The following is a 57,671-nucleotide window of genomic DNA, read 5'->3' on the forward strand; positions in this document are numbered from 1 at the left end:
TCGAACTTTTCGATGTATGCGTTAAATACGACATGCACCGCCCACTTTGCATTTTTGTGTTTCTTCTTGATTTTGTCAAGAACTCCATTCACGAGTCCCGGATCTTGCAAGATCATCAAGTGGGTAGCAAAAATCAGGCTGTCCTTGACACCAGCTCTGGTTTCTGAAATTTCTTTAATCTGAGCAATTTCCTTGGAGGTCTTGCTAATGGCCTTCAAGAACATCTGTTCTTCTGCAGCAAGGCGGCTCTCGGGGAGCGTCTCATCGACCACAGAAAATTCGCGATTTGCAACAGGGAACACCGTCCCCATGGCAAAGCCCGGAGACGACGGCACGCCAACAAGTTCAGTTCTCGGAGACTTCCGGGAAGAACCTTCAGCGGGCTTCGCCACAAAATCAGCAGGGTTCTTCGTTGAAGTGGTCATCAAAAAGCTTTTCCAACTGCTGAACGACTAGCTCTTCGTCCTCGCCATCGATTTCGAACTTGACTTCGGAACCGGCAGGGATAGCAAGCATCATCACGTTAAGGATGCTCTTCGCGTTGGCCTTCGATCCATCAAATACAATGGACACATCACTTTTGGCCTGGCCCGTGATATCAACTATCATACCGGCCGGGCGAGCGTGAATACCCAATTTGTTGGAAACAGTAAATAACTTTGTAATCATCAATTCCTCAGAAGAAATCCACATTAATATCAAGGCCATCCTGCAGGATGATCTTGAACAGGCTGTCAGCGGAGTGTACCGTTTTGACAAGATCGTCATGAAGCTGTCTATCGTTCAGCAATATACCGACGGTATTGTCTTTTGAATCCATCTTGGCTTGCACCTTGGCAATCAGCCCATCCAAATGCTTTGTCACGCCTTCCAGTTCCGAAATCAACTGGTTCGCGTTACCCATAACCTTATCCGTTCCAGCAAAGAGACCGTTAATCGGTTCCTTGACGCCATCCACCAATTCATTCACCTTGACAGTCACCTTGTTGAGGTTTGCAAGGCTCTTCTTGAGCTGCGGATCGGTCGTCACAACAAGCGACATCAGGCGATCTTCAAGATTTTCTGCTTTCACAAGGAGTGTCTTGAAACGGTCCTGAAAATCCGGATTTGCAATTGTTCCATTCAAAGCAGTCTTCACCGCTTCCAGGAGCACCTTTGTAGAATCGCAAACTTCACCAGCAAGGCCAAGTGCTTCGGCAATACCCGCATCAAACTGTCCCGTAATGGTATCGCCCGGCACGTAGTATTCTTCGGAATCTCCGAGAATCATGCCAATCTGGCGTTCGCCCATAATTCCGATATTCTGCACTCGGATTTCGGAATCCTTCGGGATCTTCACATTAGACTTGAGCCTGACCGTCACAACAACGCGATGGCCAGAAAGTTCAATCGATTCCACTCGACCAAGCTTCACACCGTTAATCTTGACCGGGTCATCCAAAACTAGCGTACTCACCTGCGTAAAGCGCAAATGGTACACATCAAAAGTCTCACGCAGATCCTTCTCGTTCAAGAAAATCATGCCAAATATCAAAATGAAAATGGCTAAAAGAACGACAAGGCCAACAGAAAAATATAAAGCAGTATTCTTTTTCATTCTAAAAACAATCTAGCATATTTTACGATTGGCATTGGAGGCGTAATAAAAAATATGGGGATTATCCCTCCACCCTCACGATGGGGCTATTTGTTTCAATTCCGTTTACATGACGGTCAAGCCAGTCAAGCAAAAGAGCATCTCTTTCGGCCTGAGGGAGCGCAAATTTTTCGCGGCCTTCTTTCTGCATGAACACATCAAGATACGTCATCAAGACACCACCGGCAACAGACACGTTCATGGATTCTGTAATGCCATACTGCGGGAGCTTAAATTCGTAATCGGCATGGGCAAGTGTATCCGGGTGGTTTCCGTGAAATTCACTACCCAAGTAGAATGCCATCGGCTGGCTCAAATCGAGGTCGAGCACAGAGTTCGTCGTGTTCGTGCTGGCGACCGCAATCTTGTAACCTTTTGCGCGAAGTTTTTCCATGCAAAGCATACGCTTCTTGTACAAATAAAGGCTCATCCACTTATAAGAACCCTTGAGGATAGACTTGTTCACACTGTAGGCATTGTCTTCTTCGATGATGTGCACATCCTGAAGTCCAAAAACTTCTGCCGTACGGATAACAGCCGATATGTTGTGCGGATCGAACAGGTCTTCGAGCACCATGCAAAAATGACGAGTGCGACGATTAACAACGGATGTCAAGAGTTCACGGCGACGTTCCGTAACACGTGCAAGCAAAGTTTCCAAGTCCTTAGGTTCACTCATTTTTAATCCTTTTTTATAGAAATTTTTTCTGTGGGTTCCGTTGGTTCTGCAGGCTTAGCAGGCGTTGCCTTCGGCTTGCTAAGTTCCATCATAGAACGTTCAAGACGGAGAGCATCCCCGAGTTTCCAGGAGCCGCCAGAGACCACTTTATCAAATTCTGTTATATGGCGCTGATTTTCGGGCGTCCGCATTTTAGCATTTGTCGTAAGCGGGCGACGATTTCCGCCGTAATACATTGACGATGCTTTTTTGATATCGTTCACGACATCGTCAATCTTCGAATTCACGACACTTTTGAAAACGCGCAATTGCATAATCGAATTCAAGACGGAATTTGCAGGGAATACAAAAGCGGTAAGCTTGTACTTGAGTTTCCGAGGAGCGACCAAGTCCATATCCAAGAACGCCACTGCGGTTCCCTTGAGAGACCACTTTAGAATTTGTGCGTAACCATAGCCAAAGAACATGTTACGCAACATGGGTTTTGTACCTGCACTATCTTGCAAGGCCCAATAAAAATCACCCGAAAGTCCATGGCCATTACCGCCCGAGAAATAGCGACGGTCATGGCTATTGTATTCAAGAGTGTATTCCGATTCTAGATAAGCGTTAATCAAGTCCGCTGTAAACGGCATATTATCGAACAAGAACGTGATTTCGTTGACTTCGAGCGGGAGAGTTCCTTCGCTAGAATAAATAGCCCTGTACTGGCGGCCTAGACGTAAAAAAACATCAGCCACCATAGGCTTATAAATATCCACCGAGAAACCACGTTTTACAATTTCCTTATAGGGGCCGCAGAATTCCTCGTCATAATTAAGTTTAGGCCACGGCTTCATATCGTTCTCGGTACAAGCCTCGTACCTAATATCAAGGCACTTGAACATGCCCGCACAAAAAGAACGTACATCTTCGTCCTTGTTGTGTACTTTCTTCAAAATTGTTTTGCGTGAGACTTCCGATGCCGGGATAATCTTGGCGGCATAAGACAGAGAAGAGCCCAGCGCCAGTACAACACCAATGCATACGCTCAAAAACGAAAAATGCAAACTCTTACCCTGCATAGACACCTCGCTTTTAAAGATTAACGGAACTCAAGACTATCCAAAGGAATCACCGTAAATGGCTTCAGCGATTCGAACATGGAGACAGGACCGACAATCGAAATCGTCATCTTGTCCTTACCAAAATACTTAGCTATCATCGCCTTGACCTGTTCCGCAGTCACAGCCGTGATTTCCTTCACATAATCTAAATAATGATCATCCGATTTGCCAAGAAGTTCACCCTTTGCAAAAATGGATGCTGTCGAAGACGGTGTGTCAAAAAGGCTCGGCAAACTTTCGACCAAAGACTTCTTGGCCTGTTCCAGTTCTTCTGCCGTGGGGCCATCTTTCGCAAGCTTTTCAACCTCTTCGAAAATGAGCTTCAACGCAAAATCAATCGTTTCCACTTTCGTCTGAAGAGCAATAGTTGTCATCGCCGTGTCGCGGTAATCGTTACCGACCGTACTGTAGACGCTGTAAGCAAGTCCTTCATCGCTACGGACTCGATTCATGAGTCTAGAACTGAAGCTGCCACCGCCCAAAATAAAGCTAGCCACGGCAGTCGGATAGTAATCCGGATGCGGGCGCTGAACGAACGGCTGGTTCATGGTGATGTTAGCCTGCGTAATATCCTTGTCGACCACATACACACCGGGCTTGCGTGCAAAGGTAAGCGGTGTCGGCTTTGGCTTTTCGGTCTTCGCAGGTTCTACTTTCCAGTCCGCAAAGAACTTCTTGAGAGCCACAACAGCAGAATCCTTGTCCACGTCGCCAGCAAGAGCAAAGACGATGCGTTTAGAGGAGAACACTCCCTTAGCAAGGCGCTTTACATCGGCTGCAGTCACTGCCTTGTATTCGTTGGCGTTTGCATCCCAAAGGCGCGGATTCGGGGCGTAATTGACCTTGGACTTGAGTGCAGCAAGCACCTTCGCCGGAGTTTCGTAACGGCGTTCGTAAGACGTGACAAAGTTTGCCTTTACAATTTCTAGCTGAGTCTTGTCGAACGCAGGCGCCGTAAGCACTTTCTTCGAAAGTTCGAGCATCGACGGGAAATCTTTAGAAAGGCAGTTAATGTCAAAAGCAGAAAGGTAAGTCCCAACGCTTGTAGAAATCGAGGCACTCACAAATTCAAGAGAATCTTCAAGGGCATGCGGAGTAATTCCACCACCCGAACCACGACGGATCATGGAACCAACCATTTCAAAGGCGGCCTTGTCTTTGAGGACCTGCGGCAAATTATTTTCTTCAAAATAAACCGTAAAGTCTACGAGCGGAAGCGTCTTGTCGCTTACAATATAGCCCGTGATACCATCAGCAATTTCCACACGGAAATCCTTCGGATACGGAGCTACATATTTGTATTCAGGAAATTCAATCTTGCTATAATGTTCGGGCAAGCCTGCCCAAGAACTCGACACATTCGCAGAATCCTGAGCAGCCGCGGCATACACATCCACCGTATTACGGGAATTCGAGCCATTTTTCGGCATCAGGGAACATGCGGTCAAAACAGCCAAAGAGGCCAAAAACGCAGTAGAAACTAAATATTTCGTATTCATCAACTAGAAAATAGCAAACTAAAGCGGAACATTCCAAAATAGACCAATCATTTTTAGGATTATTGCTCCCCATTCCGCAAATAGACATATATTAATACTTGAGCCTTCCTAGTGGCCACAACACGCGTAGTAAGCCAACCTCCGGCTTCCGCACAGTTCTCCAGTCGAGACACAAGCCCCACCAGGAAGGCTTCTTCAATCCCTCCTATGAAAAAGACCCGACGCATGCGCGCCGGGCCTTTTTTCAAACCATGTCATTCCCGCCACCGAGCGGGAATCTCCTTCTTGTATTGTAATAAAAATGCCCGCATGAATGCGGGCAAGACATATCTAATAGCTAATGACCATTGACCAAAGACTAACTGAATCTTCCGTTCAGCTGCTTGCGGCGACGGCCACGTTCCGAAACAATAGCTTCAATCAAGAACAGCAAAGCGGCAAGTCCGAGGAATATCTGGTAGCGGTCCTGGTAATTTTCCATGCGGTCGCTGCTCTGATCCTTCTTTTCGAGCGTCGAGATTTCAGTCAAGACCTTTTGCAACTGGAACTCGCCCGGACTAGCATAGAAGTAAAGCGCTCCGGTCACATTTGCAATTTCTTGGAGAGTTCCTTCTTCAAGGCGGGTCGTCACGATATTACCCTGCATGTCCTTCTTGTAAACGCTTCCACCGTTTTTGTCCTTGAGCGGTATAGGAACACCTTCGCGAGAACCGATACCAATCGTATAAATCTTGATGCCCATTTCGGCAGCTTCCTTCGCGGCATTGACTGCGGCAGCCTCAAGTTCTTCGCCATCGCTCATGAGAATCATGATCGAATGTTGACTTGCCCCACCGGAGTTTTTGAACAAAGTCATACCCTTACGAATAGCCTTTTCCAAGTTCGTACCCGGCATGAGCCAGCCCGGATTGAGCTCGCGGAGCACCATCTGCACCGTACCGTAATCCAGTGTCAAAGGAACCATGACCTGAGCTTCACCACTGAACGCCACCAAGCCCACACGGTCACCCGAGAGCGATTCGAGGAAGGACGAAATTTCGTGACGGCTACGAACCAAGCGGTTCGGCTTTACGTCTTCGGCAAGCATCGAAAGCGAAACGTCCTGCACGAGCACAAGATCTTGCCCACGGCGTTCCACATGTTCCATCTTGCGCCCCCACTGCGGACGGGCGAGCGCCACAAACAAAAATGCAATAGCCAGGAGCAAAAGCAGCACTTTGGTCAGGCGGCGCCACGGAGAAACGCTCGTAGAAAGTTTCGAAAGCATCGAAAGCGATACAAAACGTGCTGCAAGTTTTTTACGACGATGATACGCATACACAAAGAGAAGCGCAAAGAGAGGCAGAGTAAAAAGGCCCCACAAAAAATTCGGTTCTGCAAATCTCATTATCTACTCCGATAAAATTGCATCATTTCAAATAGGCAAGAAGAATATACAAAATTCGAAGTTACTAGACACTAGTCAACAGTTACTAGTTCGTGTTTTAGAAAGTGGTTAGGAATGAAAAATTAAAAGTTAAAAACGAATAATGGGAAATTAATTTTTCATCCTTCATTTTTCATTCTTCATTTTATTATCCTGTTTACAAACCACTGCCTACTTCCTACTGTATGCATTTCTTTTCATACAAAAAGATTTCAATTATTTATATTTCCTCTAAGGTTAAGGTTGCGAGATGTCATACGTAGGACTGATAGAAATAAATATCATCTGTATAGCAGTACTAATTATTACGCTGCTACAGTTTAAAGACAGTATCCTTAGGCATCTAGAAGAGCGTATTCTCGGTTTTACCATCATCGATACTATCATCTACATCGTCTTGAGCACGGTGACCAAGATGCTTTATTCGGTCCATGCCCAAAGCGACCTTTACTTGAGCAACCAAAAGATTTGCGTCATTTATGCCATCATGTACGCTTTGAGCCTGAGTTCCTCGTTACTCCTCGCCCAGCTATGGTTCTCGTTCATCTTCCTCCGAATCCGCAAAAGCGTCTATTCTTACAAGCACCTGTTCCCGCTATTCTCGACCCCAAGCATCATCGGCATATTCATTTGCATCGGCATAAGCATTTACGGATTCACAAACGATTGCCACACGACATCACTCCAGTTCAGAAGGCTTTTGCCATTCCTTATCGGGCTGAATTTCCTCTACATTCTCGCGACCATGATTTTGGGCATCCAGCATGCCTTTTCGCAAAAGAATTCCACGAATAGAAAAGAAGCGTTCTATCTCTCGTTCATAGCCCTTGTTCCAAGTTGCTCCTGCATTATTCAATATTTCGTTCCAGACATTCCGTTCACCGACCCTATTTTTGCTTTAACCCTTTTGCATGTTTACGTCACGCTCCTCAAGTACAGAATTACTTCGGACCCGCTTACCAACGTAAACAACAAAATACGCTTGACCGAATACCTCCAGTTCATCACACAGCACCAGGATCCTAGCAAGCGACTGTTCTTGCTCGTCATGGAAGTGGACTACTTCAAGGATATCGTCCGCAATTTTGGTTATGAAATGTCCGACCGTGTGCTTGTAGATATTTCGTCGTTCTTTAAACGCCAATGTAGAGGGCAAAACGCATTCCTGGCAAGAACTGGCGAAAGCCAATTTGCAATTGTGATGGAACGCGACGAAGTCTCTGAAATCGAAGCGTTCTGTCAAAAGCTTATCCGCGAATGTGACCGCGACAGCATGCAAGCAGACATGACAACGTGGAAGATTTCATTCAGCCTGCATTTTGCCGAAATTTCGAACATTTCGACAAGCAATATTTCCAAGATTTTCGCCGAAGCAAAGAAAAACTGCTACAAGCCCGAAACTCCAGCACCGAAGGAATAGTAAAACTTAACTGGATGGGGCTAGTCCCATGACGAGTGAAGCGTTGGATGCCGAATCACGGGATTCTCACGAATCTTGTATTTGCGAGGATGAGTTCGAGCAAAATGAGGAGAGCGCCAACCAACAGCCATGGGTAGAACTTTTCTGCATAGCGGGCATAGGCGATCGTCTCGATTTCGGTCTTTTCAAGTTCATCAATTTCAGAATAAATCTTTTCAAGTTCGGCCTTGTTTTCGGCACGGTAGAATCGGCCACCGGTCTTTGAAGCAATCGACTTGAGCACGTCTTCGTCAATGCCTTCTTCGGGCGTGATATCGCGTTCACCCCAAGAAATATCGCCAGTCCACGGATTCCGCTGGAACGCAAGAATCTTGCCATTCTTTTTGCCGACGCCAACAGTGTAAACCTTCACGCCCAGGGACTTCGCCACTTCGGCGGCACGCACCGGCGGGACAACACTCGCATTGTCACGACCATCAGTCAAGAGAATCACGACGCGGGACTTGGCATCGGACATCTTGAGTCGAGCAAGAGCGTTCATCAAGCCATCGCCAATGGCGGTCCTGTTATTCACAAGCGTATCGCGGGCAAGATCATCGCTAGCCTTCAAGATTTCAAGCAGGGAACCGTAATCCATCGTAAGCGGGCACTGCGTAAACGAACGAGCACCAAATGCCGAAAGACCAATACGGTCGCTATGGCGTTTGCCAATGAATTCAGCAATCACATCCTGAGCATAGCCCAAACGACTGTACTTCCAAAAATCGCCGTTCTTCCAAAAACGTTCGGCATTCATCGTACCAAGCTTTGACTGTTCCGCATTCGTAAGCATGTCAAGCGTACTCATGGAACCGGAAACGTCGAGCGCAAGCATAATATCCACGCCATCGGTCGAAGTGTATTCGACTTCCATCGCGTTCTGCGGACGCGCAAGAGCCACCACAAAGCAAACAAGAGCCGCCAATCGGAGTGCCGGTACAATATGCCTAAACTTCACGCGACGGCTCGGCACCGCCTTCTTTGCAAGCGCAAGCGCCGGGAACTTGATTGTACTCTTGCGGCGCTGCTGGCGATAAACATAAAGCGCAATCAACAGCGGCACGAACAACAACAGCCAAAAGGCCTCGGGATTTTGAAAATGAAGGGCTCCAATATCCATTTCAGCTCCAAAATAACGAAAAACTATAAATTACACGCAAGAATATACAATTTAGTCGTCGCGGAGACAATTCCAAATTCAGAATTCTACAAGAGCATGAGTCCGTCAACACCGAGCACGGTAAGGCACGAGACCGCAGCAACGGTCACAAGGCCACCGCCAAGGAGCGAAGCAACCACCGCGGCAAGGAGGGCGCAGGCACCCGTCAAGCGGCTATCTGTCGCAAAGAAAATAGCAGGTACGGTCATTGCACTGAGCACCGTGTACGGCACGTAAGCGAGGAACGAGCTCCAGAAAACGCTCTTGAGCTTCTTGCGCAGCAAAATGAACGGCACAGCACGCAAGAACAGCGTCACGCCTGCCATGACCAGCAAATAAATCACGTAAGTCTGCATGTCGATATTCATTTGCCGGCTCCTTCATCTTCGTTATTGATGTTTTTCATGGGGAACAACGCCGCCGCCACGAGGGAAGCCACCAAGGCACAAATGATAATCGCAAAACCCACAGAAACGCAGCTGAGCGCAGGGACAAACTTGAAGGCACAGCTCAAAGCTACAGCAATTGCCACGGCAAAGATTGTCGGTTTATGCACCTTCATCTGCGGAACGACAATAGCCACAAACATTCCATAAAGCGCAACGCCAAGAGCGTTCGTCACAATCGCCGGGAGAATCTCGCCGCAAATAGCACCGACCGCCGTTCCCGAAGACCAGCCAATGTAAGGGAGCGTCATGAGTCCAAAGAAATAAATCGGAGTCACGCGTTGTTTTGACATAGCCACGGCAAAAATCTCATCGGTAATGCCCGTTGCCAAAAGCAAGCGCTTTCCCGTTCCGAAATCAGAAGAAACTTTCTGCGACAAAGAAATAGCCATCAGCGAATAGCGGAGGTTGATGAAGAACGTCGCAAGAGCCATTTCGATAAACGTACCGGCAGCATCCGTCATAATCTGGAGCCCTGCAAATTGCCCTGCCGATGTCAAATTCGTCATGGAAATAAGCGTTACGAGCGGCCACGACAAGAAATTCGAGCCTGCAATACCGAACGAGAACGAAACTGCAAAATAGCCAAGCCCTATCGGAAGCCCGTCTTTTACACCATCTGAAAATTTCATGGACGCAAAGATAGTATTTTTAGGCGATTTGCGGCAATGATTTATGCAGATATTTAAATATATGCAATTTTAGTAGGTTGAAGGATAAAAAAAGCCCGCAGCGCTTAGCCGCGGGTTAAACATTCGTGAATGAAGAGCAATTAGTTTTCGCCGTTGCTCATTTCGATCGTTTCACGGTCCATCGTGTGCTGCAAGTATTCCTTGAAGTCACGGTCGATGTTCACACCGTCAAAGTCAATGTCGTCGTTTTCCAACACGAACACGGCACTCGGGTTATCGAGCCAGCCCACAATGTCCACGTCTTCCAACTTCATGGACTTGTCGCCAGCCTTCTGGGCAACGTATTCAACCTTAGCCTTCGGAACCCAGCCCTGACCGCAGCTGCCCTTCACGAGGACTTCGGTATCGCCTTCTTTCAAGACGGTCATTTCGTCGTTAAAGCTAGCCGTGCAGACTACGGAGCCACCATCTTTTTCTTTGGTGAGTTCCACGTCGCCAATCTTAGACTTGACCTTCTTGGCTGCAAAGGAAGAGGCAACCAACAAAGCGAAGGCGACAAACATAATTTTTTTCATCATTTTCATAGCGAATCCTCAAAACAAGGGAAATATTCAACAATGCTATACGAATATACTTTTTATTTTGCCAATCCGTTGCATTTTCTTTTAAATTTTTACGCAATGAAGAAGATTTTTTCAATTACCGCCATTATCCTCGTTCTAATCGCTGTTTTTGCGTATTTCCACGTAAATCAACGGTTGAGCGCCGTTTCACTCAACGAAAATACCGTCATTTTGGAGATTCCAAAGGGCAGTTCCCCCACAAAAGTTTTACAAATTTTACAAGAAAAGAACGTCTGGGACGACGAACTTGCCTTCACTTTGTGGTGCAAAATGAACAAACCGTCCCTCAAAGCCGGCTGGTACGAAGTTCCCGCCCAACAGACACTCGATGAACTCGGCGCATTGTTCCAAAGTGGCAAAAGCGCTGTCCGCAAGGTGACCATCCCCGAAGGTCGAGCCTCGTGGGAAATCCCGGCCTACCTCCAAAAGAGTTTCCCGAGCCTAGACACGAACCGCTGGAACAACCTCGTCCAAGACCCGAAGTTTGCCCGCTCGCTCGGCATCGAAGGTAAATCGCTCGAAGGCTACCTGTTGCCGGACACCTACCCGTTCGCCATCAACTCCGACGAAGAGTCCATACTCAAGCAGATGGTCGCAGCGAACCTCAAGGTCCGCGATGAGATGAAGCAGCGTAAAGGTTCCATGTGGGAAACGCTTGGCAACTGGCACCGCGTGTTGACACTCGCAAGCGTGGTCGAAGAAGAAACGGGCATCCCGGAAGAACGCCCGCTCATTGCCGGAGTATTCCACAACCGTCTCCGCATCGGTATGCCGCTTGGGGCAGACCCGACAGTGAGGTTCATTTTCAAGAACTTGACAGGCCCGATCTACAAGAGTCAGCTGAATAGCGATAACCCGTACAACACCCGCAAGTTCCCGGGGCTCATGCCCGGCCCGATTTCAAATCCGGGTCGCAAGGCCATCGAAGCAACGCTGTTCCCCGCCAAGACCGAAGCACTATACTTTGTCGCAAAGGACGACGGTTCGCACACGCATTTCTTTAGCACGAACCTCGCCGACCACAACAAGTATAAAGATGTCGCCGCAAAGAATCGCGGCGAAAAGAAGTAGCTTAGCCTCAAGAATTGACTGGATGGGGCAAGCCCCAACTCCTTGGCTCGGTCATGCCCATGCAAGCATGGTCGCGACATTGACGCTTCGCGTCTTGCTAAACGGCTCAGCCATATTTGTGCAAGCACAACTGCGGCATAGATGCTTCGCATCATGCTATCGGCTCGGATATAAGATAGCAAGCTATCTTGCATCTCTCGCCTTAAGGCATTTTCGCCTTGGGGCATACTCGCCTTTTGAGTTGTCTTCGCTGCGCTCAGGATGACGCAGTACATTAAAACAGATTGTAATCGCCGATACGGATAAAGTATCGGTAATTTTTTATACGCTTGATATCGGCAAAAGTCTCTGTATCCACAACACGATTGAGCCCGGCATAAACCGTAAACGAACGGTATGCATAGCGAAGAGCGGGCTCTATTACAAATTTATTTGAATTGAGCATTGCCGTTGCCTTATCCTCAAAATCGTGGATATACGCAAACGAGAGCCAGGCGCCAAATCCTTGGCGGTGAACGCCTCCGTTCACGCGAAGCATCGCATACCCATGCGATGAGAGCTCTGGGTCGAGCCAGTCTCCTGACCATGGCGTTGCAGCAACATGCAGGCGATACCTATCTTCCATAGCAGTATTGTCAAAGTTCTTGGGGAACTTGAAATGTCCATCACGATAAGCATCAAAGCCCATCGCGGCACCAACCGTCACTGACGTGTATTTCGTCGGCGCATAAGAGAACCTTCCGTCAAAAGAATAAATCCCGTAAATCGGACTTCTCTGGTGGAATCCATACCCAATTAAATTCAAGCCAATAGACGCATTTGCAGCATATCCCTTAGATGCAAACCACGGGTCATCCTCACCGTTCAACAAGGAATAATGGACACTTTGTGTCACCGGACTTGTCTCGTAATTACTGCTTGTATTTACAATTTCATCATCAAAAAAGTCAATTTCTGGCACAGCCTTGGGAGATAATTCAAATTCACGGCTACCAAACAAGAACTTGACCTCGACAGATTGCATTTTGTCGATTGCATACTTTGCCGACAAATAAAGGTCATTCCTCGTTTCGTATTTAAAGCGGTTTACACCGGGGACATTATCGTTTTCGAACGCTTTTAAAAAGCGAAGCTTCATCAAGTCGTAGCCAAAAGTAAACTTCCAATGACGATTTATCAGATTGGAAATATCAAGATGCGGACGGAATCCATAGGAAGAGGTTCCGTAAAAACCGGCCAATGTCAAGGAAATTTCCATTTGGTTCACATAATTAAGCGTCAATTCGCCGTATGCATTTGCGCCAATCACATTCGAGCCAAAACCGCCTACAGCAACGTCTACCGTCGGATGCACGCCTACATCAATCAACAAACTGCCATCGGATTGCATATTGAACGAAATCGTATCGTACGGAGCCTTAGATGCAATCGAATAAGCAAAATTTGCAGGAGCTACAAACCCAGTATCTTTGAGATTCCAGTACGAAAGCACAGCCGAATGGTGTTCCGAAGAAAGACTGTCAAACACTGGATTGAATTCAAACCAAGCTTCGGATTTTTGCTTGTCGGAATATTCCCTACGACCATCAACAATCGGAATAATTTCGCGCAAGGCATGTTCCACTGCCGAAAAACCCGCTTGAATCATGGATTTGCGGGATGTATCGCGAATAGAATGAGCCCTTATAAAAACACCTTGCACATCGCCCAATTTCGTCAAAACATCTTTTTTGAGCGTACGCAATTCAGCATTTCCCTCGAGTTCGTAACGGATGGGGTCCGAGATAACGATTAACGAAGCCTCTTGGGGATTTTTTGCCAAAGGCACGGTCTGGTACGGACAAAGTTCTCCCGACTTTTCATTACCCGCTAGCGGAAGCGAATTCACAATATCGGCATATAAAGGATTCTCAATAACGCTATCGCAAGTCAAGAGCGTAAAGGGGATACGATAAGTTCCACGCTGGCGGAAAAGGATTTCTTCAAACCGGAGGCGCGAAAGAGAGCGTTCAATAGACGCCGTATCTGGAACAAGCGCATGCATGCTGCGGTAAACATTCCCCGCCGTATCTGCATAAAACGAAAAACGTTCACGAAGCGACGGAAGCCCATCCACAGAAATCGGGAGCTTAAAGGCGTCGTGTTCTGTCTTTGCATGTATTGAATTCACGCCCAATTGTTCGATGACATACGGATCCATCATCAAGCGCTGGATATCGTCAATCGACACACCAAGCGACCACAAAGCACCCATCCAGGCGCCCCACGAAGTTGCCACAATAGAATCAACAGGAATCTTGTATTCTTCCAATGCGTACAAAGCACCCAAATGGAACCAAGGAGAGCGTTCGCCACCACCAAGGTAAAGCACAGACTTTGTCTTCTTTGCCTGCAGCGAATCGGGTACTAATTGCATAGCGCTCAAGAGCGTTTCATCAGCGGAATGTGCCGCCTGTACCGGCGTCACATAAACGGAGGCAACAGTAGCCACCGACAAAAGAAGCGCTTTCTTAAGCCAACCTAGCGGGATTGGAAACATACCTACCTGCCTCTTCGGGAGTCACTAAGCCAGAGCGGACATATTCAGCAAGGCAATCATCCATCAACAGCATGCCTTCCGAAGCGGAAGCCTCCATGATGGAAGGCAACTTGAAATGGTCTCCACTGCGTATGAGGGATGATACATTTTGCGTATTAAAAAGAATTTCCCAAGCTGGCGGAACCACGGCACCTTCTTGTGCGGGAGGCAACAATCTCTGGACAACAACAGCCTTGAGTGCAGCGGCAAGCATCGTGCGGACCAGGTCACGATTTTCCGAAGGAACTGCCGAGAGCAACGTATCGACAACACCGACCGCATTACCTGCAGTTACATTCATAACAACCAAGGCTCCCGCCTCAGCAGCACGCAAAATGGAGATTAACGCAGAACTGTCGAAATCGCCAAGCCAGAAAAGGTCCGTTCCGCTACGAAGTCCCTGCTCCAACTTTTCAGAAGTAGAGCCTACCGTATTTACAAGTTTCAGGCTCTCGCCAATTTTCACCGAAAGTTCATGGCCTTCGTCCAAATCGCAAAAACGCAAAATACCGGACTCGCACATGGCAGAAACGTACGATGTCGCCGTAACCGTTTTTCCAGAGCAAGCTGGGCCAGCAAAAACAACCAAGCCGGAACTGAGTCCAAGCAAGCTATCGAGAGCAGCGGGCGCACCGAGGCTTGTAAATTCCGGACATTCCGCCATCAACGGGCGGAAAATCGCAGCGTTACCCAAAGCTTCGCGAAAATACTTTACACGCCATTTGGTATTCTGCCACGGACCGCCAACAAACGTACCCGATTCACCATCAAGCGCTCCTAAAAATTCAAGCAAAGAGCCAAACGGAAGCGCAGTAGATTCGGGAATAGCGCATACACGCCCCGCAAAGCGGATCGCCGAAGGAGCCCCTTCAGTTACAATCAAGTCACTCGCCCCGACATTCAGGGCATATTCCAAAAGAGATTCAATTTCTGACGCCATGACGAACCCCGCTATTAAACCTTACGATAAGACGCGAAACGACGGCTATCGTTTGCACGTTTCCACGCTTCAACGCCATCGATATAACCAGAATCCACGCACATCTGCAAGGATTCGTCCAACGTAATGCCCTGATCCTTTCGACCGCTAATTGCAGAAACAATTTGCGACACATCACCCTTGCGGATCATTCCCGCAATTGTCGATGTTACCTTCATTGCTTCGGATGCAAGTACAAGCCCCTGGTTATTCACCACAGGAATCAAATGCTGAACGACAACGCCCTTGAGCTGGTCGGCAAGCGTACATGCAAACGCATTGCGGTTTTCACTCGGCACGGACATGAGAAGTCTAGAAAGCAGCGCATGAATATTGTTACCGCTTGTCACAGCAAAGACAAGTGCGCCGGCGTTCGAAGCCTGCATGAGCAAAGAAAGTTCTTCCATCGTTTCGAGATGGTCAAAGAGAATCACGTCGGCACCGGTGCGGATGGCGAGTTCGATGCCAGCGGCACCGGAGCGCACATGCAAGCCCACCTCACGTTGAGCAATGGAGCCATTCGGATTCAAAAGCAAACGTTCTACCGGTTTTTCGACCGTTTGTATAAACACTTGCCTGTTTGCGGCAATGCATTCGGCAAACGCAGTCATCGTTGTGGAGCGGCCACTTGCAGACGGGCCCGCAATCAGCACAAGGCCGCTATTAAGCGTTGCAAACTGCATGCAGAATTCGGGCAGGTAAAGATTTTCAAGAGCTATCGATTCCATCGGAATTATGCGAATCGAAATACTCGGAGTCACATCGTTCCATGTGACAGAAATGCGAGCACGACCTACACCCGGGAGTGCAAAAGTCTTGCTGACATTGCGACCGACTACAATTTTATAGCCGTCCGAAAAGCCTTCCGCAGCTTCGGAAAGGCGGTCCATCAAATGCGATTTTTCAAGCACTTTTTCAGAGGCGATAAAAAGCAACCCTGATTGACGCATCGTGATTTGGCGGCCTGCGTACAAATAAACATCAGTCACATTGTACTTGCGGGCATAAGCAATCACTTTTGCAAGCGGTGTAATCGGGTGCAAGACATCTGGAGCCTCGACGGCGTTACCTTCGCCAGTTGCAACGGCGAACTGCGACGGGAGTTCTTCAGATGCGCTTTCCTCGGCCGGAGCTTCGCTTTCCACTGGGACTTGCACATTCGCCATGCTCGTCGATTCAAGCCCTTCGACTTTTTCAATGACGACTGTCGAAGAAGACGCTTCACCATAAAGGCTACTGTTGCCTTCAATTTTGATAGCGGGCTCTTCTGCAGGTTGAGGCGCAGGGACTGCTGATTTTACCGCCGGAGCAGGGGCTGCTTGCGGCGCGGGAGTTGCCGGAGCGCTAGCCGGTTTTGCAGCAGGAGCACTAACCGGAGCCGAAGCATGCGCCGGAGTTGCAGGCTTTGCATTTTTTGCCTCGAGGTTTTGCACAAAAGCAAGAACCTTCTCGTACATAGACTGTTTCAAGATTCCTGCACGAACAAGAACCTGACCAATATCCATCGAGTCGGTTATTTCACCCCAGTGGGCCTTGACTTGATCCTCGGACACAACCTTGTTGTGAACGAGAACTTTTGCCATATATTGATTTCTCATAAGAAATCCCTCCGGCTGAACCACCAGCTCGCAATCGAGAGGAACACGCCAATATAACCAAGTGCATAAACGGAATTCCAGAACAAATACATGTCCGGAAGCGCTACGCCATGTACAACATAGTTGGTTACGTTAAATCGATAAAGTCCAGGGAATACGGCATGGATTACAACCGCAGCCTTTTCAAGAATTGCCGAGGAGGTGCTTTGAAGTTCACCCATGCGGCTTGCAAAACGGACTTGTTCCAAAAGCTGATCGCTCAAGTGCCCTGCAAAGTAAACGCCCAACGTAAAGAGCGCCGAAAGCACCGTGCTGCTAAAGCTGCTGAACAAAAGCGCCACCGCAATCACAACCGCCATTTCGCAGAAAATCAAGTAAATAGCAGTCAAGAGGCTAATCGTCGGACTAGAACTCGTTACCCACAAGATGCAATAGTAAATACCTGTCAGCAAAAGCAGGTGGACGGCAACGACAGCCAAAAGCCCAAAATACTTGCCCACAATAAATGCGGCACGGCTGATAGGCTTTGAGAGGAGCGTAAGTACGGTCCGGCGCTGGATTTCCTTTTGCACAAGGCTTATGCCTACAAAGATGGAAATCAAAAGTCCCGAAAGGCTCATCACCGAAAGCGTCGTGGACTTAATGACATAAGCACGATCAAACACCGACCATTCACCAAGCACAATGCTAAAAAGCGTAAGCGCAATCGCCAAAAAGCCGATATTATAAAGAATCTTGTCGCGAATAGATTCGCGGAACGTATTGAGGGCAATAATGCCAATATGCTTAAGCGTCTGCACGGGCAATTTCCTCCGTCAAAATATCTTCAAGACTCGGACGCTTATGGTCCATTTTTTCTACGGCAATACCGTTCGAGAGGCAGAAGCCGAGCAAACGGTCACGCGCCACATCATCAGCGCAAATGTATTCCTGCGGATGGCCCGTTGCAGAGACTCCTCGTGGCAAATCAGCAGCAAGAATAGCCTCACGGACGCGCACATGGTATTCTACACCGCAAGATTCCGTAATCTCGTCAACAGTACCTTCGCGGACAATGTGTCCATCGACAATCATCGCCACACGGTGGCTAATCGATTCCACATCGCTAAGCAGATGGCTCGAGTAAAAAATCGTAACACCATCACGATTGAGTTGCTGGATAGCCTCGCGCACATCGCGGCGTCCCATCGGGTCTAGGCCACTCATCGGTTCATCGAGAATGAGCAATCGGGGCTTGCCAAGAATAGCCTGAGCAATGCCCACACGCTGCATCATGCCCTTGGAATACGAACGCAATCTGCGATCGATCCAATCCTTGTTCGCATGCAAAAGTTCAAGAGCCCAGCCAATGCGGGATTCGAGTTCCGCCCCCTTAAGCCCCACAAGTTTGCCGTAAAAGCGCAAAAGTTCGCGACCTGTAAGGTAATCGTAAAAGTAAGGTTGCTCCGGAGAATAACCGATATACTGACGGCTCTTGGTGTCACGCGGAGAGATACCGTTTACAAGCACCTTGCCCGAATCAAAATTCAAAAGTCCCGTCAAAACCTTAATCGTCGTGGACTTGCCAGCACCGTTAGGCCCAATAAATCCATACACCTTGCCTGTTTCAACATTGAAGCTCACATCCTTAAGCGCAAGCTTCGGCTTCATAGTAAAGCCACTGCGATACGTCTTGTGCAGGTGCTCAATTTCAATCATTAAATCACTCATACACGCAATCACTTTTCGTTAGAATTATCGTCGCTATCATTATCGCGAGTTTCATCGTCGGATTCATCGTCAGAACCGCTGAGGCCTGCAGCCTTGTAGGATTCCTCGATTTCACGGCGACGGCGATCGGCCTTTTCTTTTTTATTGATGAAGAAGTATATGACAGCTCCAATCAAGTACACTACGATGCCCGAATAGAAAATCGGATTAATGGACATACCCTCGAGACCGGGGAATAGATTCAAAATGATTTCATGGCCAAAAAGCGAAAGCAGGACCAAAATAAAGCCAAGTCCCCTGAGTACATAAGTAACAATCACAAGTTTTTGCATCGTAAACCTCGAAACGATGCCGCGCAACACGCACGGCACTCACATTTTGAATATATCTATTTATAAATAAAAAAGACGAGCCCAAGCTCGAATATCACGCGATTTTCGCGAAAAAAGGGAAATTTTGGCAGTTTTCTGCCATTCCTTCAAAAAAAGAAGTCACCCTGAACGGCGTGATAGGGGCAGAGCCGCTCAGGGTGACAGGTGTGTGTAGTTTTATTTAATCTTGACGCAGCGGACAGAGGCGGCAATACTCTTGTTGTAATGTTCGTACGTTACTTTATCCTGTACACGTACCATCACAGCGCGGGAATCGTCGAATGCATCGGCAGTCCAGAAACTAGCGCTCACATTTTCGTCAGCAAATTTTCCGTCGTAATAGCGGAAGCCATCCTTACCGATGTTGAGCACCTTCAGGTCAGCACTTTCAAAGTCAGCCTGTTTCGGGAGTTCCCAACCTGTGGGGCAAGCATCGTTTGCAGATTTCCAATCGTAAAGGCGTCCATACTTTTTGCAATTGTCGAGGTTATTGCCATAGCAATAGCTAGAATCGAAATTCACGAGATTTGCATTTTCGGCCATCCAAACACGTCCACCTGTTTCGACAGTTGCGTATGTTTGACCTTGGCACTTGAGCGTCTTGGCAGCTTCATCATAGTGGCAGTTTTCCACTTTTTCGCAAGCGACAAACAATACTGCCGTAGCGATAATGAGGGCCGCCATTTCAATGAACTTGAACTTCATATATTCAATCTCCTTAAGATTGTTTTTAAGATGAATTTTTCAAGAGCTCTTTTTTTCGGGCACAAATGTAGATGGAATTAGCCGTTTTGACTAATACTTTCTTTCAATTGGATTCATAATTTAAAATTATAAATTAGGGATATTCTATAAAAAAGCAACGCACTTACAGACCGTTCGGCGCAATTAAAATTTCGCCTCACTCTCGCAACCATGCCTCGTTAATACGAGGCACTCATTGCTCACAAGCGACGCTTTTTAGCCTTTCACGTGGATTGCGGCAGCGAATTCCTTAAGCAAGGCAGGATCATTGACCTTTTCCCAAAGGGTTCCGGTCACGATAATCTGCGCGCCGGCAGCAACGCGAACGGCCGCAGTCTGCGGGTCCTTGATGCCACCACCGGTGATGATGGTCATTTCGGTGGCCTTGCGGGTATAGGCAATGTGTTCGACCGGCACGGGTTCCTCGGCGCCGCTACCAGCTTCGAGATAAACGTAACGCATGCCCATCAATTCTGCAGCAATGGAGTTCACCATGCTGAGCTTGGGCTTGTTTGCAGGCACGGGCATCGTACCGCTGATGTATTCGACTGTCGTGCGTTTGCCGCTGTTGATGAGCTGGTACGCTGTCGGAATAGCTTCCATGTTGAGCGCACGCACAAGCGCACCACCACGAACCTGTTCGTCGATAAGATAGTTCGGATTACGACCGCTCACAAGAGTCATGAAAAGCATGGCATCAAAACCAGGAACAACCTGGGATGCTCCACCCGGGAAAAGAATCACCGGCAAGTTGACATTTGCCTTGAGGGCTGCCACTTGTTTGGGGAGCGTAAAGTTACCCAAATACGAACCACCCACCAACAAGAGGTCCGCACCGTTTTCAGCAGCCATAGAACCAGCCTTGACAAAGGCGGCTTCGTCCGATGTATCCGGATCCAACAGCACGGCAAACAAGGCACCACGCTTTTCAATTTCTGCGTTCAAACGGAGTTCGGTTTTCCCAGGTTTCATAATAAATCCTTTTTTGCGCGCAAAGCACAATACAGAGTAAAGATACAATATTTCCTCAAGGAGATTCCCGGTCAAGCCGGGAATGACGATACAAAAGCGAGTGCGTACGCCGACCCCGGAATAAATCCGGGGAGACTATTCAAAAAAAGGAGGCAGACCGAAGCCCGCCTCCCCTCTTTTCCTCCTCACATAGCAAGGTTATTTGAATCTTCTGTTGTAACGCCAGTCATAATTGCCTCCAGCCCATTAGTTTTTGGCACATCGGATACTTATACGCACATCCGGATCATCAGACACATTGTAATCAATCGGCTTCCAGTTATCCATTGTAAGTACCCATACCGACCACGCACCTTTGTATTCCTGATCTAAAAATGTCATATACTCCACCGTAATATCGCCAAACCCAATCTGGTGCAAATACCGTGAGGCGTACCATCCAAAGCCCTCATAAACCTCAAATTGTTCCCTGCAATCCTGAGAATAACATTCACCACTTTCTTTTTCGGCAAAGTAAAATACTCGAGACCATTCCTTACGAGTCGGGATATGCCACCCATCTGGGCAAATACCCTGGAAATGCCCATTATCCATTACAATCGAATCGCCACCAATGACGTCAGAAACAGCGTATCCCGCATAAGTTTCCCAATACGAGGAATCACGCGAATTGATGTATTCTTCAAATTGACCATCGCGGCCCTGATTTTTAACAAAGAAAGCCGAATCAATTCCCAAAACAGGCTGAATAAGCGAATCGCTATACCTCAGGTTTTCAGCAAGCCAGGTATAAGTTGAACCCTCGAAACTGTACGTCACCGTATTATAGACTTTTCCATCGCGAGCATCCGTCATCGTCCCTTTCGTAACAGAGAAAGCCTCTTCAATTTCTTCCGGGGTATTCTTATCCAAAATAGTCCACGCGCCCGAAACACACGTAATATCCTTAAACAGCTTTGACTCGCACGGAAGTTCTACAGTACGCCCTTCCGATTCCGCTGTACACGCCCCAAGTTCATAAAGGGTTGCCAAGAAACCATCCAAGAATGCGGGATTCCCTGGGCCGGATTTCATACGGACTCGGAACGAATACGCATTATCAGCGAAAAAGTCCCTTATCGAATCTACCGACGTAAACGTCCCTGACGACCCAAACACATCAGCAAGAATAATCGGTGAATTCGTCCGTCTCCAATAAGACGTAAACGCATTCATATAAAGCATCGCAGTCTCATATTTAGAATATACGATATTCCCGCTTTTATCGAAATGAAAATCACCATCAGGCAAGCCAAAAGCACTGAGAATTTCACGATCAGCCTGTTGTTTTGCAGCCGCGAAGTCCATTCCTTGACGGACAAGATAACGCAAGCGAGCGGCCTCCAAATAAGTCATGATGTTGATATCAACGCCACCAGAATCCCGCACATCAACGATTATGCTATACGTTATCGGATACTCTCCCCAAATTTCATCATAGGCATCAAAAGACCATGTTCCGTCCCACGTCCAAGAACCATCTTCAACGTAAGGCGCGATTTCAAGCATGACATACGGGCTGTTCAGCGAAACGCTGTCAAAACGGAATTCGCCGTCATAACCGTTGCACTTGGCAAAATAAAACACGCCTGTCGTATCCAAAGTCACCGAATCCAATTCAGCCATTCTTATAATCGTACCTTCTTTCGCGGCTACACTCCACGTGTTCATGGCAGAACTATCAACGACTTCAGTACTTTCAACATTACGAGCTAGCATTTTTGCACCACCCATCACGTTTATATTCGGAAGCAAAGCCTCAACAGCGGGTTCCTCAGAAGAGCCTCCTAAATAGCTCGTTTCTTCGGTGGAACCGCCCATAGAGCAGCCTACAACCACCACAGCGAAGAACGTAGCGATAGCAAAGTTCAAGATTACACTCAAGCCCGCAATCAGGAACAATCGCAAGTTTGTCTTTTTACAGACAAGTTGTCCGCAGTTTTTTGAGTAATTCATGATATCCTCCTAATCCTTATCAACACTCTTTTTTGTCATCGGGAAAAACTGCACGTTCAAGCGATAAACTTCGTCGGCAGCATCATTTCTCGTTGCAATCGCAATAATTCTTTTACGGAATTCCGCAATTTCCTGAACGATTTCATCGTATGCACTTTGAGTAATGCCAAGCGTAAGGCCCGAGAAATGGCGTTCTTTTTGCGGTACACCTTCGATTGCTTCAAGCGCAAATTCTCCCATTTGGCGGTGCATTCCACGAACGGCCACAGGAGTCACATCCATGGGGCCGGTCGTCACAGATTTTTCAGTCTGTACGTAATTTCCGTCTTTGTCCTTTTGGAGCAAATTTGCCTTGATTAAAAAACTAAGCGATTCACTGACTTCGGCAGCGGTGATTTTAGGACGACAAGCACGAGCAAGAGCAAGCGGCTTTGCACCGGGCATCGCAGGAGCGAGTTCACGGAGCACCGGATTTTTCCAGCTTTCGAAATAGCGGAATGAATCACCTTCGATAATCCTGACTTTATGCACATCGGCAATGGCAAGCATTCTATTGAAAGCAAACTTTTTTTCTTCGTCCGTTTTGGCATGGTCGAACTTGACCATTTCGGCAAAATATTCCTGTTCGTAACCAGAAAGTCCCATCGCAAAAGCGACTTGACCTGCCGTTTCTTCGCTCAAGTTAGAGCGCCCTTCACTCACATATTTCAGGAATACAGGCGACGAGAACCCGGCCGCTTGCGTAAAAGTTTGCCAAGTAAACGCAGATTTCGCCTTTTTCTCGGCGTAGTAATCCGCGATGTACTGGTGATAGTTAGTGTACTCTAGTACATCCTTCATCGTTTCCTCCCTACAAAACAACATCTTGATCCGAAGATCCGTGCCGTTTCCAAATTGAAATATAATCTCTAAAATTTAAAAAGTCAATAGTTATTATGATAAATAATTAGCGTTTTTAGAGAAATTTAAGCATTTTTACAAAAATCAATAAAAAATTAAACAATTTAAGGATATAAATAAAATAAACAACAACACCTAGAAATAATGGATTCTTCCGCCTATGGTGTCAGAATGACGTATGTTTGAAATAATGGACTGGGGCAAGCCCCAACCTCTCCGGCTCGGTCATATCCATGCATAAGTATGGATGCGACTCTCACCTTTCGAGGTTGCTCTTCCGCCTTCGGCGTCAGAATGACGTATGTCAGAAATAATGATTTCAATAAACGACGAGATGGTGACCCCGGCACACAGGCCGGGGTGACATTACAAAAAAAAGAAGGCGGGGCGAACCCCGTCTTCCCTTTCCTCCTAACAAATATTTTTATGCGTGTTTAAACGATTTAGTCTTTGATGCAGCGGACATACGATTCAGCCATACTCGGAAATTCATCTCCATAGCAACTGTATCTATCTACCGCAGAGCATGCCCTATTGTATTCATCAACCACGTAAAAATCATACTCGTCCGAAGTCAGCCCAAATCCAGTCGGATTCCCCAAGAAAGTACGATGCAAATAATCCCCGACCAACCCTTTTCTGTCAATATTTTCGTGCTTCTTCGGAACAGTCGGATTATACCATTCCACCATATAATCCAGCAAAGAATCCATTTCTCCACGCGCGGGAATATGCCAGCCATTGGGGCAAACGCCTTGATACACGCCCTTTTCAACCATAACAGAATCCATATGTTGACGATACTTCAATGTATCAAGACTCCGTTCAAGGCCTTCTTCACACTCATTCCAGAAATCAGACTCTTCACACTCCGGGCAATCTTTCAAATGGCGCTGAAAGCACATTTCTCTTGTTTCAATTATCGAAGCGTCCAAGCTAAAAGCGCCACCGACATCGTACATGCCACAACAGCTCGCTCGATGTTCGCAAGGCACCTGCAATTCAGAAGCGTTATAGTCCAAGCGTTCTGCGAGCCAAGTCTGCGTTTTTCCATTTATATCATAGGTCACGGTCTTATACGTTTTTCCATCACGTTCATCCGTCATCGTTCCCATGGAATGTTTCATTTCTTTATACGAAAATTCCCATCCCTCTGAACGACATGTCAACATAATGTTTTTGTCGAGAATTTCAAAAGCTTTTCCCTCATTTTCCGCAGTGCACAAGCCCGCATCAAGCAAATGAGCTACGAAGGATTTCAAGAAGAGAAGATTCCGACGAGATTTTTCAATGTCCAACATGGCATACTGATCTAGATCGTCATCATTCTCCGCACGAGTCATGTTCCAACTAAGGTCATTCAGCATATTCAGCGATTCCGTCAAGAATCGCGTCTTCAAAAATTCCGTACTGCAAGTAAGATTGCCGCACTTTTCAATTTTTGCAACAACCGTATCCTCTGTCGTATATTTCATAAAATCTTCGATAAACGCCATGTAGATTCTATAGTTAGGATCTTGCACATTTTCAGCTTCGGGTTTATCAAACAAATTAGCATAAAAACCAAACGACTCAAGAACTTCCTTGCTTGCCTGTTTTTTGGCTTCAGCAAAACTCATTCCAGATTTCATCAGATAACGAGCTCGAATACTTTCAAAGTACGTCTTCTTGTCAACGGCAAAGGCATTCGTCTCCCGAACATCAACAATATTATAGCGTCGATTGGAATAATCCATCGAAAGCATAACATAAGGACTTTTCAAAGACAAACTATCAATAACAATGCTATCGATATCAGGAGTTACCAAATACAAAGGTTTACTACTAAAATTCCAACTATAAGGAACTCTTCTCGTGGTATCAAAAGTTACAGAATCAAGTTCATATATCTGAACAGACCCATATGGAGCAATATAAACGTTCATTCCCCTATAAACTACATTCGAGCCGTCAAACACAACACTCGAACTTGAAGCAGGAGCTTCATCGCTACTCGATGACAAACCATACGGCTCGCCCGAAGGAGCATTCGGCACCAAGCTATCGACTTCAGAACAAGCGATTAACGCAAGCGGCGTCAAAAACGCCATGAGCCACTTTTTAATATTCATAAAACATTCCTCCTTTATTTAATCCTTAACACAACGAACAGAAACTTCATTTTTACCTAGATATTCTGATTGCGTAGCATTAAATTTCGCTTTTCGACTTATATATGCCCATTTAGATCCAATGCTATAAATCGAGATTACCGTAGAATTCACAAGATCAGTATTATTTAAAGCTTTAAACGTGCTATCGATTTTTACAGCATACTTAGCTCCATTTTTTTTATCAGATTCTCCAAATCCGGCAATCGCCATCATATCCATTCTATAATCCAACATGCGAACATTTACTTTTCCTTCCACATAAGCACGCAACTTTTTCCATTCATTTGCATCTGGAAGATGCCATCCATCAGGACATATACCTTGATAGTTTTTCCCAGTCGCCTTGACGGAATCCGTTATAGCCCAAAGTCTCTCGTAATCAAGATTGCTTTTTTCCGCCTGCAGGCGATCGCAATTCGTATAAGAATCTTCTTCAATACAATCCTCATAAGGAATCAACGCAATGGAATCCGGCAAAGCCATTGCATCATTCCAGAAATAAATACCATCTGCAGATTTATACTTCAAATTTTCTGCAAGCCATGTTTGCGCACCGCCGTCAACATTATATGTAACAGTCTTATATTTCGATCCATCACGGGAATCCGTCATTTCGCCCAAAATAGCACCGACACTATCAGGAACCACATAATGGACTAAATAGGACCAAGCTCCATTTTTACAAACAAAATCAATATCTCTGTGTACATCATAGGTGAACGCAGTGCTATAGCCCTCATTTCCAGCAGAACACGGATCCAATTCCCACAAGCTCGCCATGAAGTTATGCATAAGGTCATGCAGACGAACCTTCACATCGTCGCCAATCCATTCGGCATCAAACCAGCTAACAATTCCTTCAACAAAGTCGTTCTTCACATTAGGTATTGCTTTAAAAGAGCCAACTTTAGCAAACGCATTTGCCAAACCAGCCTCAGTTTTAGGTGTAAAGCCGACCACGTAACTCGCGAATAAGATTTCATCTTGATTTTCTTGAGACTCAGCCTTATCAAAACGATAAGGAACACCATAGATTCCCAAAGCACTGAGTATTTCACTTTCGGATTGTCGTTTAGCATCCTCAAAACTCATTCCTTGGCCAATCAAGCCCAGCAGTCGTTTAGTCTCTATAGTCGTCGCCACATTGATACCGACATTCTTAACCTTTCGCAAATCAACTATCAAACTATACACCATATAATGAGTAGTTCCATTAACGACACAGCCGTCTACCCATTTACGCTCTTGACCCGTCAAGTCATACCATTCCCCGCATTCGTAAGGAGACAATTCAAGCATAACATAAGGACTCTTCAGCGAGACACTGTCAAAACTGAACACGCCCGAAGTATCTTTAGATTGGCTATAGTAAACCAAACCCGTTGCGCTAAAATTGACAGAATCCAGTTCTGACATTCTTACAACAGAGCCCACAGGAACTGAACTAACAAATTTGACCTTAGTAGTGTCATTTTCATCAATTTTTGTTTCAAACAGCCTTGCTTGCGCCACTACTTTAATATTTTCAAGAGACGCCTGTTCTTCCGTGTAGCCGCCTTCATGCGCAAGCGGGGAATTACCAACATCCTCGGAACACGCTGCAAATATAAAGGCAAGCAGCATCGCCATTTTGCAGGCAATCTGCCCGCCAAATTTAGAGTAATTCATGATTCCTCCTAACCTTTTTTATTAATACTTTTATTTGTCATTGGGAAAAACTGCACATTCAAACGGTAGACTTCATCCATACCGTCATCTTGCGTCGCAATCGTAATAATCCTCTTGCGAAATTCAGCGATTTCCTGAACAATTTTTTCGTAAGCATTGCGCGTGATACCAAGCGTAAGCCCCGAGAAATGGCGTTCATCTTGAGCAACGCCTTCAATGGCATCCAAAGCAAACTCACCCATCTGTCGATGCATTTCACGAACAGCAATAGGAGTCACCTCCATAGGGCCCGTCGTCACGCCTCTTTCGGTCTGCTTATAATTACCGTCTTTATCTTTTTTGAGCAAATCCGCCTTGACAAGGAAATTCAACGCTTCGGTCACTTCGGCAGCAGAAACTTCTGGGCGGCAGGCACGCGCAAGCGCAAGCGGCTTTGCACCAGGCATTGACGGTGCTAGTTCACGGAGCACCGGATTTTTCCAGCTTTCGAAATAGCGGAATGAATCACCTTCGATGATTTTTGCCTTGACAGCATCTGCAATCGAAAGCATTTTGCTAAAAGCGGCTTTTTTCTCGGCATCCGTTTTTGCGTTGTCAAACTTGACCATTTCGCAAAAGTAATCTTGTTCGTAGCCGGCAAGATGCATGGCCTGTGCCACGCGCAGTGCGGCCGCATCGCTCAAGTTGAGCTTGCCTTCGCTCGCATACTTCAAATGAACCGGCGAAGAGAATCCCGCAGCCCGCGTGAACTCCTGCCAAGTGAACGCGGATTTGGCCTTTTTGTCGGCGTAGTAATCCGCAATATACTGACGATAACTAGTGTATTCTAGTATATCTTTCATGGTTTCCTCCTAACACAAACAGCATCTCGACTTGTAAGTCCGTGCCGTTTACAAAACCAAATATAAATCATAAATTTCAAAAAGTCAATAGTTTTATCATAAATTTTTAGCGTTTTTAGTAAAATTTAAGCAATTTTTAATAGATATCAAAATTTTAGCATATTTAGATAATACAAACAAAGTATTATACCAAATAAAAAAAAAGGCGGGCCGCAGCCCGTCTTCCCTTCCTCCTAACCCTCACACGAGGGATTTATGACATTTTCGTCTGACGTACTCCCCATCATTTCCATATTATCCTCCTAATAAACAATGGTTTTTCGTTCTAAGAATTTTATTTCTTTATACAGCGTACAAAAGCCGAATAATAGTTATCTCCAGGCGTAAAGAACGTCGGTTCGTGGCCATCAGAATACCCCAGCTTGTTTAATGGCAAGCCCTCATTTTCCCTAAAGAACCCGATACTATATACCGCAGCATCAGCGACAAGGAATCGAACCCACCAGGAATTGTCTATAGAAATCCAACCGAGCTCTTCATTTATATACATATCGGTGACAACTTTTTCCATTCCAAAACCAGTTGCATAATCATCATAAAGGACTACCCCCGATTCAAGAGGTTCAACACCATACGCATCACCCATAATATGCAACAATTTTCTCCAATCATCCGCCGTGGGGATCCGCCATCCATCAGGGCATACACCTTGATAGTCATCCTTGTTTTTATCCGACATATATTCAACATAACCATACGACCAATCAAGCGACGGTAGCATTTTATCGCCATACAAAGAATCACAAGTCGTTTTCACTTTTGCTAGGCATTCATAATCATTCTTGTCGCACTCTAGATATTTTTCATCTATGCATTTTTTCTCTGCTTCATAATCGCCAGGAATCTCGCGAGACCAAGTATACAAGGTATCACAATGATCTTTAATTTGGTTCTGCAAATTCATGCAATCATAATCTTCATCCGGGCACTCTTTCACTTTGGCATCATAACATTGCTGTTCCAAGAACAACGTATCGCCATTTGCTTCAACAGAATATATCCTAAAATCATTTTCACCGATATTCATCGCGCCAATCCACGAATAATAACGGCCATACAATTTACACTCCGGATCATAAGCCTTGCATAGCGAATGTCCCGGCAAATTAACTTTCAACGCACTATCCGCAGTCAATGATGTATCCGAAAAATTCAAATTCTCGGCCATCCACGTTTGCGAAACACCTCCAATATCATACGTAACCGTATTATAAATTTTGCCATCGCGCGGGTCTGTCATCGTTCCTTTCGTATAATCCATCTTTTTAAAACCTATAGTCCATTTTCCAGAACGGCATACAATCGAAACAGGAGTGCCATCATAATCATCTAAATACTGAACTTCATTTTCGCGCGATTCCGTACAACGTCCATAGCCCTTTTCTTTTGCAAAGTAGCCCACTCGATAATAGCCCATCTTTATGGTATTCATATAAAGTCGTTCAACCGTGTTTCCTCTCCCAGAGATTAATTCGGGTGAATTAAACAACAGCTTATCATAAAATTTATTAAGATCCAAGAAAATCTTAAATGCAGAATAAGGCCTCGAATCACCTGCTATTTCTTCCAAAAAGGGCAAATCCGAATTTTCATCGGCAGCTTCTTCAAAAGCGCCCAAGTTCTCGTAAACACCAAAGTTTTCAAGAACTTCGCTTTCAGCCTTATCACTTGCGGCCGCGACATTCATCCCTTCGGCAACATATTTTTGCCACAACGGAACTTTCATACTTGTCAATGTATTCACACTAATTTTTTTGATTTTCCGCAAATCCACAATAGCTCTGACCACTTCCATGTATACAACATTACTTCCATCCGTAAATACGGAATCCCAATCCACTCGATTTTTACACATAAGGCAAGTTGAGGAATTAAATGATCTTTGGTTTTCAATTAGCACATAAGGACTTTGCAAAGCAATCTCTTCGAACGCAAAAAGACCTTCTTCGCTTTTTATTGGACTAGTAAAACTACGACCCGTCTTAGCAAGCGTTACAGAATCCAATTCGAAAACGACAACAATCGCGCCCGGCTGAGCAATCAAAGCCTCACCCGAAATCGAATCAGCCTTCTTCTCTCGCAACATTTTCGGGACATCATCGCCAATTCGTCCAGACAAGACATAGGCAGTTTCTTCTTCGGTCCCACCATCAGATGCCAGCGGACGTACAGTTCCGTCATCCGACGAGCAAGCTGCAAGCATTAAAGCAAACAGCATAATCCATTTGCAAATAAATGGCGTATAAACTTTTGAATTAAACATGTTGTCCTCCTAATCCTTTTTTCCAACACTCTTTTTTGTTAACGGAAAAAATTGCATATTCAAGCGGTACACTTCTTCGGTAACATCGCTCCGTCGTGCAATAGCAATAATGCGTTTGCGGCACTCAGCAATTTCCTGAACAATTTCATCATAAGCATCACGCGTGATGCCAAGCGTAAGGCCCGAAAAATGACGTTCCGACTGCGCAACGCCTTCAATTGCCTCTAGCGCAAGCTCGCCCATTTGATGATGCAATGTTCGAACCGCCACCGGGGTCGCCGTCAACGGGCCTGTTGTCACAGATTTTTCAGTCTGTACGTAATTTCCGTCTTCGTTCTTTTGTAACAAATTAGCCTTGAGCAAAAAATTCAATGAATCGCTGACTTCGGCGGCGGTAATCTTTGGGCGGCACGCATGAGCGAGCGCCAACGGCTTTGCACCGGGCATAGAGGGAGCAAGTTCACGGAGCACCGGATTTTTCCAGTCTTCGAAAAAGCGATACGAATCGGCCTCTATGATTTTCACTTTATGCGAATCTGCAATCGCAAGCATCTTGTTGAAGAAAATCTTTTTTTCTTCGTCTGTCTTGGCGTGATCAAAATTGACCAATTCTCGGAAATATTCCTGTTCGTAATCAGCGAGAGACATTGCAGAAGCAACACGAGCAACTGCATTTTCACTCAGATTAAAGCGCCCGTCACTTACATACTTCAAGTAAACGGGCGAAGAGAAGCCCGCACTTTTGGCAAATTCCTGCCAGGTAAACGCAGATTTTGCCTTCTTTTCGGCATAGTAATCCGCGATATATTGGCGGTAGCTAGTATACTCTAGCACGTCTTTCATTCTGTTCCTCCTAACACAATGACCCCATAAATTCGCCTAAAGCAAAAAGCGGAATCATTTTCAAAAACAAATATACGATTAAAATTTCAAAAATGCAATAGTTTTCACAATAAGAAAATGCAATTTTTATTAAAATTTCACAATTTATGTCAAAAATTCAAAAATTTTAATCAATTTTCACAATATACAGAAACAATAAAAAGACAACAGAAATCAATAAGCAATTGTAAAGATGACGAAAAAGAAGGCGGGGCGAACCCCGTCTTCCCTTTCCTCCTTACACAAAAACTGACTCTTCCTATAAAATCACCCTTAAAAAAACGGGAGAATCAATTTTTGATGCAACGGACATTCAGTTTATCTAAAGGAGGTATATTAAAATAGCTTTCTTCATATTCGCGATCCCCGGGAGTTCTAAATCCAAAGCCGTATCCGGTTGAATACCCTCCAAAGAATTGAACTCTAGACAAATGCTCATCCGTCACTACAAACATATCATTAAAAACACCATTTTGACTCACAACAACACGGCCTTCATTATCCACAACAAGCCCTTCATGTGTACTATACAAACCAAACCCTGTCGCAGTCTCATCATAAAGGACAGGCACGGCTTTAGCATAATCAACTCCATACTGTTCTCCCAAATTCTGCAACAAAGTTCTCCAGTCACTCGTAGTCGGAATACGCCAACCATCTGGACAAATTCCTTGATGAGCATTCAAATTCGACCGCAGCAAAGGATTGGTATAGACATAATCCCAATGCCCGCCAAGACTTCCTTGCATACAGGTTCCCGGGACAACTGAATCCAAGTCACCAGAAAATACTTTTAGACAATCCTGGTAAGAGACCGTATCCCCTCCTTGCCAACGGATCCAAAACATATTCACATCATCCAACCCAATATCCATCGCGTGCAACCATACATATCGACCGTTCTCTCTGCAAGCGGCATAAGATTTATCAATATAATCTTGACATGCTGGGTGCGTAGAATCCGCATAAACAAGGTCCTCCGCCATCCAAGTCTGCGATGTTCCGCCCAAATTATACGTCACCGTCTCATAAGATCTACCATCTCGATTATCGACCAACAAACCCTTCGTATGTTCCACCGATTTAAAACCCATCGTCCACTTTTTAGAGCGGCACACCACATTAACATAATTTGGGGTATAAAAAAGTTTAATTTCGCCTACATCATTTTCACGCGCTTCAGTGCACTGACCCAATCCATCAACTTTAGCCAAGAAGCCTATTCTATAATCTATCATTTTCTTCATATTCTGATAATATTTTTTCATTTGTCCGTTTCCCGCATATTCTTTTGGAGAGACATAATTGCCAACCACATCCTCCCACAAAAGCTTCTCACGTGCACTGGAATCAGTATATCGAATCAACTCATTCACATAAGACAATTCAGAATCATCATCAAACATTTTTTCAAACGAGCCCAAGTCTTCGTATATTCCATAATCTTCAAGAATTTTGTGTTCAGCCATTTGGCTCGCTTCAGCAAAGGTCTTTCCTTCGGCTATATATTTTTGCAAAAGCGTAACCTTAGCCGTCGTCAACGAATTAACACTTATTTTTTCTTTTTTTCGCAAATCCACAACAGCGCGAAATTCTTTCGCCTTTAACGTCCGTTCAAAGCACTGAGTTTCCGAAGAAGGATTTTCTAGCTTTTCGTACCGTAGCTGATTTTCTACTAGTGGTAGCAGCCAATCGCTTACATACAGGCACGTATCACGGGCAGGCACAATTTCTTCAATCAATACATACGGGCTATCAAAATCAAGGCTATCAATCACAAAATGTCCTTTGTCATCGTTAACCGAGCCAACAAAAGAACGTCCCGTCGTATCGAGCGTCAAGGAATCTAATTCATAAACAGTGATAGAGCTGCCCTTAGGCGCCTGCATCGAATTTTCATCCACCGCCAATAACAATTTGGGATACACATCACCCACGCGACCAGCTAAAGCGTAAACGCCCTGTTCTTCGGCGGCACCGCCATGAGCACCATTTATCGGTGAATTGTCTTCGGAGCAAGCTGCGAACACAAAGGCGAGCAGCATCGCCATTTTGCAGACAAATTGTCCGCTTATTTTTGAATAATTCATGGTTTCCTCCTAGTCCTTTTTATTTAAACTTTTTTTCGTCATCGGGAAGAACTGCACGTTCAAACGATAGACTTCGTCTGTTGCAGGTTCACGAGTCGCAATCGCGATAATTTCTTTGCGGAATTCGGCAATTTTCTGCACGATTTCATCGTAAGCTTCGCGCGTGATACCAAGCGTAAGACCTGAAAAATGACGTTCGTCCTGTGGAACATTTTCAATTGCATCAAGAGCAAATTCGCCCATCTGGTGATGCAATCCACGAACCGCGAGCGGAGTGATATTCATAGGACCGGTCGTCACAACTTTTTCAGTTTGTGCGTAATTGCCGTCTTTATCTCTTTTGAGAAGGTCCGCCTTGACCAAGAAATTAAGCGATTCAGAAACTTCTGCGGCTGTAACTTCGGGGCGGCAAGCATGAGCGAGCGCAAGCGGTTTTGCGCCAGGCATGGCGGGGGCAAGTTCACGGAGCACCGGATTTTTCCAGTCTTCGAAAAAGCGGAACGATTCGCCTTCTAGGATTTTCGATTTGTGAGCATCGGCAATCGAGACCATCTTGCTGAACGCAGCACGCTTTTCGGCATCGTTCTTTGCGTGGTCAAACTTGACCATTTCAACAAAGAAGTCGCATTCGAAATCTGCGAGACGCATGGAACGCGCCGTGCGAACCGCAGCTTCTTCGCTCAAGTTGAAGCGACCTTCGCTCACATATTTAAGGTAAACAGGCGACGAGAACCCCGCCGCAGTGGCAAACTCCTGCCAGCTGAACGCAGACTTGGCCTTTCGATCGGCATAGTAATCTGCGATATACTGGCGGTAGTCCGTATATTCAAGTATATCTTTCATTTTTCCTCCTTACAAAACGGCCTCTTTCTAGAACTTTTTAAGCAGTTTCACTAGCGGACCGTCTGTCGATATTCTAAATATAATTCCTATTTTTTCAAAAATCAATAGTTTTACAATATAAAAGTTTATTTTTATGCAAAATTTTAAACATTTTTACAAAGAATTATAAAATTAGCAATTTTCACAATATGAATTTAGAAGAACGCTAAAATTCATTTTCGAGCGATTTTTTCGTAAATTTCAGCAATTTTTGAAAATCTGAGTTTTTTACTACATTTCTTTATCATGAATTTCTTCACAAAAATTGATATTCCCTCATCGGATTTGCAAATTGATTACAAAAGCAAAATCGCTTTTTTCGGGTCTTGCTTCGCGAACAATATTTCTGCGCAATTTGCATCACGGAAATTTAAAGTTTTAGCAAATCCGTTCGGGACCGTGTACAATCCACTTTCAATCGCAAAACAGATTAAGGCCATTGCAGACGGAAAAGTTTTTGGAGAAGAGGATGTTTTTCAGGATATGCGCTTTGGCAACAGCGTTTGTTTAGGCAACCGCAGCAGCGAGGAATACGGCGCAGCCCCATGGCATTGCTGGGATGCGCACAGTTCGCTTTCCGGGAAAAGCCGCGAAGAATGTATCGCAAAACTGAACAACGCAGCTACACAAACACGAGATTTTTTGCGCAACGCAGACGTCGTATTTATCACTCTCGGGACTTCGTTCGTTTATTTTTTAAAGTCGCAGGTTGTTGCAAATTGTCACCGGCAAGATCCGAGACTTTTTGAACGCCGGATGATTTCTATCGAAGAAGCTGCAGACGCGCTCAAAGAAATTGTTGAAAGTCTACGTAAAATAAAATGCGACTGGATTGCTTCGCCGGACGTAAGTGCAGCTTGCAATGACGAGCGTGGCGAGAATCGTAAACTTCACATCGTGTTTACAGTTTCGCCGTTACGCCACATGAGCGATGGAGCCCACAACAACACGCTTTCGAAAGCAACATTGCAGTTAGCGATCAATAAAGTAATTCAAGAGATTGCTTCGCCTTCGGCTCGCAATGACGTGGGAGCCGAGACCATCAGTTATTTCCCGAGTTACGAAATCGTGATGGACGAACTGCGCGACTACCGCTTTTACGATGACGACATGATTCATTTGTCAAAGACGGCAGAAGGCTACATCTTTGAGCGCATGGCAGAAACGTACTGCAACGAAAAAACGCGCGAAGATATCCGCAAGGTGGAAAAGTTCATGAAAATGGCGAACCACAGAATTCAAGACGAGAGTTCGACAGCCACCGCGGAATTTTTGAAAAAGCAACACACCGAAGCGGAAAAGCTCGAAAGTCAAATTGCGGGACTTGAGTTAAACGTGTAGAAGGAGATTCCCCGTCGGAGCGGGGAATGACATGCAAGATTTTACCGAACCCTTCGGCGTTTCACGCCTCAGGATGACGCATGACAATGCAAAAAGAAGGCGGGCCGAAGCCCGTCTTCCCTTTTCCTCCTAACAAATAATTTTTATGCGTTTTTAAATGCTTTAGTTTTTGATGCAGCGGACAGCGGCAGAAGTATACGGATCGGCCAAAGAACTCTGACGCATTTCTGGATTATTGTATTTGTAAAGAAGGACGTGCCACCTATCCGGATAAGACAGATTGAACCCACTGAATTTTTTCCACATGTTGAAAAATTCAGCCGTATAATAGGAAGCATCTGCCATGACAAAATAATTGTAAAAACTAAAACTTTGCACTATCACATGATCAATTTCTACTCCCAAAATCTTAGCAATGCTATTTAATCCAAAACCAGTTGCGGCCTCATCATACAGCACCATCACAACGTTTCCATAATCAACGCCATATTGTTCGCCCAAATTTTGCAACAAAGTCAACCAATCTTCAAGCGTTGGAATTCTCCATCCATCCGGACAGATTCCTTGATAAGAATTTTGATTCGAAGGCGTAATAAAGTCTGAATAATTCCAAGTCCACGTCCTCGAAGAATTTCCTTCCGAATCATTTTCACCATACAGTATAGCACCACAAGAATCTTCAACAGCCTCTGCAGAATCCCCAGGAAGAAGACTACGATTACGAATTGCATCCATGCATTTTTTACTTACTAGCAATAAATCGCCCTGAGCACTAATTGAATACGATTTGATATCATCGTCTCCGATATTCATTGCCGCTCTCCACAGATATTCATGTCCATAAACCCCACACCCTTCTTCATCATTATCTAAATAAGGTTCACGGTAGCAATATATACTTCCAGACAAATTCGCCCTTAACGAACTGTCAACACTCAAAGATGCCGTATCCGTAAAATCAAGATTTTCAGCCATCCATGTCTGCGAAGTTCCGCCAAAATTATACGTTACGGTCTTATACGTTTTTCCATCGCGGTTATCCGTCATACTGCCCTTGGTATGTTCAACCGCTTTAAAGCCCATGGCCCATTTTCCAGAACGGCACACAACAGCAATATCACCGATGCGCCCCTTTACCATACTAGCCTCATTTTCGCGAGATTCAGTACAACGTCCTAAACTATCGCGATGCGCCAAATAACCAATTTCATAACCGATCATTTTCATAGAATTCAAATAGTACCGTTCCATAACCTTGCTTTTAGAGAACTCCTTGGGCGACATAAAAGAAAGAACAACACCCATAGTTTCCACATAATGACGCACATTGAGTTCATCTAACTGAGAGAGTTCATTTACAAAATCTAATTCGGAACCATTTTCAGGCATTTCTTCAAAAGTCCCCAAATCCTCATATATTCCGAAGCTTTCAAGGATTTCACGCTCAGCCATCTTACCCGCTTCGGCAAACGACTTGCCTTCTGCAAAATATTTCTGCAAAAGCGGGGCTTTCATCGTCGTCAAGGTATTGACATTTACAGTTTGCACGTTTCGCAAATCTACAATCGCACTATAGTTATAATACGTATAAACTACTGTGCCTCGTTTATTGCGAGCGTCAGAAGGATACGCATGCTCTCCAATTAACACATACGGGCTTCTTAGATTCATTTCTTTAAATTCAAAGCGACCACTATCGTTATCTACGGTATCCTTAAAAAAGCGACCTGTCGTATCGAGAGTCAATGAATCGAGTTCATAAACAATTATAATCGATCCTTTTTCCGCAAACACCGAGCCTTCATATTTTGCAGTATCAGTGGGTTCTCCCGATGGATCCGCCACTTTCAGCAACTTCGGATATACATCACCCACGCGACCCGCCAAAGCATAGACTCCCGTTTCTTCGACGGTACCGCCGGCAACGTTGTTTCCTGAATTTGTTTCCGAGCACGCTGCGAACATAAAGGCGAGCAGCATCGCCATTTTGCAGACAAGTTGTCCGCTAATTTTTAAGTAATTCATTGTTTCCTCCAGCTCTATTTTTTTAATTCTTGTTTCTGCGTCAGCGGGAAAAGCTGCATGTTCAGGCGATAGACTTCGTCTGTGGCAGCATTTTTCCGAGCAATGGCAACAACCCTTTTACGGCAATCAGCAATTTCTTGCACGATTTCATCGTAGCCGTCTTTCGTGATACCGAACGTGACACCGGAAAAATTTCGTTTATCCGGCGCGACACCTTCAATCGCCTCAAGAGCGAGTTCGCCCATTTGGCGGTGCATCGTGCGGACAGCCACAGGCGTTACCGCCATGGGGCCCGTTGTCAAGGATTTTTCCGTTTGTACGTAATTGCCTTCGGCATTTTTAACCAAGAAGCCACCTTTGACAAGGAAATTCAGTACTTCGCTGACTTCGGCGGCGGTAATTTCTGGGCGGCAGGCATGGGCAAGCGCAAGCGGCTTTGCACCAGGCATTGATGGCGCAAGTTCTCGAATGACAGGATTTTTCCAACTTTCGAAAAAGCGAAACGCATCGCCTTCCAATATTTTTGCCTTGTGAGCGTCTGCAATCGCAAGCATATTGCTGAACGCAGCCTTCTTTTCGGCATCCGATTTCGCATGGTCGAACTTGACCATTTCGGTGAAATATTCGCGTTCGTAATCGACCAAGCGCATGGCATCAGCAACGCGGGCTGTCGCCGAATCGCTCAAGTTAAAGCGGCCTTCGCTCACATATTTCAGATAAACACGCGAAGAAAAACCAGCTTCGGTCGCGAACGTCTGCCACGTAAATGCAGAACTCGCCTTTTTATCAGCGTAGTAGTCCGCAATATACTGACGATAGCTCGTATATTCTAGTATTTCTTTCATTTTTCCTCCTTACGACAATCCCCAAATTTTTTCAGGGTCCGTAAAAAAAACGAATTGCGGCTTTTTTTCGTCCGTTTCGTTCTTGAATTTAAATATACAACTTAAATTTCAAAATTGCAATAGTTCCACAACACAAAATATTGATTTTTACAAAATTTTTAAAGATTTTGTAAAATACTATCAAAATTTAAGCATTTTTCACAACACAAATGTATTGTAGGAATAAACCACTGGATTGCCCCCAGCCCTTATAGAGTCTGGATGAAGTTATAGGAGATTCCCGCCTTCGCGGGAATGACAAGATGGCGGCTCTGAGGCCGCCATGACGCTTATCCTTGGCCTTGCGCTTCGCGCATGCGGCGGCGAGCGCGGGAACCGGGGCGGTTACGACGATGACGGCGACCACCGTTTTGCGGATTCGGGGTATTGTCGGCCGGAACGTTTTGCGCATTTACGTTCTGGGCAGGATTGCGAGAGATCTGCTCGGAATTGCGCGGCGCATTGTTACGCTGCTGATTTTCAGCATTTGCATTACGGGCGTTCTCGCGATTTTCATTGCGGTTGTCCTTGCGACCGCGCGGTCCGCGATTAGCCTTCTGAGAACCGTTATTATTGCGAGTTTCTGCAGCACGAGCCTGAGCTTCTTCGCGAGACATGCGCCCGCGAGAATTGCGCATCAAACTTTCGGCGGTCTCTTTTTGCGGAGGCGGGAGTTTCTCGTAAATGCTCTGATCGCCTTCCGGGATTTTCACGCGGGTAAGTTTTTCAATCCCACGCAAATCGGATTCTTCGTCCGGAGAGCAGAACGAAATTGCAACACCTTCCTTGCCCGCACGCGCCGTACGGCCAATGCGATGCACGAACGTTTCATGTTCATTGGGCAAGTCGTAATTGAACACATGGCTCACATCGTCCACGTCAATGCCGCGTGCCGCAATGTCTGTCGCCACAAGAACTCGAATTTGTTCGCACTTAAAATTTCCAAGAGCTTCTTGACGGCGGTTCTGGCTTTTGTTACCGTGAATCGCAGCACACTTGACACCAGCCTTTTCAAGAACTCGCACAATCTTATCGGCACCGTGCTTTGTTCTGCAAAACACAAGCACCTTTTTCATTTCAGGGTGTTCCGCCAAGAGTTCCTTGAGGAGCGCTCCCTTGCGGCGTTTGTCAATGCGATAAAGTTCTTGACGGATGCGTTCAATCGGAGTGCTCTGCGGAGCAACTTCTACCTGCACCGGGTTCGGGCGCAAAATCGTCGAAGCAAGTTTCAGAATTTCATCCGGCATCGTTGCGCTAAAGAACAAATTCTGTCTATCCGGCGGGAGCATCGCGACCACTTTGCGGATATCATGGATAAAGCCCATATCCAACATGCGGTCAGCTTCGTCCAAAACAAAAAATTCCAATTTCTTTAGCGATACAGCCTTTTGCCCAATCAAATCCAACAGGCGCCCCGGAGTCGCTACAAGCACATCGACACCGCGAATCAAGTTGCGCTTTTGCGGGCCATCGCCCACACCGCCAAAGATGCACGTTGTCGAAATCGCCGTGAACTGCGCATAAGCCTTGAAACAATCTTCCACCTGAATCGCAAGTTCACGAGTCGGCAAAAGGATCAACGCGCGGCAAGTCTTCGGAGAACGGAACTTCCCGGAATCAAGCAATCGCTGCAAAATCGGAAGTGCAAAAGCCGCCGTCTTTCCAGTCCCCGTCTGCGCAATTCCCAAAAGGTCCTTGCCTTCGAGAAGGCTCGGAATAGAGCGTTCTTGAATCGGAGTCGGAGTTTCATAACCAACAGCGCGGATTGCCCGCTGCAACGGATTTGCCAAAGGAAGTTCTTCAAATTTCATACTGCGCAAAGATAGAAAAAGAGAAAGCGCACCCAAAAATTCGCCTAGTGTTTGCGACGATCCATTCCTGCATGAGACGCGTAAAACGCCTTTTTGTCTTCGTACATGCGGGCATCGATTACGTTAATAAACGTATCGACACTTTCCGTTTTCGCATGGAGTTTATGGGACCCGACCGAGACGGACAACACATAAGGTTTAGATCCACCCTTGTTAAATCCATCAAAACAAGTACGAATCTTGGCGATACACTTTTCTACATCGCCATCATTTTGCGTATTAAGTAATACAATAAATTCGTCACCGGCATAACGAATAACACTTCCACCGTTGTTCACAGCAGACTTAAGGATTCGCGCCGATATTACCAACGCATCGTCACCCACAGCGTGCCCAAATTCATCGTTGATATGCTTGAAGCCGTTCAAATCTATCATAATCCCCGTAACTTCCATCTTGGGGTTTTGGACATACTTTTTCAGCAAATAAAGCAAGTAAGAGCGATTGAACAAACCCGTAAGTTGATCATAGTAAATCATCTCGTTTTGCAAACTCGCCAAGACACCAGCAATCGAAACAGCAATACTTGTGGGGATAACAGAAATTCCGTAGAAAAGCGATTGGATTATACCACCGACGAGGATTGGCACAATATAAACCCATATCGGGAAAAATTTGAGAGCCCCACCTTTCGCCTTGCTTTTAAAATAAATAACCAAGCTATAGACTACTAGCGAGTAATCTATCAGCATATACAAAAAATACAAATAAGTTCTAGAATATAGGTTGTTATCGTCAATAGAGAATACGATTGGGACAAAGAAATTTATTACAAGTAAAATAAGACCCGTTCCGACAACTGAATTCACCACTATTCGCGAGCGATTCGGCATCCCCCCGTTCAAATGGAACGACAAGAATCGCACCCAAAAAAAGACAGCCAACATGTTCGCAGCAAAAAGCCATGTACTCGTAAAATAGACCGCAATCTTAGGAAGCAGGCCAGTCACACCCTTCATGGTATAAGAAATGGGATCGGCAATACAGCTAGTCATGGCTAGGAACATCATCATTAACAAGTTCCTGTTCGCCCGACTCCTCGTTTGGAAACGCCACAAGTTACACACTATCATGACGGCAATCAAAACTATTCCGATTGCGTTTGTAACATATATGCTTTCTAGATTAAAAAGCGGCTCCATATATCCAACCTTATCTATAAGTATACATTTTATTTAAGGAATCGAAAGCAAAGATATCTTCACAAACGAAGATTTTCATGTTATATGGATTTGCAAAAAAGGCGACCCTAAGGCCGCCTTGAAATTTTTGAGATGGTGATTCTAATTATGCACCCAACTTGGCTCTAATCCAGTTGTTGGCGTTGGCGATAGCACCGGCAATCTTTTCGACTTCCTTGGTACCAGCCTGAGCGCGGTCCGGGCGTCCACCGCCGCGGCCACCGCAAGCAGCGGCGAGATCCTTCACCAGGTCGCCAGCCTTGATACCCTTGGCCTGAACATTCTTGCCGACCATCACAGCGATGCTACCGGCACCGTTATCCTTGTTGGCAATCACGGCTACGCTATCCAAGTCGAGCTTGTTCTGAACGCCGTCGAGCAAGTTCTTGTACTTTTCATCGGGGATAGAAAGTTCGCGAACGAAAAGATTCACGCCAGCCACGTTGATGCCGCCGTTTAGGAGTTCGGCAGCGGCGAGGGTCGCAAGTTCCAGCTTCACGGACTGCAGGCTCTTTTCGAGATTCTGCGTCTTGGCGAAGCTCTGCTGAATGCGGTCGAGAACTTCGGCATCCTTGCAGCGGAGCTGTTCGCGGAGAGCGGTGAGAATCTGCGTACCAGCGCGGAGGAGGCTCAAGGCGCCACGGCCAGAGACCGCTTCGATACGGCGTACGCCAGCGGACACGCTGGATTCAGAAACAATCTTCACGAGTCCGATGTTACCAGTGTTCTGTACATGCAAGCCACCGCAGAGTTCCTTGGAGAATTCTTCGTTGCAAGCGCCCATCTTCACGACGCGGACTTCGTCACCATACTTTTCGCCGAACAAAGCCATAGCACCGCTTGCCTTAGCTTCGTCAACGCCCATCACCTGAGTGTTGACCGGCAAACATTCCATGACCTTTGCGTTCACGATGTCTTCGACTTTCTGGATTTCCTCGGCAGTCATTGCGCTGAAGTGGCTGAAGTCAAAGCGGAGAAGTTCGTTCGAAACGAAGCTACCCTGCTGCTGCACGTGAGTGCCAAGCACCTGACGGAGAGCGGCCTGGAGCAAGTGAGTTGCGGAGTGGTTCTTGCGGATATCGTTACGGCGGTCGTTATCGACAGTCGCCATGAACACGGCGCCCATCGTTTCTTCGTTAGCCGTTCCCTTCTTCACCTTACCGCGGCAGAGGGCGGTATCATTCACCTTCACGGTGTCGAACACGTCAATTTCGAGGTCAGCGGAAACGAGCGTTCCCTTGTCGCCAACCTGACCACCCATTTCAGCATAGAACGGAGAGGTTTCGAGCACGATGCTCAAAACGCCCTTGTCTTCACGCCAACGAACAACCTTCGTTTCGCAAGCAGAGAGTTCATAACCGACAAACTTTGTGCTAGCTTCGCTGTACTGCGTCCAGCCTTCGGTACCCATCGTGTTGATGCCCTGCTTCATGTTAGCGCGGGCGCGGGCCTTCTGTTCTTCCATGCACTTGTTATAGCCTTCTTCATCAATCGTAAGGCCTTTTTCTTCGGCGAGGATACCAGTGAGGTCCGGCGGGAATCCATAAGTATCATAGAGCAAGAACACCTTGTCGCCCGGAATCTTGTCGCCCTTCTTGAGTTCGGCAGAGATAGCAGCAAAGCGTTCGAGACCAGCGTCGAGCGTGCGGATAAAGCTTTCTTCTTCGCTCTTGATCACGGAGGCCACGAATTCCTTGCGTTCGCGGATTTCCGGGAAAGCGTCACCCATCGTGTCGGCAAGCACCTGAACGAGCTGGCAGATGAACGGCTTCTTCTGACCGAGGAGGCGAGCAAAGCGGCTTGCGCGGCGGAGAATGCGGCGGAGCACGTAGCCACGGCCTTCGTTAGACGGGAGAGCGCCATCAGCAATAGCAAACGAAATAGCGCGGATGTGGTCGGCAATCACGCGGTGCGGGGTGCCGGCTTCGCCATCGTTGTACGGAACGCCAGAGAGTTCAGCAATCTTTGCGATAATCGGAGTGAACACGTCAGTATCGTAGTTGCTGGTCTTGCCCTGGAGAATAGCGCAGATACGTTCGAAGCCCATACCAGTATCGACGTTCTTGGCCTTCAGCGGAATCAGGGAGCCGTCACTCACGCGTTCGTACTGCATGAACACGTTATTCCAAATTTCAATGTAGCGGTCGTTTTCGCCGTTCACGCCCTTGATCGGGTCCTTGAACGTTTCGGCCTGCGTAGCGAGGTCGCCACGGTCGTAATGGATTTCGGAGCACGGGCCGCACGGACCGGTGTCACCCATTTCCCAGAAGTTGGAGTGAGCATCGAAGCGCATGATGCGATCATCCGGAAGACCGGACACGTCCTTCCAAATCTGCCAGGCTTCGTCATCGTCCTGATAGACGGTTGCAAAGAGGCGTTCCTTCGGGAGTTTCCAAACTTCAGTGAGGAGTTCCCATGCCCAAGAGATGGCTTCTTTCTTATAGTAGTCCCCGAAGCTCCAGTTACCGAGCATTTCGAAGAAGGTGTGGTGGTAGTTGTCGCGACCCACGACATCGAGGTCGTTGTGCTTACCAGACACGCGGAGGCACTTTTGGCTATTGCATGCGCGCTTCCAGCCCTTCGGATTGTCGCCCAGGAAGATAGCCTTGAACTGGTTCATGCCCGCGTTCGTGAACATGAGCGTCGGGTCGTCATGCGGGACCACCGGCGAAGAACGCACGAAGAGGTGGCCCTTGGATTCAAAGAACTTGATGAAAGATTCGCGCACCTGCGCAGAAGTCATTTTTTCGGACATAGTTTTACCTTTGATTTTTTACGGGCACAAAGATAGAAAAAAAAGAGATGCCCGCTCAATGGCGGGCATGACAATGTACCAATAACTAATAGCTAATGACCAATGACTAACGACTATTGACCAACTACTAGTACAGTTTTTTCATGTCGGTGAGGTGGCCTTCTTTTTCATGGAAAAGCTTGAGCGAGCCGCCCTGAATCTTTTGGAAAATCGAGGTCAACTTCGTCACAACAGCAGCTTCTTCAAAGCCAACTTCGTTATAGGCAGTTTCGCCAATTACAATCCCGACATTCATCATATCCGGAGCTTTGCGGCGCAAATAGTCCAAGAATTCTTCGTCACTGTTAATCACATCTGTAGGCGTCAGCTTTTCAAATTCAGACGGGTCGCGCGTACTCACATGCAACGGATATATATCGTCAGCTACGACCTGTTTTGAATTCAAGTAAAGAACATTACCAACATACAAACTGATAGAATCATTCAGCACCTGGCGCACTTCGACCAACACATCGCTCGTCACAGCCGCTTCTTGAATATCCAGTTTAGAGGGGGCGCAAGCCATAAAAGCAAGCGAAATTGCAGTAAGAGCCAATAAGGCAAGTTTTTTCATGATAATCCTCTTTTGTAGTTGGTCTATATTTACAATCCAATATATAAAAAAGGGCTAGCGCGCAGCCAGCCCAACTTTAACTTTTTCGATAAAAACAGAATTTACATTCCGCCCGCGATAAAGCCATCTTTCTGGAGCAATTCGGCGGTCTTGTTTATCGAACCATTGGCAGCATGCCCCTTGCCAATACGGTTATAGGCTTCGTACTTAATTGTCGCTTTCCAGACAATCTTACGTTCAACAATGGAGAGCAAAGCAAGTTCTTCATTAAACGTATCGATAGCATTACCATAAAGGCCGATTTTCGTGAACGTCTTTATCAAAACGTACTTTGCGTTATTCTGCTTGGCAAATTCCGCCAACGGGGATTCCGAAAGCGTCACTTCGTCGGTTTCGTGGAACGCAATGGCGTTTACTCCATATGTCCCACCAAGTGAACTAGCCATCATATCTGCAACTTTATTCGCAAAGTCCCTAAGTGAACTGTTAGCGGAAGCCATAACAACAACCGTTTCACCCTTAAGCGCATAGACCTTTTCGAAATTGGACTGTCCGATATTCGTGATGGAACAGCCAGCCAAAAGAAAGGAGACTAAGAGAACAGACAAAAGCTTTTTCATTATTTGCTCCTTACAATCTTATTGGTTTTAAAGTCATTGACGATTTCCTTGACCAAGTAATGTCTGGCAAAGCTGCCTCCGGTACGAATGGACATTTTCCACACAACCTTACGGGTGTCGCAGTTGAACATCGTTGGCAAATATTCAACCGTAACAGCCGAATTCATGGATTCAAGACCCATGCCAAGCACCATAGCATAATTGCCGCCACAATTGTCGAGCACCTGAGAGATGGGCACTGGATTAATAGATAGTTTTTCGTTGTAAATAAATTCCGTTTCCAAATCCAAATCGGAAGCATTCGCATTCCACACGGAATCTATCTTTTGCGTCAAATTTTCGTGCATGGCGCGTTCGTTCACAAGCACGTACAACTTTTTCCCAGAAATTTCAAGCCCCGGTTCCGAGACGCGGTGAACTTCGTTTGCGGCGCAGCCAAATAAAGCAACGGCAAGCAAGGCAATAACGGCACAATATTTTATTTTCATGCGTTTATCCAACAAGTAAAATTGTTTATTACAAATTTTCCATTCAAAATAGAAAAAAAATATAGGATTTATCCATAAAACTTTATAAAAACGTCCAAGAATAAGAAAAGCCTCCTGGATTGCTCCAGGAGGCGAACCATCACACCAATACTTTTTTAGTTAGCTTCGTAGTCCAAGATGAGACGGCAAACACCTTTTTCGACGATGACGTTATCCGGGCGGAGGTTGACACGTTCCATTTCCCAGTCGCCTCTTCCCCAGCGTTCGTAGTCAATATCTTCGCCATTGAAATCGTCCTGCCAGAGCATCGTGAAGCCCTTGGTTGCGGCATCATAAGAATAGACGCGGACGTAGTCAATTTGCTGTTCAACCGGAAGGCCAATTCCCTTGTTCCATGCACCGGTCCAAGCTGTGCTCTTGGATGCCCAGAGGTTAAAGCGGAGAGTCTGATCTTCGGTCAAGAAAGCAACCTGGTCAGCATCGGCGTGGGAACCACGGCTGAGTCCAATAGGATCGCGGCGGATTTCGACACTGTCGATTTCCCAAGCAACGTATTCCGGAGTCCAGACGATTGCATAAAGGTGGAAATCCTGCGTAGCGTCAAAGCCATATTCGTGAAGCGGCTTGCTTTCAGAAGAAGTATTTGCCTTGATAGACGGATCACCTTCACGGGTGATAATGTTGGACTGCCACTTGTCCGGGGCCTTGCCAAGCACTTCGATATCAATTTCGTTCCACGGCTTTTCACCCTTTTCCCAAGAATCATCGTAGTAAAGGAACATGGAGCTCACAGAACCAGAAATTGCAGCCATCTTCATGCGGGCTTCAAAACGGCCATACTTGAACTGGACCTTACCGGAAAGTTCTGCACCATAGAAGGAGTAAGTCTTCGTAGGATCAAGTTCCGTAAGTGTCGGCACAGCATAAGTAAACTGGGATGCTGCAGAAGAAGCAACCGAGCTAGAAGACAAATCCACCGGAAGAGCACCATTGGAGCTAGAAGATACGCCCGGAAGGATTGCGTCAGAGCTGGAGGAAAGGCCAGTCGGCGGAACTACAGCGTCAGAACTGGAGGATTCACCAGCCGGAACAATTGCATCAGAGCTAGAAGATATAGCACCAGGCTGATTCTGAACATTCGCAAAATTTGCAACTTCGTTCACATCGGAGCATGCAGTCATGAGCGCCACAGCTACCATCGGAAGAATAATCTTTTTCATAATTGACCTCTTAATTTCTTAATCATAAGATACCTTTTGTTTTGATTCTGCGTATACACAGCAAGAGGAATTTCAGAACCAACCGTATCAACCGTATTTTACACATTTTGGTCGTAATTTTACATAAAAAATCATCTTTTTCAATTTTTGGTCAACCTTTGGCCATGTAAGCATTTCGTAAGCGAACTTTTGGGCGAAATTGGTGCATTTCATACCTTGCCCACCCCTTTTTAAATATGTATATTGCGTTTTACATTGAAAAAATGAAGAAAAAAAAGGAAAAGTCGTTGCAAAACCTTTTCCCCAACCAGAAAAATTAGGTGATTTTTCAGTTGCATTAATGGTTTTGCACGAGCAAAAGAGGCTATATGCAGGAAGCATGGACAGGCTTTAAAGGCGGTCGCTGGCAAGAAGAAATTAACGTCCGCGACTTTATCCAGAAAAACTATACTCCCTACGACGGTGACAAGTCGTTCTTGCAGGGACCGACTGAAGCTACGAACAAGCTCTGGGCAGAACTCCAGGAACTACAGAAGAGAGAAATTGCAAAGGGTGGCGTCCTCGACATGGACACAGACGTTGTCTCCACTCTTACAAGCCACAACGCTGGCTACATTTCCGAAGAAACTAAGAATCTTGAAAAGATCGTAGGTCTCCAGACCGACAAACCGCTCAAGCGCGCATTCATGCCGTTCGGCGGCATCAAGATGGCTGAAGAATCTTGCAAGAACTACGGTTACACACCGAGCGAAGAACTTCACCGCATCTTTACTGAATTCCACAAGACTCACAACCAGGGCGTTTTCGACGCCTACACGCCGGCAATGCGTATGGCCCGCAAGGCCCACATCATTACGGGTCTTCCGGATACTTACGGCCGTGGCCGTATCGTCGGCGACTACCGCCGCGTTGCCCTTTACGGTATCGATTACCTCATCGCCCAGAAGAAGGCTGACAAGGCTTTGACCGATGAAACGGATATGCGCGAACACGTGATCCGCGAACGCGAAGAACTTGCCGAACAGATCAAGGCCCTCGAAGGTATGAAGGTCATGGCAAAGATTTACGGCTATGACATTTCCAAGCCGGCAACGAACGCACGCGAAGCTGTGCAGTGGCTCTACTTCGGTTACCTCGCTGCCATCAAGACGCAAAACGGTGCCGCCATGAGCGTTGGCCGCGTTTCTACCTTCCTCGACATTTACATGACCCGTGACTTGCAGAACGGCGTCATCAACGAAACCGAAGCTCAGGAAATCATCGACCATTTCGTGATGAAGCTTCGCATGGTCAAGTTCGCCCGTATCACTAGCTACAATGAACTCTTCAGCGGTGACCCGGTGTGGGCTACGCTCGAAGTCGCTGGTCTCGGCCAGGATGGTCGCCATCAGGTGACCAAGAACGACTACCGCTTCTTGCACACGCTCGTGAACATGGGTCCGTCTCCGGAACCGAACCTCACGATTCTCTATAGCCCGCGCCTCCCGGCAAGCTTCAAGAAGTTCGCTGCAGAGATCTCCGTGAAGACCAGCGCCATCCAGTACGAAAACGATGACACGATGCGTCCGATCTGGGGCGATGACTACAGCATCTGTTGCTGCGTTTCTGCAACTCAGACTGGTAAGGAAATGCAGTTCTTCGGCGCTCGCGCAAACCTCGCCAAGACGCTCCTCTACGCCATCAACGGTGGTAAGGATGAATGCCTCGTGAAGGGTACGCAGGTTGGCCCGGAATATCCGCCTATCTCTAGCGAATACCTCAACTACGACGAAGTCGTCCACAAGTTTGAACTCTACATGGACTGGATCGCTCACTTGTACGTGAACACGCTCAACTTGATCCACTACATGCACGACAAGTACTACTACGAAGCTGCCGAAATGGCCCTCATCGATACCAACGTTCGCCGCACATTTGCAACGGGTATCGCAGGCTTCAGCCACGTTGTCGACTCCCTTTCTGCAATCAAGTACGCTAAGGTCAAGGTCATCCGCGACCCGGCTACAGGCCTTGCAGAAGACTTCCAAATCGAAGGCGACTTCCCGCGTTATGGAAACGACGACGACCGCGCAGACAGCATCGCCGTTTGGCTCCTCAAGACGTTCATGGCTAAGATCAAGCACACGCCGACTTACCGTGATTCTGAACCGACCACCTCCATCCTTACCATCACGAGTAACGTTGTTTACGGTAAGGCAACGGGTGCTCTCCCGGATGGTCGTAAGCAGGGCGAACCGTTCTCTCCGGGTGCAAGCCCGAGCTACGGTGCCGAAAAGAACGGTCTCTTGGCATCCCTCAACTCTGTCGCCAAGATTCCGTACGAATACGCTCTCGACGGTATCAGCAACACGCAGACGATCAACCCGGACGCTCTCGGTCACGATGACGAAGAACGCACCAACAAGCTCGTGCAGGTTCTCGACGGTTACTTCGGCCAGAGCAGCCACCACTTGAACGTGAACGTGTTCGGTGTCGAAAAGCTGAAGGACGCTATGGAACATCCGGAAAAGGAAGAATACCAGAACTTCACGATCCGCGTTTCTGGCTACGCCGTGCGCTTCATCAAGCTCACTCGCGAACAGCAGCTCGACGTTATTGCCCGCCAGGCACACGGCGTGCTCTAATCGCTACTCGACGGCTAAATGCCGCGCGAAAAAGCGGCAAAAGCGCAGCGATGGCGAAAGTCGCAAAACTTAAAAAGGTTCCCGAAAGGGAACCTTTTTTGTTTTGAGGAAAGCTTTTTTAGGGAGGGAATGCAGAAGTGCGAGCGTCGAAAAGCCGCGAAAACTATGCCTCGATGTAATTTTCGTTCTTTTGGCGGCGGGCAAGCACTGATTCCAAGAACTGGATGACAGAGCTTTTATCGCGCACAAGGCCGCGCTTGTGGCTTAAGCAAAAGCGCGATGCATTAAGCGACTTGAGCATTTTAATTTGCTGTTCGAGAATCTGCACGTTATAAACATCCGGTTCCCCATGCCCTACCATCGGATAAGTCGCATCACCCAAAAACACGAAATCGTCGACAATAAGAATCAACGAACCTTTAGCATGGCTATTGGGAACCGGCAAAATTTCGATATGCACGACATCGTCAAACAAAAGCGGTGAAGACACTGTAATCTTTTCGTGACCAGCAATTTCGCCAACGACTTTTGAGGCATGCGAACCAACATAAAGCGTATCAAAATCTAGTGAAACCTCGCCATTGCAATGCCGAACGACATTCAGCAAATGGTCCCGATGAAAATGCGAAATTACGATGTTCTTTTTGAGCGGAACAGTGGCATTTTTGATGCACTCGCTAGTATCAAGATGCGTCGAGCTCTCGGAACTGCGCGGCAACGCGTTTATAAAATCGACCGCCATATCGCAGGCGCCCACGTCAAATATCCACCAAGCACAATCGCCACGCACGGCGACCACATCAGCACTCAGCGGCTCATATGAAACCTGCAAATATTGGATTCTATCGTTTAACTTAACAATTCTCGGCACAACGCCAAAGATAGAAATTTTCCCTTACTCTTTATCCTTATAAACGATGGTGTAAACATCGTGAAATTCTAGGTACTTGACGCCAATATACTCTGCAGGGACTTTCACTCGATAATCGGCAAAACAAAGGCAATTATGCATGGGGCGACTATCATAATCTGGATAATATTCAAAAACATCATGAACCAATAAAGTATCGTCATGACGTTCCAATTTAACATCTGTTACATGTCCATATTCGGCACAACCAGAAATCGTATTCAGGAAAAAAACAGCAGAGCCGTCTTCGTTCATCACGAAATCAATAGATTCATCCCCCCATTCTGCTCTTTTTTCTAAATGTCCACCGCCACACGAACCTTCCCCCACCTCATAATCAGAGGATTTTTGAGATTCCGTGTTTAAACCTGCAGAACCGCCAGCACCATTATCGATGCCAGAATCATCGGAACAAGCAGTAAACATCACAAAAGTGGCTACAGCCGCCATCAAAACGAGCAATGATTTTTTCATAAAGACTTCCTCCTCATCACTCTTTTAAATATAAATGAACAAGCATTTAAAAGATGCATAATTTCCGAACAATATCGCACCAAAACCCGCCACGACCGACTTTTTTTTTCGAGGTTTGTATTATATAGAACAAAAACACTTTCACGCGATGCAAGACTTTTTTATTTTTGGGACATGACTCTCGGAAGAATCAATAAGCTTGAAACGTTCGGATCGGTCGATGGACCGGGAATTCGATTTGTCGTATTTACGCAGGGCTGCCCCATGCGCTGCAAGTTCTGCCACAACCCGGAAACATGGGATTTCGGGACGAAAAGTGCAAACGGAACCGCGAACGGTTCTTTTGAAATTTCCGCAGAAGACTTGCTGAAGAAAGCCGTACGCTACAAGCCCTACTGGGGAACCGATGGCGGCATCACCGTAAGCGGCGGTGAACCATTGGCGCAAATCGATTTTATGATCGAGTTCTTCGAAGCAGCAAAAGCGGCGGGCGTCCACACGTGTGTCGACACGAGCGGCGTCACGTTCAGGCCCACAGGCGAACCGTTTGCTAAAATCGAACGATTGATGAGATCCACCGACCTCTTGCTCGTGGACATTAAGCACATCGACGCTGACGCACACAAGGAACTCACAGGACACGGCAACGAAAACATCATCGAATTTTTCCGTTACCTCGACCGCATTCAAAAGCCCATCTGGATTCGCCACGTGCTCGTCCCGGGAATCAGCGACAATGACAAAGCCCTCACACGCACCCGCGACTTCATCCGCACATTAAGCAACGTCAAGCGCGTCGAAGTCCTCCCCTACCACGCATTCGCGCTGAGCAAGTATCAAGAACTTGAAATCGACTACGCGCTCAAGGACACACAAACACCCTCCGCCGACCGCGTCAAGAACGCGAACGAAATTCTCGAAACCGCAAAATACACCGGCTGGATGAAGAAATAGGAAGGATTGCGCTATACGAGATGGCGATCCCGGCACAAGGCCGGGATGACAGCGCAAAAAAGGAGATGCCCGCTCGGAGACCGGCATGACGTTCATTTCATACAAGTAAGGTCACAAGCAGCACATGAAAAACATTAAAAATGCTTTAAAAAAAATCTTTTTGATTCTATTAATTCCAATTATCGCCCTTCTTTGTTTTACATTTAAAATAAAGGATTTCTCTATTTGTCTAAACCTAGAAAAATGTGCTATTGATGCTAGTATTTTATCGTATAGTCCTTTCGTAGATTCCCTAGATCTATTTGTTTTAAAAGGAGGAGAAGGAAACGCAACAGATTACTTCTTATACGATGGTTTCCGAATCCACTGCATTTCAGATAGTTCTTCTTTAACTCTAGACGACCGTAATGTTTGGGATGGAAAATTTGAAGGAAACAGCCTTGTATATCCAAGACCACATGTAGCCGACGATGTATTGCTATTTAGAATCCAAAGGATTCTAGACTTATTTTATCTTGTAGAAGTAAATGAGAATTTGATTGATATTACATATTGGTTTTTCACAAACAACAGCTGTAAAAAAGATTTCGTTAATTAGAACCCGTTTTATCAAAATTTCGCTCAAAACTTCAGCAAGAGGCAACATAAAAAAAGACGACCCCGGAATAAATCCGGGGTGACAATTCAACCGAGCTTTCGTTCAAAACCGAGCGAGAGCAAGAATCAACTTCGCGTAGCGTACCCACACATTCCAGCAAGGGATAAGAAACAAGTAAGGTCACAAGCTACATCTTGACACGGAAACAAGTTTCCGACAAGATATGTTTGCGACATCCTTCGACGAACAACGAACTACGTCCATTTCCCGCGCTAAAGCGCGGAGTCTCAGTAACAAGGCGTCGAATCCCCGAAGCCGTTTGCTTTTCAAATTTCGTTCAAAACCGAGCGAGACAAAGAACGCTTTGGCGTAGCGTATAATAATACGTGAGCCAAAGCGTGATGCAGTATCGCGATGCGTTTTCAGCGAAATTTTAGCCCTTGATTGCGTCGCCCATCGAGAACATCGGCATATACATAGCAATTAGGAGGCCACCGACAGCGCCGCCCAAGAACACGATGATAAGCGGTTCAATCATACTCACGACGGCGTCCACGGCCGCGTCCACTTCTTCATCGTAGAAGTCTGCGAGTTTCAAAAGCATACCGCCCAAGTTACCAGTCTTTTCACCAACGCCCGTCATCTGGATCACCATGGGCGGGAAAATGCCCACTTCTTCCATCGGCTCGGCAATGGACTTACCACCTGCAATACCAATCGATATTTTATAAATTGCCTTTTCAACAACTTTATTACCTGCGGTTGTCGCAACGACCTTCAGAGCATCCATCACAGACACACCGGCGTTCAAAAGCGTTCCAAGCGTTCTCGAAAAACCTGCCGTTGCGGACTTAATTTGCAAATCGCCTAGCTTGGGTAGTTTCAAGGTAAACTTGTCCATCGCAAATTGCGCCGCCGGTATTCGCATTATCATTTTATATGCAAAGATGACAATAACAAGTCCGATAAACATGAACGCGCCGTTATTTCGAACAAAGTCAGAAATATTCATCACGACCTGCGTCGGGGCAGGGAGTTCTGCGTCGAGAGCCGCGAACTGTTCAGCGAACGTCGGCACCACGAACGTCATAAGTGCAATCACCACCACGATACCCACGATAATAACCATGATCGGGTAGGTCAAAGCTTTTTTCACCTTGCGTTTGAGGCGCTGGTTATTTTCGAGCGTTTCGGCCAAACGAGCAAGAATGCCTTCAAGAATACCGCCCGCTTCACCTGCGGCCACCATGTTGCAATACAGGGAGTCAAATACTTTCGGGTGTTGCGCCAAAGCATCGGCAAGCGAAGAACCACCGTTAATCGACTGCGTGAGTTTATGCACAACAGCCTTGAGTTCCGGGTTTTCACACTGCGCTTCAAGAATGTTCAAGCACTGCAACATCGGAAGACCAGCCGAGCACATAGACGAGAACATACGCGTAAAACGAGTAATATCTTCAGTCTTAATGCCCGAACCAATCTTGATCTTGATTTCAGTCGGCTTTTTCTTGAGGCTCGTGATAATCAAGCGACGACGGAGCAAAAGGGCTTCGGCTTCGGCCTTGTCCTTCGCTTCAAGAGTTCCTTCGAAGCTATTGCCCTGCGAATTTTGGGCTTTATACAAAAATTCAGCCATTGATTACACCCCTTCTTTTACGAACAACTGTTCCAACTGGTCCGGACTCGACGAACGGGCTAGAGCATCAAAGCGGTCAATCTTGTGATTCTTGACAAGTTCACACAAGCACATATTCATCGTATTCATGCCGAACTTCTGACCAATTTCAATCATGGATTCAATCTGATGAACCTTGTCATCACGGATTAGAGCGCGAATACCCGGCGTCACGTTCATGACTTCGTATGCCATCACACGACCACCGCCAATTTTCGGCAAAAGGGTCTGACAGATAACGCCCTGAAGCACAAACGAGAGCTGCGTACGCACGGTCTGCTGTTCGCCCTTCGGGAAAGCGTCAACCACACGGTTAATCGTCTGGACGCAAGAGTTTGTATGAAGCGTTGCAAAAGTCAAGTGACCCGTTTCAGCAATAGTAAGGGCAGCACGAATCGTTTCCAAGTCACGCATTTCGCCGATGAGCACCACGTCAGGGTCCTGACGGAGAGCCATCTTAAGAGCCTGGGCAAAGCTGTGCGTATCACTACCGACTTCGCGCTGGTTAATCATGCACCCCTGGTGCTTGTGCAAAAATTCGATCGGGTCTTCAACCGTCAAAATGTGGTCGTGACGTTCCTTGTTGATTTTATCAATCATTGCAGCCAAGGTCGTCGATTTACCAGAGCCGGTCGCACCTGTCACAAGGACAAGTCCGGAAGGGCGGGTCGTAAATTCGGCCATGATTTTCGGAAGACCGAGGTCCTTAAAAGTCTTGATTTCAAGAGGAATAATACGGAGCGCAAGAGCCACACAACCGCGCTGCAAGTATGCGTTAGCACGGAAACGCGCAAGGTTTGCAATACCGAATGAAAAGTCACATTCCTTTTGTTGCTCAAAAGTCTTTTTCTGGGCTTCATTCATCAAGCTGTAAGTCATACGCATGGTTTCGTCGGGCTTGAGCTTGTTTTCTCCGATAGGAGTGAGCTTACCGGAAAGACGAATAAGAGGAGGCGAACCGGCTGTGATATGCAAGTCGGAAGCGCCCCGTTTAACCATTTCTGCTAAAAGATCCTGAATGTTATATGCCATATTCTAGAATATAACTTAAAAAGCTCAAAAATTTCATAAATTCTTTACACAATGCGTTCTTCCACTTATAAAATACTCGCATGGGTAGGGGCAATCATTTTCTTCGCGTTTGCATTTTACGCGATTGAATCGCATTCCCGCCCAAAACTGAACTTCCCGGAGACGGTCGTGAATTTCACCGCCGACAACGTGATGGGGGGTAAGTCGGACTACGCAAGCGAGAAAGGGACAGCAACGCTCATTGTACTTACTGCATCCTGGTGCCCCGCATGCCGGGCTGAACTGCCTGTACTCAAGCAGTTCTACGAAGAATTCGAGCCCAAGGGACTTAAAATCTTAATGATTGACGAGGACGATTCAAAAAAGGTCGCCCGCAAGTACAAAAAAAGCATGGACATTCCGTGGACGATGCTCCACTGGAACTACGACGCCATCAAGGCACTCGGAAACCCAGGCGTGATTCCGGTCAGCTTTGTCGTGGACAAGGACGACAAGATCCAGCATGTCGACGTCGGATCGCTGAATGAACTGAAAGTCCGCCACGAGCTAAAGAGACTGCTGGGATTGTAATACAAGATGGCGACCCCGGAACTAGTCCGGGGTGACAATGTAAGGGGCTGTTGCGCGTTAAGCGATGGGGCTCGGGAACAAAATCACGTCAGCGATTTCTTCTTTGCCGAGGGCGAGCATGAACAGGCGGTCTAGCCCAAGCGCCACACCGGAACAAGCAGGCATTCCCGATTCAAGAGCAGCGAGAAAGCGTTCGTCCAGCGGAGGCAGAGGCTTGTTCATTGCACGGCGGATATCCAAGTCCGCATTGAAGCGGCGGCGCTGCTCCACGGCATCCGTGAGTTCCGTATAGCCGTTGCACAGTTCCACCTGATTCACGAAAAGTTCAAAGCGGCGAGCCCACACACGACCGTCAGCGTCGGTGTAGGTCTGCGCGAGCGCAGCCTGCGATGGCGGATAATCCAAGATGAACTCGGGGCCGTTACTCGCCAGCGCGGGCTCGACCAAGAATACCATCATGTAGTCCCACCACTCTTCGCGAGTGAGCGTTTCGCTCCCAACAGGCACCGGGACATCACGTGCAGCACAAGCATCTGCAAAGTCCGAAAGCTTTTCGCAGAACGGATCGATACCAGCGTAGTTCTTAAACGCGTCAATCCAGCGGGTGCGGCGCGCGTTTAGTTTAGTCCCAATAATTTCGCTCACGAGGTCTTCGACTTCGTCCATGAGCTTTTCTTGCGGCATACCCACGCGGTACCATTCCACCATCGAAAATTCGTTGTTGTGGTGTCCGCCGAATTCATCCTTGCGGAACGATTTGGTAATCTGGAAAATGTCCCCGAAGTTCGCGGCAAGCAAACGCTTCATGTGAAATTCCGGACTCGTCATCATGAACCGCTTCGGATCTTCGATTTCAAAGTAATCGAGCTGCGGATCCGTTCCGCCATAGGCAGAAAGCACAGGTGTCTCGACTTCGAGCGCATTACGACGAACAAAGAAATCACGGACTTTGGTCATCAGCGCTTGGCGCCTGATCCAAGTTTCACGCGAACAGGTGGGCGCAAATGCGCCCGACTTTAAATTTTCCATTTATTCAGCTCCGGCTACACAACGGACCGCAAGATAGAAACTCGGGTCCACCGTAATAGAGCCAACATCCTTGTCTGAAGCAAACATGGTGCGAGCTTTGCCGCGAGAATCGGTATCGACATCCGCCGTCCAGAAATAAGCGCCATCGCCCATCGTTGTGCAGACGCCGCTCTTGTTGGCGTAACCGCCGAACATGGCCGTAAACGCGTAATCGTCGCTGCCGTTGCTCTTGAGCTTGAGAGCCGCTTCGCGAGAACCGCCTGCATAGTCTTCAAGCTTTTTCCAGTCCGCATCCGTAGCGAGATGATAGCCATCCGGGCAAGCAGTCTTGGCAGCTTCCTGCGTGTAGAGGCGGCCAAAGGTCTTGCAATTTCCATCATCGCG

At 46.6% G+C, this 57,671-nt stretch carries 50 protein-coding genes (2 of these 50 running past the window's edge); 7 read left to right on the forward strand and 43 right to left on the reverse strand.

Annotated elements, in window-relative coordinates; all coding sequences use genetic code 11:
- The 7 genes from ptsP to BUA34_RS10480 form a co-directional block, all read right to left on the reverse strand.
- Positions 1 to 425 carry the 5' portion of a phosphoenolpyruvate--protein phosphotransferase gene (gene ptsP, locus BUA34_RS10445; RefSeq protein WP_072829315.1) on the reverse strand. 1,414 nt of this gene lie to the left of the window's left edge, so 425 of the gene's 1,839 nt are visible here — the first part of the coding sequence; the start codon lies at positions 423 to 425; its stop codon lies beyond the left edge, outside the window.
- On the reverse strand, positions 397 to 669 hold the full coding sequence (locus BUA34_RS10450; RefSeq protein ID WP_072829670.1) for an HPr family phosphocarrier protein: 273 nt from the start codon (positions 667 to 669) through the stop codon (positions 397 to 399). The genes ptsP and BUA34_RS10450 overlap by 29 nt, the downstream gene beginning before the upstream one ends.
- 7 nt (positions 670 to 676) lie before the next feature.
- A complete protein-coding gene (locus tag BUA34_RS10455; protein WP_072829317.1) occupies positions 677 to 1,597 on the reverse strand; it encodes an MlaD family protein in 921 nt (306 codons plus the stop codon).
- Positions 1,598 to 1,658: 61 nt separating this feature from the next.
- A complete protein-coding gene (locus tag BUA34_RS10460) occupies positions 1,659 to 2,315 on the reverse strand; it encodes a TrmH family RNA methyltransferase (RefSeq protein WP_072829319.1) in 657 nt (218 codons plus the stop codon).
- Positions 2,316 to 2,317: 2 nt separating this feature from the next.
- Positions 2,318 to 3,379: a hypothetical protein gene (locus BUA34_RS10465; protein WP_072829320.1), complete on the reverse strand. Its 1,062-nt coding sequence runs from the start codon at positions 3,377 to 3,379 to the stop codon at positions 2,318 to 2,320.
- Positions 3,380 to 3,399: 20 nt separating this feature from the next.
- Positions 3,400 to 4,920, reverse strand: coding sequence for a M16 family metallopeptidase (locus tag BUA34_RS10470; protein WP_072829323.1), 1,521 nt, complete (start codon positions 4,918 to 4,920; stop codon positions 3,400 to 3,402).
- 358 nt (positions 4,921 to 5,278) lie between these two features.
- Positions 5,279 to 6,307, reverse strand: a complete 1,029-nt coding sequence (locus tag BUA34_RS10480; RefSeq protein WP_072829327.1) for a vWA domain-containing protein — start codon at positions 6,305 to 6,307, stop codon at positions 5,279 to 5,281.
- Between the two features lie 289 nt (positions 6,308 to 6,596).
- On the opposite strand from BUA34_RS10480, the gene BUA34_RS10485 reads away from it, so the two are divergent.
- The gene (locus BUA34_RS10485; protein ID WP_072829329.1) at positions 6,597 to 7,766 is read left to right on the forward strand and encodes a GGDEF domain-containing protein; all 1,170 of its coding nucleotides are present in this window, start codon (positions 6,597 to 6,599) and stop codon (positions 7,764 to 7,766) included.
- A gap of 55 nt (positions 7,767 to 7,821) precedes the next feature.
- On the opposite strand, the gene BUA34_RS10490 is transcribed toward BUA34_RS10485, so the two are convergent.
- From BUA34_RS10490 to BUA34_RS10505, 4 genes are all read right to left on the reverse strand, one after another.
- Positions 7,822 to 8,925, reverse strand: a complete 1,104-nt coding sequence (locus tag BUA34_RS10490; protein WP_072829331.1) for a vWA domain-containing protein — start codon at positions 8,923 to 8,925, stop codon at positions 7,822 to 7,824.
- A gap of 86 nt (positions 8,926 to 9,011) precedes the next feature.
- The gene (locus BUA34_RS10495) at positions 9,012 to 9,332 is read right to left on the reverse strand and encodes an AzlD domain-containing protein (RefSeq protein WP_083579772.1); all 321 of its coding nucleotides are present in this window, start codon (positions 9,330 to 9,332) and stop codon (positions 9,012 to 9,014) included.
- Entirely contained in the window at positions 9,329 to 10,042 is a 714-nt protein-coding gene (locus BUA34_RS10500; protein WP_072829333.1) for an AzlC family ABC transporter permease, read from the reverse strand. The genes BUA34_RS10495 and BUA34_RS10500 overlap by 4 nt, the downstream gene beginning before the upstream one ends.
- Positions 10,043 to 10,182: 140 nt before the next feature.
- Positions 10,183 to 10,626 carry a hypothetical protein gene (locus tag BUA34_RS10505; protein WP_072829335.1) on the reverse strand — a complete coding sequence of 148 codons (444 nt, stop codon included), beginning with the start codon at positions 10,624 to 10,626 and terminating at the stop codon, positions 10,183 to 10,185.
- 96 nt (positions 10,627 to 10,722) lie between these two features.
- Here BUA34_RS10505 and mltG point away from each other — a divergent pair, with 96 nt between their 5' ends.
- A complete protein-coding gene (gene mltG, locus BUA34_RS10510; protein ID WP_254794431.1) occupies positions 10,723 to 11,736 on the forward strand; it encodes an endolytic transglycosylase MltG in 1,014 nt (337 codons plus the stop codon).
- Positions 11,737 to 12,010: 274 nt separating this feature from the next.
- On the opposite strand, the gene BUA34_RS10515 is transcribed toward mltG, so the two are convergent.
- The 17 genes from BUA34_RS10515 to BUA34_RS10595 form a co-directional block, all read right to left on the reverse strand.
- Positions 12,011 to 14,275 (reverse strand): patatin-like phospholipase family protein, encoded by a 2,265-nt coding sequence (locus BUA34_RS10515; protein ID WP_072829339.1) that lies wholly within the window; start codon positions 14,273 to 14,275, stop codon positions 12,011 to 12,013.
- Complete coding sequence (locus BUA34_RS10520; RefSeq protein ID WP_072829341.1) at positions 14,247 to 15,254, reverse strand: ATPase, T2SS/T4P/T4SS family; 1,008 nt, start codon at positions 15,252 to 15,254, stop codon at positions 14,247 to 14,249. The genes BUA34_RS10515 and BUA34_RS10520 overlap by 29 nt, the downstream gene beginning before the upstream one ends.
- A gap of 14 nt (positions 15,255 to 15,268) precedes the next feature.
- The gene (locus BUA34_RS10525; protein ID WP_139255927.1) at positions 15,269 to 16,891 is read right to left on the reverse strand and encodes a type IV pilus twitching motility protein PilT; all 1,623 of its coding nucleotides are present in this window, start codon (positions 16,889 to 16,891) and stop codon (positions 15,269 to 15,271) included.
- Positions 16,888 to 17,691, reverse strand: coding sequence for an ABC transporter permease (locus BUA34_RS10530; RefSeq protein ID WP_072829345.1), 804 nt, complete (start codon positions 17,689 to 17,691; stop codon positions 16,888 to 16,890). The genes BUA34_RS10525 and BUA34_RS10530 overlap by 4 nt, the downstream gene beginning before the upstream one ends.
- A complete protein-coding gene (locus BUA34_RS10535; protein WP_072829347.1) occupies positions 17,678 to 18,589 on the reverse strand; it encodes an ABC transporter ATP-binding protein in 912 nt (303 codons plus the stop codon). Before BUA34_RS10535 ends, BUA34_RS10530 begins: the two co-directional genes overlap by 14 nt.
- Positions 18,590 to 18,609: 20 nt before the next feature.
- Positions 18,610 to 18,933, reverse strand: a complete 324-nt coding sequence (locus tag BUA34_RS10540) for a hypothetical protein (protein WP_072829350.1) — start codon at positions 18,931 to 18,933, stop codon at positions 18,610 to 18,612.
- Positions 18,934 to 19,149: 216 nt separating this feature from the next.
- Positions 19,150 to 19,677, reverse strand: a complete 528-nt coding sequence (locus BUA34_RS10545) for an FISUMP domain-containing protein (RefSeq protein ID WP_072829352.1) — start codon at positions 19,675 to 19,677, stop codon at positions 19,150 to 19,152.
- A 255-nt stretch (positions 19,678 to 19,932) separates the two neighbouring features.
- On the reverse strand, positions 19,933 to 20,688 hold the full coding sequence (locus tag BUA34_RS10550; RefSeq protein WP_072829354.1) for a phosphoglycerol geranylgeranyltransferase: 756 nt from the start codon (positions 20,686 to 20,688) through the stop codon (positions 19,933 to 19,935).
- Positions 20,689 to 20,934: 246 nt separating this feature from the next.
- Positions 20,935 to 22,683 carry an FISUMP domain-containing protein gene (locus tag BUA34_RS10555; protein ID WP_072829356.1) on the reverse strand — a complete coding sequence of 583 codons (1,749 nt, stop codon included), beginning with the start codon at positions 22,681 to 22,683 and terminating at the stop codon, positions 20,935 to 20,937.
- Positions 22,684 to 22,692: 9 nt separating this feature from the next.
- Positions 22,693 to 23,523 (reverse strand): TIGR02147 family protein, encoded by an 831-nt coding sequence (locus tag BUA34_RS10560; RefSeq protein WP_072829358.1) that lies wholly within the window; start codon positions 23,521 to 23,523, stop codon positions 22,693 to 22,695.
- A 503-nt stretch (positions 23,524 to 24,026) separates the two neighbouring features.
- Positions 24,027 to 25,694: an FISUMP domain-containing protein gene (locus BUA34_RS10565; RefSeq protein ID WP_072829360.1), complete on the reverse strand. Its 1,668-nt coding sequence runs from the start codon at positions 25,692 to 25,694 to the stop codon at positions 24,027 to 24,029.
- Between the two features lie 18 nt (positions 25,695 to 25,712).
- A complete protein-coding gene (locus BUA34_RS10570) occupies positions 25,713 to 27,404 on the reverse strand; it encodes an FISUMP domain-containing protein (protein WP_072829362.1) in 1,692 nt (563 codons plus the stop codon).
- Positions 27,405 to 27,412: 8 nt separating this feature from the next.
- A complete protein-coding gene (locus tag BUA34_RS10575; RefSeq protein ID WP_072829364.1) occupies positions 27,413 to 28,246 on the reverse strand; it encodes a TIGR02147 family protein in 834 nt (277 codons plus the stop codon).
- A 334-nt stretch (positions 28,247 to 28,580) separates the two neighbouring features.
- Positions 28,581 to 30,569 (reverse strand): FISUMP domain-containing protein, encoded by a 1,989-nt coding sequence (locus BUA34_RS10580; protein ID WP_072829366.1) that lies wholly within the window; start codon positions 30,567 to 30,569, stop codon positions 28,581 to 28,583.
- A gap of 9 nt (positions 30,570 to 30,578) precedes the next feature.
- A complete protein-coding gene (locus tag BUA34_RS10585) occupies positions 30,579 to 31,412 on the reverse strand; it encodes a TIGR02147 family protein (protein ID WP_072829368.1) in 834 nt (277 codons plus the stop codon).
- Between the two features lie 329 nt (positions 31,413 to 31,741).
- Positions 31,742 to 33,541, reverse strand: a complete 1,800-nt coding sequence (locus tag BUA34_RS10590) for an FISUMP domain-containing protein (RefSeq protein ID WP_072829370.1) — start codon at positions 33,539 to 33,541, stop codon at positions 31,742 to 31,744.
- Between the two features lie 9 nt (positions 33,542 to 33,550).
- Positions 33,551 to 34,384, reverse strand: coding sequence for a TIGR02147 family protein (locus tag BUA34_RS10595; RefSeq protein ID WP_072829372.1), 834 nt, complete (start codon positions 34,382 to 34,384; stop codon positions 33,551 to 33,553).
- Positions 34,385 to 34,669: 285 nt separating this feature from the next.
- On the opposite strand from BUA34_RS10595, the gene BUA34_RS10600 reads away from it, so the two are divergent.
- On the forward strand, positions 34,670 to 35,764 hold the full coding sequence (locus tag BUA34_RS10600; RefSeq protein WP_072829374.1) for a GSCFA domain-containing protein: 1,095 nt from the start codon (positions 34,670 to 34,672) through the stop codon (positions 35,762 to 35,764).
- A 162-nt stretch (positions 35,765 to 35,926) separates the two neighbouring features.
- Here the strand turns inward: BUA34_RS10600 and BUA34_RS10605 are convergent, their stop codons facing one another.
- The 9 genes from BUA34_RS10605 to BUA34_RS10645 form a co-directional block, all read right to left on the reverse strand.
- Positions 35,927 to 37,789 (reverse strand): FISUMP domain-containing protein, encoded by a 1,863-nt coding sequence (locus BUA34_RS10605; RefSeq protein WP_072829376.1) that lies wholly within the window; start codon positions 37,787 to 37,789, stop codon positions 35,927 to 35,929.
- A 14-nt stretch (positions 37,790 to 37,803) separates the two neighbouring features.
- Positions 37,804 to 38,634 carry a TIGR02147 family protein gene (locus BUA34_RS10610; RefSeq protein WP_072829378.1) on the reverse strand — a complete coding sequence of 277 codons (831 nt, stop codon included), beginning with the start codon at positions 38,632 to 38,634 and terminating at the stop codon, positions 37,804 to 37,806.
- 329 nt (positions 38,635 to 38,963) lie between these two features.
- On the reverse strand, positions 38,964 to 40,484 hold the full coding sequence (locus tag BUA34_RS10615; protein WP_072829674.1) for a DEAD/DEAH box helicase: 1,521 nt from the start codon (positions 40,482 to 40,484) through the stop codon (positions 38,964 to 38,966).
- Between the two features lie 44 nt (positions 40,485 to 40,528).
- A complete protein-coding gene (locus BUA34_RS16085; RefSeq protein WP_254794433.1) occupies positions 40,529 to 41,134 on the reverse strand; it encodes a GGDEF domain-containing protein in 606 nt (201 codons plus the stop codon).
- 697 nt (positions 41,135 to 41,831) lie between these two features.
- A complete protein-coding gene (alaS, locus tag BUA34_RS10625; RefSeq protein WP_072829382.1) occupies positions 41,832 to 44,480 on the reverse strand; it encodes an alanine--tRNA ligase in 2,649 nt (882 codons plus the stop codon).
- 127 nt (positions 44,481 to 44,607) lie between these two features.
- Positions 44,608 to 45,093, reverse strand: a complete 486-nt coding sequence (locus BUA34_RS10630; RefSeq protein WP_072829384.1) for a hypothetical protein — start codon at positions 45,091 to 45,093, stop codon at positions 44,608 to 44,610.
- A gap of 101 nt (positions 45,094 to 45,194) precedes the next feature.
- Positions 45,195 to 45,713, reverse strand: a complete 519-nt coding sequence (locus BUA34_RS10635) for a hypothetical protein (RefSeq protein ID WP_072829387.1) — start codon at positions 45,711 to 45,713, stop codon at positions 45,195 to 45,197.
- A complete protein-coding gene (locus BUA34_RS10640) occupies positions 45,713 to 46,201 on the reverse strand; it encodes a hypothetical protein (RefSeq protein ID WP_072829676.1) in 489 nt (162 codons plus the stop codon). The genes BUA34_RS10635 and BUA34_RS10640 overlap by 1 nt, the downstream gene beginning before the upstream one ends.
- Before the next feature lie 155 nt (positions 46,202 to 46,356).
- Entirely contained in the window at positions 46,357 to 47,421 is a 1,065-nt protein-coding gene (locus BUA34_RS10645) for a glycoside hydrolase family 16 protein (RefSeq protein WP_072829389.1), read from the reverse strand.
- Positions 47,422 to 47,789: 368 nt separating this feature from the next.
- On the opposite strand from BUA34_RS10645, the gene pflB reads away from it, so the two are divergent.
- The gene (pflB, locus tag BUA34_RS10650; RefSeq protein WP_072829391.1) at positions 47,790 to 50,045 is read left to right on the forward strand and encodes a formate C-acetyltransferase; all 2,256 of its coding nucleotides are present in this window, start codon (positions 47,790 to 47,792) and stop codon (positions 50,043 to 50,045) included.
- 163 nt (positions 50,046 to 50,208) lie between these two features.
- Here the strand turns inward: pflB and BUA34_RS10655 are convergent, their stop codons facing one another.
- Both BUA34_RS10655 and BUA34_RS10660 read right to left on the reverse strand, forming a co-directional pair.
- The gene (locus BUA34_RS10655) at positions 50,209 to 50,916 is read right to left on the reverse strand and encodes an MBL fold metallo-hydrolase (protein ID WP_072829393.1); all 708 of its coding nucleotides are present in this window, start codon (positions 50,914 to 50,916) and stop codon (positions 50,209 to 50,211) included.
- A 24-nt stretch (positions 50,917 to 50,940) separates the two neighbouring features.
- Entirely contained in the window at positions 50,941 to 51,429 is a 489-nt protein-coding gene (locus BUA34_RS10660) for a hypothetical protein (RefSeq protein WP_072829395.1), read from the reverse strand.
- Between the two features lie 174 nt (positions 51,430 to 51,603).
- Here BUA34_RS10660 and pflA point away from each other — a divergent pair, with 174 nt between their 5' ends.
- Both pflA and BUA34_RS10670 read left to right on the forward strand, forming a co-directional pair.
- Positions 51,604 to 52,383, forward strand: a complete 780-nt coding sequence (gene pflA / locus BUA34_RS10665) for a pyruvate formate-lyase-activating protein (RefSeq protein ID WP_072829397.1) — start codon at positions 51,604 to 51,606, stop codon at positions 52,381 to 52,383.
- 124 nt (positions 52,384 to 52,507) lie between these two features.
- Complete coding sequence (locus tag BUA34_RS10670; protein ID WP_072829398.1) at positions 52,508 to 52,981, forward strand: hypothetical protein; 474 nt, start codon at positions 52,508 to 52,510, stop codon at positions 52,979 to 52,981.
- Between the two features lie 433 nt (positions 52,982 to 53,414).
- On the opposite strand, the gene BUA34_RS10675 is transcribed toward BUA34_RS10670, so the two are convergent.
- Positions 53,415 to 54,617: a type II secretion system F family protein gene (locus tag BUA34_RS10675; RefSeq protein ID WP_072829400.1), complete on the reverse strand. Its 1,203-nt coding sequence runs from the start codon at positions 54,615 to 54,617 to the stop codon at positions 53,415 to 53,417.
- A gap of 3 nt (positions 54,618 to 54,620) precedes the next feature.
- The gene (locus BUA34_RS10680) at positions 54,621 to 55,688 is read right to left on the reverse strand and encodes a type IV pilus twitching motility protein PilT (protein ID WP_072829402.1); all 1,068 of its coding nucleotides are present in this window, start codon (positions 55,686 to 55,688) and stop codon (positions 54,621 to 54,623) included.
- A 168-nt stretch (positions 55,689 to 55,856) separates the two neighbouring features.
- On the opposite strand from BUA34_RS10680, the gene BUA34_RS10685 reads away from it, so the two are divergent.
- Entirely contained in the window at positions 55,857 to 56,258 is a 402-nt protein-coding gene (locus tag BUA34_RS10685) for a TlpA family protein disulfide reductase (RefSeq protein WP_254794434.1), read from the forward strand.
- A 57-nt stretch (positions 56,259 to 56,315) separates the two neighbouring features.
- Here the strand turns inward: BUA34_RS10685 and epmA are convergent, their stop codons facing one another.
- Both epmA and BUA34_RS10695 read right to left on the reverse strand, forming a co-directional pair.
- Positions 56,316 to 57,287, reverse strand: coding sequence for an EF-P lysine aminoacylase EpmA (epmA, locus tag BUA34_RS10690; RefSeq protein WP_072829406.1), 972 nt, complete (start codon positions 57,285 to 57,287; stop codon positions 56,316 to 56,318).
- Positions 57,288 to 57,671 carry the end of an FISUMP domain-containing protein gene (locus BUA34_RS10695; RefSeq protein ID WP_072829408.1) on the reverse strand. The gene runs 996 nt beyond the window's last position, so only the last 384 of its 1,380 coding nucleotides appear in the window; its start codon lies beyond the right edge, outside the window — the gene reads right to left on this strand; its stop codon occupies positions 57,288 to 57,290.

Origin of the sequence: Fibrobacter sp. UWB12, assembly GCF_900142485.1 — a bacterium.
Lineage (GTDB): Bacteria > Fibrobacterota > Fibrobacteria > Fibrobacterales > Fibrobacteraceae > Fibrobacter.

Excerpts from the sequence above, each read along its gene's own strand:
- BUA34_RS10500 (WP_072829333.1), bottom strand. The coding sequence starts at position 10,042 with ATGAAATTTTCAGATGGTGTAAAAGACGGGCTTCCGATAGGGCTTGGC.
- pflB (WP_072829391.1), top strand. The coding sequence starts at position 47,790 with ATGCAGGAAGCATGGACAGGCTTTAAAGGCGGTCGCTGGCAAGAAGAA.
- BUA34_RS10505 (WP_072829335.1), bottom strand. The coding sequence starts at position 10,626 with ATGAAAATGATGAAAAAAATTATGTTTGTCGCCTTCGCTTTGTTGGTT.
- alaS (WP_072829382.1), bottom strand. The coding sequence starts at position 44,480 with ATGTCCGAAAAAATGACTTCTGCGCAGGTGCGCGAATCTTTCATCAAG.
- BUA34_RS10595 (WP_072829372.1), bottom strand. The coding sequence starts at position 34,384 with ATGAAAGATATACTTGAATATACGGACTACCGCCAGTATATCGCAGAT.
- BUA34_RS10460 (WP_072829319.1), bottom strand. The coding sequence starts at position 2,315 with ATGAGTGAACCTAAGGACTTGGAAACTTTGCTTGCACGTGTTACGGAA.
- BUA34_RS10580 (WP_072829366.1), bottom strand. The coding sequence starts at position 30,569 with ATGTTTAATTCAAAAGTTTATACGCCATTTATTTGCAAATGGATTATG.
- BUA34_RS10640 (WP_072829676.1), bottom strand. The coding sequence starts at position 46,201 with ATGAAAATAAAATATTGTGCCGTTATTGCCTTGCTTGCCGTTGCTTTA.
- BUA34_RS10525 (WP_139255927.1), bottom strand. The coding sequence starts at position 16,891 with ATGAGAAATCAATATATGGCAAAAGTTCTCGTTCACAACAAGGTTGTG.
- BUA34_RS10465 (WP_072829320.1), bottom strand. The coding sequence starts at position 3,379 with ATGCAGGGTAAGAGTTTGCATTTTTCGTTTTTGAGCGTATGCATTGGT.
- BUA34_RS10555 (WP_072829356.1), bottom strand. The coding sequence starts at position 22,683 with ATGAATTACTCAAAAAACTGCGGACAACTTGTCTGTAAAAAGACAAAC.
- BUA34_RS10485 (WP_072829329.1), top strand. The coding sequence starts at position 6,597 with ATGTCATACGTAGGACTGATAGAAATAAATATCATCTGTATAGCAGTA.
- BUA34_RS10680 (WP_072829402.1), bottom strand. The coding sequence starts at position 55,688 with ATGGCATATAACATTCAGGATCTTTTAGCAGAAATGGTTAAACGGGGC.
- BUA34_RS10450 (WP_072829670.1), bottom strand. The coding sequence starts at position 669 with ATGATTACAAAGTTATTTACTGTTTCCAACAAATTGGGTATTCACGCT.
- BUA34_RS10490 (WP_072829331.1), bottom strand. The coding sequence starts at position 8,925 with ATGGATATTGGAGCCCTTCATTTTCAAAATCCCGAGGCCTTTTGGCTG.
- BUA34_RS10565 (WP_072829360.1), bottom strand. The coding sequence starts at position 25,694 with ATGAATATTAAAAAGTGGCTCATGGCGTTTTTGACGCCGCTTGCGTTA.
- BUA34_RS10585 (WP_072829368.1), bottom strand. The coding sequence starts at position 31,412 with ATGAAAGACGTGCTAGAGTATACTAGCTACCGCCAATATATCGCGGAT.
- mltG (WP_254794431.1), top strand. The coding sequence starts at position 10,723 with ATGAAGAAGATTTTTTCAATTACCGCCATTATCCTCGTTCTAATCGCT.
- BUA34_RS10550 (WP_072829354.1), bottom strand. The coding sequence starts at position 20,688 with ATGAAACCTGGGAAAACCGAACTCCGTTTGAACGCAGAAATTGAAAAG.
- BUA34_RS10670 (WP_072829398.1), top strand. The coding sequence starts at position 52,508 with ATGAAAAACATTAAAAATGCTTTAAAAAAAATCTTTTTGATTCTATTA.
- BUA34_RS10675 (WP_072829400.1), bottom strand. The coding sequence starts at position 54,617 with ATGGCTGAATTTTTGTATAAAGCCCAAAATTCGCAGGGCAATAGCTTC.
- BUA34_RS10495 (WP_083579772.1), bottom strand. The coding sequence starts at position 9,332 with ATGAATATCGACATGCAGACTTACGTGATTTATTTGCTGGTCATGGCA.
- BUA34_RS10540 (WP_072829350.1), bottom strand. The coding sequence starts at position 18,933 with ATGCAAAAACTTGTGATTGTTACTTATGTACTCAGGGGACTTGGCTTT.
- BUA34_RS10570 (WP_072829362.1), bottom strand. The coding sequence starts at position 27,404 with ATGAATTACTCTAAATTTGGCGGGCAGATTGCCTGCAAAATGGCGATG.
- BUA34_RS10560 (WP_072829358.1), bottom strand. The coding sequence starts at position 23,523 with ATGAAGGATGTACTAGAGTACACTAACTATCACCAGTACATCGCGGAT.
- BUA34_RS10535 (WP_072829347.1), bottom strand. The coding sequence starts at position 18,589 with ATGATTGAAATTGAGCACCTGCACAAGACGTATCGCAGTGGCTTTACT.
- BUA34_RS10480 (WP_072829327.1), bottom strand. The coding sequence starts at position 6,307 with ATGAGATTTGCAGAACCGAATTTTTTGTGGGGCCTTTTTACTCTGCCT.
- epmA (WP_072829406.1), bottom strand. The coding sequence starts at position 57,287 with ATGGAAAATTTAAAGTCGGGCGCATTTGCGCCCACCTGTTCGCGTGAA.
- BUA34_RS10615 (WP_072829674.1), bottom strand. The coding sequence starts at position 40,484 with ATGAAATTTGAAGAACTTCCTTTGGCAAATCCGTTGCAGCGGGCAATC.
- BUA34_RS10520 (WP_072829341.1), bottom strand. The coding sequence starts at position 15,254 with ATGGCGTCAGAAATTGAATCTCTTTTGGAATATGCCCTGAATGTCGGG.
- BUA34_RS10645 (WP_072829389.1), bottom strand. The coding sequence starts at position 47,421 with ATGAAAAAGATTATTCTTCCGATGGTAGCTGTGGCGCTCATGACTGCA.
- pflA (WP_072829397.1), top strand. The coding sequence starts at position 51,604 with ATGACTCTCGGAAGAATCAATAAGCTTGAAACGTTCGGATCGGTCGAT.
- BUA34_RS10610 (WP_072829378.1), bottom strand. The coding sequence starts at position 38,634 with ATGAAAGAAATACTAGAATATACGAGCTATCGTCAGTATATTGCGGAC.
- BUA34_RS10590 (WP_072829370.1), bottom strand. The coding sequence starts at position 33,541 with ATGAATTATTCAAAAATAAGCGGACAATTTGTCTGCAAAATGGCGATG.
- BUA34_RS10515 (WP_072829339.1), bottom strand. The coding sequence starts at position 14,275 with ATGTTTCCAATCCCGCTAGGTTGGCTTAAGAAAGCGCTTCTTTTGTCG.
- BUA34_RS10630 (WP_072829384.1), bottom strand. The coding sequence starts at position 45,093 with ATGAAAAAACTTGCCTTATTGGCTCTTACTGCAATTTCGCTTGCTTTT.
- BUA34_RS10575 (WP_072829364.1), bottom strand. The coding sequence starts at position 28,246 with ATGAAAGATATACTAGAATACACTAGTTATCGTCAGTATATTGCGGAT.
- BUA34_RS10545 (WP_072829352.1), bottom strand. The coding sequence starts at position 19,677 with ATGAAGTTCAAGTTCATTGAAATGGCGGCCCTCATTATCGCTACGGCA.
- BUA34_RS10660 (WP_072829395.1), bottom strand. The coding sequence starts at position 51,429 with ATGAAAAAATCATTGCTCGTTTTGATGGCGGCTGTAGCCACTTTTGTG.
- BUA34_RS10605 (WP_072829376.1), bottom strand. The coding sequence starts at position 37,789 with ATGAATTACTTAAAAATTAGCGGACAACTTGTCTGCAAAATGGCGATG.
- BUA34_RS10635 (WP_072829387.1), bottom strand. The coding sequence starts at position 45,713 with ATGAAAAAGCTTTTGTCTGTTCTCTTAGTCTCCTTTCTTTTGGCTGGC.
- BUA34_RS10455 (WP_072829317.1), bottom strand. The coding sequence starts at position 1,597 with ATGAAAAAGAATACTGCTTTATATTTTTCTGTTGGCCTTGTCGTTCTT.
- BUA34_RS10600 (WP_072829374.1), top strand. The coding sequence starts at position 34,670 with ATGAATTTCTTCACAAAAATTGATATTCCCTCATCGGATTTGCAAATT.
- BUA34_RS10470 (WP_072829323.1), bottom strand. The coding sequence starts at position 4,920 with ATGAATACGAAATATTTAGTTTCTACTGCGTTTTTGGCCTCTTTGGCT.